The 57,671-nt window shown below is 35.0% G+C and carries 57 protein-coding genes and 1 riboswitch (1 of these 58 running past the window's edge); of the genes, 25 read left to right on the top strand and 32 right to left on the bottom strand.

The annotated features are described in order from the left end of the window. Window positions 1-812: the 5' portion of an AEC family transporter gene (locus AC5YC8_RS06410; RefSeq protein ID WP_496163959.1), read on the bottom strand. Its footprint begins 97 nt before the window's first position; the window shows 812 of its 909 coding nt (coding positions 1-812); its start codon is at window positions 810-812; the stop codon falls past the left edge of the window. A 118-nt stretch (window positions 813-930) separates the two neighbouring features. On the opposite strand from AC5YC8_RS06410, the gene AC5YC8_RS06405 reads away from it, so the two are divergent. Then, on the top strand, window positions 931-1,815 hold the full coding sequence (locus tag AC5YC8_RS06405) for a LysR family transcriptional regulator (RefSeq protein WP_496164145.1): 885 nt from the start codon (window positions 931-933) through the stop codon (window positions 1,813-1,815). A gap of 14 nt (window positions 1,816-1,829) precedes the next feature. On the opposite strand, the gene AC5YC8_RS06400 is transcribed toward AC5YC8_RS06405, so the two are convergent. From AC5YC8_RS06400 to pyrG, 7 genes are all read right to left on the bottom strand, one after another. Continuing rightward, window positions 1,830-3,074, bottom strand: a complete 1,245-nt coding sequence (locus AC5YC8_RS06400; protein WP_496163958.1) for a D-amino acid dehydrogenase — start codon at window positions 3,072-3,074, stop codon at window positions 1,830-1,832. A 139-nt stretch (window positions 3,075-3,213) separates the two neighbouring features. Beyond that, a riboswitch (glycine riboswitch) is annotated at window positions 3,214-3,303 on the bottom strand. 221 nt (window positions 3,304-3,524) lie between these two features. Continuing rightward, a complete protein-coding gene (gene rodA / locus AC5YC8_RS06395) occupies window positions 3,525-4,661 on the bottom strand; it encodes a rod shape-determining protein RodA (RefSeq protein WP_496118006.1) in 1,137 nt (378 codons plus the stop codon). A 112-nt stretch (window positions 4,662-4,773) separates the two neighbouring features. Beyond that, window positions 4,774-5,487 (bottom strand): 2-C-methyl-D-erythritol 4-phosphate cytidylyltransferase, encoded by a 714-nt coding sequence (gene ispD / locus AC5YC8_RS06390; protein WP_496163957.1) that lies wholly within the window; start codon window positions 5,485-5,487, stop codon window positions 4,774-4,776. Next, a complete protein-coding gene (locus tag AC5YC8_RS06385) occupies window positions 5,456-5,848 on the bottom strand; it encodes a septum formation initiator family protein (RefSeq protein WP_496118010.1) in 393 nt (130 codons plus the stop codon). Before AC5YC8_RS06385 ends, ispD begins: the two co-directional genes overlap by 32 nt. A gap of 7 nt (window positions 5,849-5,855) precedes the next feature. Next, window positions 5,856-7,145 (bottom strand): phosphopyruvate hydratase, encoded by a 1,290-nt coding sequence (gene eno, locus AC5YC8_RS06380; protein ID WP_496118012.1) that lies wholly within the window; start codon window positions 7,143-7,145, stop codon window positions 5,856-5,858. 59 nt (window positions 7,146-7,204) lie between these two features. Continuing rightward, window positions 7,205-8,062, bottom strand: a complete 858-nt coding sequence (gene kdsA / locus AC5YC8_RS06375; protein WP_496163956.1) for a 3-deoxy-8-phosphooctulonate synthase — start codon at window positions 8,060-8,062, stop codon at window positions 7,205-7,207. Between the two features lie 32 nt (window positions 8,063-8,094). Beyond that, on the bottom strand, window positions 8,095-9,735 hold the full coding sequence (gene pyrG, locus AC5YC8_RS06370; protein WP_496118016.1) for a CTP synthase: 1,641 nt from the start codon (window positions 9,733-9,735) through the stop codon (window positions 8,095-8,097). Between the two features lie 227 nt (window positions 9,736-9,962). On the opposite strand from pyrG, the gene AC5YC8_RS06365 reads away from it, so the two are divergent. Beyond that, window positions 9,963-10,367, top strand: coding sequence for an internalin (locus AC5YC8_RS06365; RefSeq protein ID WP_496163955.1), 405 nt, complete (start codon window positions 9,963-9,965; stop codon window positions 10,365-10,367). Window positions 10,368-10,432: 65 nt separating this feature from the next. Here the strand turns inward: AC5YC8_RS06365 and AC5YC8_RS06360 are convergent, their stop codons facing one another. From AC5YC8_RS06360 to AC5YC8_RS06350, 3 genes are all read right to left on the bottom strand, one after another. Beyond that, window positions 10,433-11,518, bottom strand: a complete 1,086-nt coding sequence (locus AC5YC8_RS06360; RefSeq protein WP_496163954.1) for a YheT family hydrolase — start codon at window positions 11,516-11,518, stop codon at window positions 10,433-10,435. Between the two features lie 72 nt (window positions 11,519-11,590). Further along, window positions 11,591-11,992 (bottom strand): nuclear transport factor 2 family protein, encoded by a 402-nt coding sequence (locus AC5YC8_RS06355; RefSeq protein WP_496163953.1) that lies wholly within the window; start codon window positions 11,990-11,992, stop codon window positions 11,591-11,593. Window positions 11,993-12,081: 89 nt separating this feature from the next. Beyond that, the gene (locus AC5YC8_RS06350; RefSeq protein WP_496163952.1) at window positions 12,082-14,106 is read right to left on the bottom strand and encodes a 2,4-dienoyl-CoA reductase FMN-binding domain-containing protein; all 2,025 of its coding nucleotides are present in this window, start codon (window positions 14,104-14,106) and stop codon (window positions 12,082-12,084) included. A 136-nt stretch (window positions 14,107-14,242) separates the two neighbouring features. On the opposite strand from AC5YC8_RS06350, the gene AC5YC8_RS06345 reads away from it, so the two are divergent. The 4 genes from AC5YC8_RS06345 (at window position 14,243) to AC5YC8_RS06330 (ending at window position 17,922) form a co-directional block, all read left to right on the top strand. Then, window positions 14,243-14,782: a PadR family transcriptional regulator gene (locus tag AC5YC8_RS06345; RefSeq protein WP_496163951.1), complete on the top strand. Its 540-nt coding sequence runs from the start codon at window positions 14,243-14,245 to the stop codon at window positions 14,780-14,782. A 53-nt stretch (window positions 14,783-14,835) separates the two neighbouring features. After that, on the top strand, window positions 14,836-15,738 hold the full coding sequence (locus AC5YC8_RS06340; protein ID WP_496163950.1) for an alpha/beta fold hydrolase: 903 nt from the start codon (window positions 14,836-14,838) through the stop codon (window positions 15,736-15,738). A 175-nt stretch (window positions 15,739-15,913) separates the two neighbouring features. Beyond that, window positions 15,914-16,570, top strand: a complete 657-nt coding sequence (locus AC5YC8_RS06335) for a potassium channel family protein (protein ID WP_496118028.1) — start codon at window positions 15,914-15,916, stop codon at window positions 16,568-16,570. An 11-nt stretch (window positions 16,571-16,581) separates the two neighbouring features. After that, window positions 16,582-17,922: a TrkH family potassium uptake protein gene (locus AC5YC8_RS06330; RefSeq protein WP_496118030.1), complete on the top strand. Its 1,341-nt coding sequence runs from the start codon at window positions 16,582-16,584 to the stop codon at window positions 17,920-17,922. Between the two features lie 72 nt (window positions 17,923-17,994). Here the strand turns inward: AC5YC8_RS06330 and AC5YC8_RS06325 are convergent, their stop codons facing one another. The 3 genes from AC5YC8_RS06325 to AC5YC8_RS06315 form a co-directional block, all read right to left on the bottom strand. Next, window positions 17,995-19,107 (bottom strand): phospholipase A, encoded by a 1,113-nt coding sequence (locus AC5YC8_RS06325; protein ID WP_496163949.1) that lies wholly within the window; start codon window positions 19,105-19,107, stop codon window positions 17,995-17,997. A 17-nt stretch (window positions 19,108-19,124) separates the two neighbouring features. Further along, window positions 19,125-22,064: an insulinase family protein gene (locus AC5YC8_RS06320; protein WP_496163948.1), complete on the bottom strand. Its 2,940-nt coding sequence runs from the start codon at window positions 22,062-22,064 to the stop codon at window positions 19,125-19,127. Window positions 22,065-22,287: 223 nt separating this feature from the next. Then, on the bottom strand, window positions 22,288-22,737 hold the full coding sequence (locus tag AC5YC8_RS06315) for a GNAT family N-acetyltransferase (protein ID WP_496118036.1): 450 nt from the start codon (window positions 22,735-22,737) through the stop codon (window positions 22,288-22,290). Window positions 22,738-22,867: 130 nt separating this feature from the next. Between AC5YC8_RS06315 and AC5YC8_RS06310 the strand changes: the two genes are divergently transcribed. The 8 genes from AC5YC8_RS06310 to AC5YC8_RS06275 all read left to right on the top strand — a co-directional run bounded on the left by AC5YC8_RS06310 (window position 22,868) and on the right by AC5YC8_RS06275 (window position 28,658). Then, window positions 22,868-23,872, top strand: a complete 1,005-nt coding sequence (locus tag AC5YC8_RS06310; protein WP_496163947.1) for an adenosine kinase — start codon at window positions 22,868-22,870, stop codon at window positions 23,870-23,872. Between the two features lie 15 nt (window positions 23,873-23,887). After that, complete coding sequence (locus AC5YC8_RS06305; RefSeq protein WP_496118049.1) at window positions 23,888-24,199, top strand: Rieske (2Fe-2S) protein; 312 nt, start codon at window positions 23,888-23,890, stop codon at window positions 24,197-24,199. 18 nt (window positions 24,200-24,217) lie between these two features. Beyond that, entirely contained in the window at window positions 24,218-24,820 is a 603-nt protein-coding gene (locus tag AC5YC8_RS06300; protein ID WP_496163946.1) for an OB-fold-containig protein, read from the top strand. 493 nt (window positions 24,821-25,313) lie between these two features. After that, on the top strand, window positions 25,314-25,505 hold the full coding sequence (cydP, locus tag AC5YC8_RS06295; protein ID WP_496120562.1) for a cytochrome oxidase putative small subunit CydP: 192 nt from the start codon (window positions 25,314-25,316) through the stop codon (window positions 25,503-25,505). After that, window positions 25,505-27,091 carry a cytochrome ubiquinol oxidase subunit I gene (locus tag AC5YC8_RS06290; RefSeq protein ID WP_496120564.1) on the top strand — a complete coding sequence of 529 codons (1,587 nt, stop codon included), beginning with the start codon at window positions 25,505-25,507 and terminating at the stop codon, window positions 27,089-27,091. The genes cydP and AC5YC8_RS06290 overlap by 1 nt, the downstream gene beginning before the upstream one ends. Then, complete coding sequence (cydB, locus tag AC5YC8_RS06285; RefSeq protein WP_496120566.1) at window positions 27,088-28,233, top strand: cytochrome d ubiquinol oxidase subunit II; 1,146 nt, start codon at window positions 27,088-27,090, stop codon at window positions 28,231-28,233. Before AC5YC8_RS06290 ends, cydB begins: the two co-directional genes overlap by 4 nt. Before the next feature lie 23 nt (window positions 28,234-28,256). After that, complete coding sequence (cydX, locus tag AC5YC8_RS06280; RefSeq protein ID WP_152873080.1) at window positions 28,257-28,358, top strand: cytochrome bd-I oxidase subunit CydX; 102 nt, start codon at window positions 28,257-28,259, stop codon at window positions 28,356-28,358. A gap of 3 nt (window positions 28,359-28,361) precedes the next feature. Further along, the gene (locus AC5YC8_RS06275; RefSeq protein WP_496120568.1) at window positions 28,362-28,658 is read left to right on the top strand and encodes a cyd operon YbgE family protein; all 297 of its coding nucleotides are present in this window, start codon (window positions 28,362-28,364) and stop codon (window positions 28,656-28,658) included. A 123-nt stretch (window positions 28,659-28,781) separates the two neighbouring features. Here the strand turns inward: AC5YC8_RS06275 and aroC are convergent, their stop codons facing one another. The 3 genes from aroC to AC5YC8_RS06260 form a co-directional block, all read right to left on the bottom strand. Further along, window positions 28,782-29,867 (bottom strand): chorismate synthase, encoded by a 1,086-nt coding sequence (aroC, locus tag AC5YC8_RS06270; RefSeq protein WP_496163945.1) that lies wholly within the window; start codon window positions 29,865-29,867, stop codon window positions 28,782-28,784. 13 nt (window positions 29,868-29,880) lie between these two features. Further along, window positions 29,881-30,891 carry a 50S ribosomal protein L3 N(5)-glutamine methyltransferase gene (gene prmB, locus AC5YC8_RS06265; RefSeq protein ID WP_496120290.1) on the bottom strand — a complete coding sequence of 337 codons (1,011 nt, stop codon included), beginning with the start codon at window positions 30,889-30,891 and terminating at the stop codon, window positions 29,881-29,883. A gap of 91 nt (window positions 30,892-30,982) precedes the next feature. Further along, window positions 30,983-31,378, bottom strand: a complete 396-nt coding sequence (locus tag AC5YC8_RS06260; RefSeq protein ID WP_496163944.1) for a lysozyme inhibitor LprI family protein — start codon at window positions 31,376-31,378, stop codon at window positions 30,983-30,985. A gap of 158 nt (window positions 31,379-31,536) precedes the next feature. Here AC5YC8_RS06260 and AC5YC8_RS06255 point away from each other — a divergent pair, with 158 nt between their 5' ends. The 6 genes from AC5YC8_RS06255 (at window position 31,537) to AC5YC8_RS06230 (ending at window position 36,504) form a co-directional block, all read left to right on the top strand. Continuing rightward, a complete protein-coding gene (locus AC5YC8_RS06255) occupies window positions 31,537-31,842 on the top strand; it encodes a hypothetical protein (RefSeq protein ID WP_496163943.1) in 306 nt (101 codons plus the stop codon). Between the two features lie 150 nt (window positions 31,843-31,992). Next, the gene (locus AC5YC8_RS06250; protein ID WP_496163942.1) at window positions 31,993-33,366 is read left to right on the top strand and encodes an ABC1 kinase family protein; all 1,374 of its coding nucleotides are present in this window, start codon (window positions 31,993-31,995) and stop codon (window positions 33,364-33,366) included. A gap of 109 nt (window positions 33,367-33,475) precedes the next feature. Beyond that, window positions 33,476-33,961 (top strand): GNAT family N-acetyltransferase, encoded by a 486-nt coding sequence (locus AC5YC8_RS06245; protein ID WP_496120298.1) that lies wholly within the window; start codon window positions 33,476-33,478, stop codon window positions 33,959-33,961. Between the two features lie 236 nt (window positions 33,962-34,197). Continuing rightward, on the top strand, window positions 34,198-34,755 hold the full coding sequence (locus AC5YC8_RS06240; protein ID WP_496163941.1) for a thermonuclease family protein: 558 nt from the start codon (window positions 34,198-34,200) through the stop codon (window positions 34,753-34,755). 107 nt (window positions 34,756-34,862) lie between these two features. Further along, window positions 34,863-35,309, top strand: a complete 447-nt coding sequence (locus AC5YC8_RS06235; RefSeq protein ID WP_496163940.1) for a MarR family winged helix-turn-helix transcriptional regulator — start codon at window positions 34,863-34,865, stop codon at window positions 35,307-35,309. Further along, entirely contained in the window at window positions 35,302-36,504 is a 1,203-nt protein-coding gene (locus tag AC5YC8_RS06230; RefSeq protein ID WP_496163939.1) for an MFS transporter, read from the top strand. Before AC5YC8_RS06235 ends, AC5YC8_RS06230 begins: the two co-directional genes overlap by 8 nt. A gap of 57 nt (window positions 36,505-36,561) precedes the next feature. On the opposite strand, the gene AC5YC8_RS06225 is transcribed toward AC5YC8_RS06230, so the two are convergent. Both AC5YC8_RS06225 and AC5YC8_RS06220 read right to left on the bottom strand, forming a co-directional pair. Next, window positions 36,562-37,164 (bottom strand): nitroreductase family protein, encoded by a 603-nt coding sequence (locus tag AC5YC8_RS06225; RefSeq protein ID WP_496120306.1) that lies wholly within the window; start codon window positions 37,162-37,164, stop codon window positions 36,562-36,564. Window positions 37,165-37,383: 219 nt separating this feature from the next. After that, entirely contained in the window at window positions 37,384-37,875 is a 492-nt protein-coding gene (locus tag AC5YC8_RS06220) for a hypothetical protein (protein WP_496163938.1), read from the bottom strand. A gap of 301 nt (window positions 37,876-38,176) precedes the next feature. On the opposite strand from AC5YC8_RS06220, the gene AC5YC8_RS06215 reads away from it, so the two are divergent. Then, window positions 38,177-38,893 (top strand): hypothetical protein, encoded by a 717-nt coding sequence (locus AC5YC8_RS06215; protein ID WP_496163937.1) that lies wholly within the window; start codon window positions 38,177-38,179, stop codon window positions 38,891-38,893. A gap of 75 nt (window positions 38,894-38,968) precedes the next feature. On the opposite strand, the gene fumC is transcribed toward AC5YC8_RS06215, so the two are convergent. Further along, the gene (fumC, locus tag AC5YC8_RS06210) at window positions 38,969-40,363 is read right to left on the bottom strand and encodes a class II fumarate hydratase (RefSeq protein WP_496163936.1); all 1,395 of its coding nucleotides are present in this window, start codon (window positions 40,361-40,363) and stop codon (window positions 38,969-38,971) included. Between the two features lie 128 nt (window positions 40,364-40,491). After that, on the bottom strand, window positions 40,492-41,496 hold the full coding sequence (locus AC5YC8_RS06205; protein WP_496163935.1) for an SDR family NAD(P)-dependent oxidoreductase: 1,005 nt from the start codon (window positions 41,494-41,496) through the stop codon (window positions 40,492-40,494). 67 nt (window positions 41,497-41,563) lie between these two features. On the opposite strand from AC5YC8_RS06205, the gene tusD reads away from it, so the two are divergent. From tusD to AC5YC8_RS06185, 4 genes are read left to right on the top strand one after another with little or no spacing between them, the layout of a single operon-like run. Then, window positions 41,564-41,932, top strand: a complete 369-nt coding sequence (tusD, locus tag AC5YC8_RS06200) for a sulfurtransferase complex subunit TusD (protein ID WP_496163934.1) — start codon at window positions 41,564-41,566, stop codon at window positions 41,930-41,932. 44 nt (window positions 41,933-41,976) lie between these two features. Beyond that, the gene (locus AC5YC8_RS06195; protein WP_496163933.1) at window positions 41,977-42,327 is read left to right on the top strand and encodes a hypothetical protein; all 351 of its coding nucleotides are present in this window, start codon (window positions 41,977-41,979) and stop codon (window positions 42,325-42,327) included. Window positions 42,328-42,342: 15 nt separating this feature from the next. Continuing rightward, a complete protein-coding gene (locus tag AC5YC8_RS06190) occupies window positions 42,343-42,627 on the top strand; it encodes a DsrH/TusB family sulfur metabolism protein (RefSeq protein ID WP_496163932.1) in 285 nt (94 codons plus the stop codon). Between the two features lie 41 nt (window positions 42,628-42,668). Continuing rightward, entirely contained in the window at window positions 42,669-42,980 is a 312-nt protein-coding gene (locus AC5YC8_RS06185; protein WP_496163931.1) for a TusE/DsrC/DsvC family sulfur relay protein, read from the top strand. A gap of 87 nt (window positions 42,981-43,067) precedes the next feature. Here the strand turns inward: AC5YC8_RS06185 and AC5YC8_RS06180 are convergent, their stop codons facing one another. The 11 genes from AC5YC8_RS06180 to AC5YC8_RS06130 form a co-directional block, all read right to left on the bottom strand. Beyond that, window positions 43,068-43,829 (bottom strand): outer membrane protein, encoded by a 762-nt coding sequence (locus tag AC5YC8_RS06180; protein ID WP_496163930.1) that lies wholly within the window; start codon window positions 43,827-43,829, stop codon window positions 43,068-43,070. A gap of 196 nt (window positions 43,830-44,025) precedes the next feature. Then, on the bottom strand, window positions 44,026-45,249 hold the full coding sequence (gene gltS / locus AC5YC8_RS06175; protein ID WP_496163929.1) for a sodium/glutamate symporter: 1,224 nt from the start codon (window positions 45,247-45,249) through the stop codon (window positions 44,026-44,028). A 466-nt stretch (window positions 45,250-45,715) separates the two neighbouring features. Next, window positions 45,716-48,055, bottom strand: a complete 2,340-nt coding sequence (locus tag AC5YC8_RS06170) for an autotransporter outer membrane beta-barrel domain-containing protein (protein WP_496163928.1) — start codon at window positions 48,053-48,055, stop codon at window positions 45,716-45,718. 1,428 nt (window positions 48,056-49,483) lie between these two features. After that, window positions 49,484-50,068 carry a YceI family protein gene (locus AC5YC8_RS06165; RefSeq protein ID WP_496163927.1) on the bottom strand — a complete coding sequence of 195 codons (585 nt, stop codon included), beginning with the start codon at window positions 50,066-50,068 and terminating at the stop codon, window positions 49,484-49,486. Between the two features lie 261 nt (window positions 50,069-50,329). Then, window positions 50,330-50,545 (bottom strand): hypothetical protein, encoded by a 216-nt coding sequence (locus AC5YC8_RS06160; protein WP_496163926.1) that lies wholly within the window; start codon window positions 50,543-50,545, stop codon window positions 50,330-50,332. 161 nt (window positions 50,546-50,706) lie between these two features. Further along, window positions 50,707-51,747, bottom strand: a complete 1,041-nt coding sequence (locus AC5YC8_RS06155; RefSeq protein ID WP_496163925.1) for a putative phage abortive infection protein — start codon at window positions 51,745-51,747, stop codon at window positions 50,707-50,709. 59 nt (window positions 51,748-51,806) lie between these two features. Continuing rightward, window positions 51,807-54,446 (bottom strand): bifunctional aconitate hydratase 2/2-methylisocitrate dehydratase, encoded by a 2,640-nt coding sequence (locus AC5YC8_RS06150; RefSeq protein ID WP_496163924.1) that lies wholly within the window; start codon window positions 54,444-54,446, stop codon window positions 51,807-51,809. A gap of 494 nt (window positions 54,447-54,940) precedes the next feature. After that, window positions 54,941-55,300 carry a hypothetical protein gene (locus tag AC5YC8_RS06145; RefSeq protein ID WP_496119566.1) on the bottom strand — a complete coding sequence of 120 codons (360 nt, stop codon included), beginning with the start codon at window positions 55,298-55,300 and terminating at the stop codon, window positions 54,941-54,943. A gap of 124 nt (window positions 55,301-55,424) precedes the next feature. Beyond that, the gene (locus AC5YC8_RS06140; RefSeq protein WP_496163923.1) at window positions 55,425-55,859 is read right to left on the bottom strand and encodes an I78 family peptidase inhibitor; all 435 of its coding nucleotides are present in this window, start codon (window positions 55,857-55,859) and stop codon (window positions 55,425-55,427) included. Window positions 55,860-56,228: 369 nt separating this feature from the next. After that, window positions 56,229-56,534: a hypothetical protein gene (locus AC5YC8_RS06135; RefSeq protein WP_496163922.1), complete on the bottom strand. Its 306-nt coding sequence runs from the start codon at window positions 56,532-56,534 to the stop codon at window positions 56,229-56,231. 688 nt (window positions 56,535-57,222) lie between these two features. After that, the coding region (locus AC5YC8_RS06130; RefSeq protein WP_496163921.1) for a hypothetical protein at window positions 57,223-57,671 on the bottom strand (449 nt) is incomplete at its 5' end.

Genomic DNA, 57,671 nt, shown 5'->3' with positions numbered 1-57,671 from the left:
ACTTTAGTTAAAATATAGGATGATGAAGCTGTTGGTAAGGCAAAAAATAAGACTAAAACTTGCATTTCAAGTTGAGGAATATTTAAAAAACTACATGTAAAATATGCCAAGGTTGGCATAATTAATAACCGTGAAAAAGTATTGACCCATAAAGATAATAAGTTTGAGCCTAAATCTTTAAAGCTTAATGCAGCCCCTACACACATTAAACCTAATGGCAAACTACACACAGCTAACTGCTTTATAAATGCAGATAAACCACCCCACAACTGCAATCCACTTAAATTAAATATTCCACCAACTAATGCACCTAAAATTAATGGATTTTTAAGCAAAGAAATTGCAACTTGTAATAAGTTCATTTGCCCTGAATTTGTCAGTGCTAATACAGAGAACACATTAACAATGGGAATACCTAAAACCAAAAGAATGGCAAAAACAGTCATCCCTTGTTGGTGAAATAATGAAGCAACTACAGCTAAACCTATATATGAGTTAAAGCGTAAATTACTTTGTACATATACCCCAAACTGCTGAGCTCTCGTTTTATAGACTGCTTTTAAGGTATACAATGCAACTAGTGCAATAATAAAAACAATTGAAATAGTCGCAATTACATTTTGAATTGCATTTAATTTAATATCCGCTTCTGCCAAATTTGAAAATAGCATGACAGGAAAAAATACATAATAATTAATTTTTTCGGCATTTCTCCAAAAGCTATCTTCAACAAAAACCGTTCTTTTTACAATATAACCCATGGCAATGAGAGCAATTAATGGAAACAGTGCAACGAATATAAGTAAAGACATGATATGGGATTAAATTTTCTTGAATATGTTGAATTCTATTTAAAAATAATATTACATTAAACTTATAAGTACTCATATTTATATGAGCTTTCACTCATCTTGAATGAAAAATTTAAATATGACATTTACACAACTTAGTATCTTTTCCAAACTGGCTGAATTACAAAGTTTTACGCTTACAGCAGATCACTTTCAAATTTCACAATCTGCTGTTTCTCATACCATTAAAAGCTTAGAAAAAGAATGGAATTTGCAACTTTTTAACCGCCATCAAAATGAAGCTAAGCTAACCGAGCATGGACTAAAACTACTCATTAAAGCACGTGAAATTTTAAATTTGAATCAAGGTTTACAACAAGAAATCGATGAAATTCATGGTATCCATCACGGTACTTTACGTATAGGCTCATTTGGAACCTCATCTTCTATTGTTCTTATTCCTTTAATTTTAGAAATTTATAAACAACGCTACCCCAATATTGAAATATTTATTGAAGAAGGAAGTGATCAAGATATCAGCTCATGGTTAATTAACCGTAAAATAGATATTGGCTTTGTTGTATTACCCGATGAACGATTTGACACCATTCATATTATGGATGATATTTTTGTTGCATTAATTCCACAACATTATGAATTGGCAAATAAAAAGTCTATTGAACTACTTGATCTTGTGCCACATCCCTTTTTAATGACGGGTGCAGGCAGTCAACGCCATGTTGCTAATATGTTTAAAAAATTAGGCTTAACACCCTATATTAAATGCAATTTTTCTCAACTTCTCACGATTATTAATATGGTAAATTCAGGTGCGGGGGTTTCCGTTGTTGCAGATATGGCACTTAATAAAAACCTACTAAACCTCTATCCCAACATTGTAAAAAGACCACTTTCACCAAATATTAAACGCTCAATCGGACTTGCTGTTAAAAATAAAGCCTATGTTACACCAGCAACACAGGCTTTTATTAATATTGCTTTAGAGGTTTTAAAAGACCAATAAAGCTGTTTAACATTTTATACAGGATGCTTAACCGCAATAAGCTGACTCACCATCGCAGCAGTTACCGCAGACAATGTCCAACCTAAATGCCCATGACCTGTATTATAGAATACACGTTCACGCTTGCCCTCACGAACTACAGGCATCATATTTGGCATCATTGGACGCAAACCTGACCAAGGCACTGCATGTTCTGTAGATACATCAAAGTTACGATTCACCCAATCCGTTAATGGCTGAATTCGGTCTGCGCGAATATCACGGTTATATCCATTATATTCCGCAGTTCCTGCAATACGGAAACGATCAGCACCTAAACGAGATGTCACAATTTTTGCGCTCTCATCTAGTAAACTTACCCAAGGTGCATTTCCCACACTCTTCGCATCGTTTAGGTTCACCGTAATTGAATAGCCTTTTACTGGATAAATATTAACGCGATCACCCAACATCTCTGCAAGTTGATAACTACCAACACCACCACAAACTAAAATAGCATCTGCATTTAAAGAAACAGATTCTGAAGCGGTATCATGCATATTTTCCGAGCTTGGACGATAAATCACTTCAACACGATCTGCATGATGTTTAACATCCGTTACATCTGCGCCAAATACATATTTAACACCTTTTTTTTCTGTAACTTTTGCTAAGCCTGTCGTGAATCGATGAATGTCACCTGTGGCATCACCAGGACAATAAAAACCACCATAGTAGTCACCCGTTAAGGTCGGCTCAATTTCTTTAATTTCTTGATTGGTCACACCGTGACGTTCAAGACCTGCTTGACATAGCATTTCATTGACTTTAATTGCCACATCATAATCAGCTTTATTATGATAAAAATGTAGAATGCCTCGTTTTTCTAAGTTGAAATCGATATTTTCTTCATCGGCAACTTCAAATAAACGCTTACGTGCAAGTAAAGCCAAACGTACTGTTTCATGAGTATTGGCTTCATAGTGAGGAATATTTGCCATAAACTCAAATAACCAACTATATTTATGTAAGCTAAAAGATGGATTGAGTAAAAGTGGAGCCGACTTTTGCGACATCCATTTGATACCCTTTAAAATCGTTGATTTTTGATTCCAAACCTCAGCATTACATGCTGAAAGCTGACCACCATTTGCAAAAGACGTTTCCATTGCAGGATATAAATGTCGATCTAAAACAGTAACTTGATAACCAAGCAATGAAAGTTCGTAAGCTGATGTAACACCTGTAATACCAGCACCAATTACAATAATATGTGGCATAAGCACTCCTTTGGACGCTCTGTTCCTTGTGTATGCCCCATCTGTCATTTGTACCTGAGAGCTTCGATTCAACATTTATTACAAATGATAAACCTTCCCCTTCGGTGAGTGCCTTTATATGCACTTCTCTCCAGATTTTTTGATTATTACAGTCCTTTTGCCTGAGAGTTTCCTGGGGTGTTGCTCCTTCGGCGAGCACAGAAGAGTGCTTCTCTCCTGCAATAATCTATTTTCATTTTACGAGCAATTCTTATACCAATTTAAAATTTAAATTATTTTAATTTCTAAGATGTCTAATTTAGGCTCAAAACAAGCTTATAGATTAAGCAATACAAATTCAATAGCCCACTATCGAACTATTGTTACAACTTAAGTCGATAATATTAGAGATTAAATCTATTTCTCAGATACAAAAAAAGCCCTTATATAGGGCTTTTTAATGAAAATGCTTTATTTGTGTGTGTGAATAGACATCACGATACCCATACTAGCAAGCAAGCTAATTACAGCTGTACCACCATAGCTTAGTAAAGGTAAAGGATCACCTGTTACGGGTAAAATACCACTCACCATACCTGAGTTTAAAAATACAAAGAAAAAGAATGTCAGACCAATTGCACCTGCCATCAATCGACCAAAATTGTCATAACTATTCATGCTGATATATAAGCAGCGAAAGATAATTGCGGCATATAAACTAAATAAAAGAAACACGCCAATAAAGCCAAATTCTTCTGAATAAGTCGACAAAATAAAGTCTGTATGATGTTCTGGCAAATACCCCAAATGCGACTGAGTTCCCTCAAGGAAACCTTTTCCGAGCAAGCCACCCGAACCAATTGCAATTTTAGATTGAATAATATTCCAACCAGCACCTAGAGCATCTGCTTCAGGATCGAAAAGAGTCAAAATACGTTTTTTCTGATATTCCTGTAAAACAAACATCCAAATCACAGGCATGGTGATTGCAAACGCTGTAATCGCACCACCAATCAATCTCCAAGACATACCACTTAAAAATAGTACGAAAACACCTGGAATAATTAATCCAATATTTAAATCTGGCTGCAATAACACCAAAATAAATGGCACCATCATAATAATAAGTGCAATTACAATATGAATTAACTTTGGAGGAAACGAACGTTTCGCGAAATACCATGCCATCATTAGAGGCATTGCAAATTTCATGACTTCGCTGGGTTGCATACTTCCTATACCAGGCAATGTAATCCAACGCTTTGCACCTAAACGAGTTTCACCAATCACAAAAACCAACAACAGCATAAATATACCAAACAGATATAAATATGGACTAATCGCTTGGTAAACTTTAGGTGGAACTTGCGCACACAAAAACATAATAATGAAACCGCTACCAAAGCTAATTGCTTGGCGTAGCAACATTCCAGAATCTGCTGCTGTTGCGCTATATACAACCATTAATCCCAAAGCAGCATTTAAAATTAGAAAGCACAATAACCATGGATCTAAATGTAACTTAGTCCATCTTGATGATTTTTCATTAATGCTTCTACCGTCACGTAAAGCATGACGTAAAAAACGATACTGTTGCGATGGTATCATTGATATGCAATTATTTTAAAACTGAATGAGCTAATTATAGGAGCAATACTCATAGCTGTGAATCACAATTAACAGTCTTATGATTGATAATTGCTTTAATAAATCTATTTTTCTAATTTTGTGATTGTAAAATCAACGAAGCTAACACCAAATCATCTGAATATGTGATTTTAATATTATCCGAGCGGCCTTGTACAACTTGCACTTTGTGTCCGACATATTCTAATGCACTTGCTTCATCTGTAATGACAATATCATTCGCTAAAGCTTTTTCAATTGCATTCTTTAACACACCCAAACGTGCAATTTGTGGCGTTTGTGCTTGCCATAAATGATCTCGGCTTACCGTCTTATCAATATTCGGGTATTGATCTACATATTTAAGCGTATCTCTAACTTGAGTCGCTAAAATTGCACTCGTATTATTTACTATTGCAGCTTCGACTAATTCTATTAATGATGACTCACTTACACAAGGTCGTGCCGCATCATGCACAAAGACCCAATCATCTTCTGAAGCAATTTCACATAAATAATTTAAGGCATTTAAGACAGAATGAACACGCTCTTTTCCACCACAGCAAAAATGTGCTTTTTCTGGATGACTAAGTGGCAATTTTTGAGCAACATGATCATGTTCACCAATGGCAAGTACATAACCCGTCAAAGGCAATGTATTTAAACGTGCAACCGTATGTTCAAGAACAGTCTTACCTAAAATATTTTGATATTGCTTTAATTCGGTTTTAGAAAAACGACTACCTGAACCAGCAGCAGGAATAACAGCCCAAAGTTTATTGGATTGGAGGTAATTCTTCTGATTCATTGGTTCTTGAGTCTGTATTTTGATATGGATTTACGTATAGAGGTTTATATTGTGTACTAATTGTACTCATTTGAATAAACGTTTCATGTGGTTTAACTAGACCTAAATCTAAACGCGCATGTTCTTCGATCGCTTCAACGCCATTTTTCAAGTCATAAACTTCAGCAGCTAAAATACGATTTCGTTCTTTTAATTCTGTATTCAATTCACGTTGTTGTTCTATTTTTTGGCTTAATTTTTGATGCTCCAATGCACCGCCTTCACCAAAATAATAGGCATACTGAAACCCCGCAATCAAAATGATTGCGAGGCCCAATAACACTTTACTCGAAATTGAGTCGAATAAACGTAGTATTAACATATATTGCTTAGTTTAAACCTTTAAACTCAGCTTTACCGCGATAAGCAGCATTAGTCAACTCTTCAATACGAAGCAATTGGTTATATTTCGCTACACGGTCAGAACGGCAAAGTGAACCAGTCTTGATTTGACCTGCACCTGTACCTACAGCTAAATCAGCAATAGTCGAATCTTCAGTTTCGCCTGAACGGTGTGAAATCACTGTAGAGTAACCATTTTCTTTTGCAAGATAGATTGCATCTAAAGTTTCAGTCAACGTACCAATTTGGTTGTACTTAATTAAGATTGAGTTACCAACTTTTTCATTGATACCACGTTGTAAAATCTTAGGATTTGTAACGAACAAGTCATCACCAACCAATTGGATTTTATCACCAAGGATTGAAGTTAGGTAAGACCAACCTTCCCAATCAGACTCATCTAAACCATCTTCAATAGAGATAATTGGATATTGGTTTACAAGACCTGCAAGGTAGTCAGAGAATTGGTTGCTTGTGAATGCTTTGTTGCCTTCACCTGCAAGAATGTATTGACCATCTTTGTAGAATTCTGAAGATGCACAGTCAAGCGCAAGCATAATGTCAGAACCTGCTTTGTAACCCGTTTGACCAATTGCTTCAAGAATTACAGTAATAGCTTCTTCGTTAGAACGAAGGTTTGGCGCAAAACCACCTTCATCACCAACTGCAGTGTTTAAACCTTTTTTGTTTAAAACTGATTTTAAAGAATGGAAGATTTCAGCGCCAGCGCGTAAAGCTTCAGAGAATGAACCAAAACCAACAGGCTCAATCATAAATTCTTGAATATCAACATTGTTGTCTGCATGTGAACCACCATTGATGATGTTCATCATTGGTACAGGCATAGTCAAAATTGAGTTATTGCGAAGGTTAGCAATATATTGGAACAAAGGAATTTTTTGTTCTTCAGCAGCAGCACGAGCAGCAGCTAAAGATACGGCTAAAGTCGCGTTTGCGCCTAATTTTTCTTTGTTTTCAGTGCCATCTAAAGCAATCATCGTATTATCGATATCTTTTTGCTCAAAAACAGACTTACCAACTAAAGCATCACGGATTAAAGTGTTTACGTTGTTAACCGCAGTTTTAACACCTTTACCTAAGTAACGAGCTTTATCGCCATCACGAAGTTCTAAAGCTTCACGAGAACCAGTTGAAGCACCAGATGGTGCACATGCACGGCCAACCACGCCAGATGCTAAGATTACGTCAGCTTCGATGGTTGGGTTACCACGAGAGTCCAAAATTTCACGTGCACGAATGTCAACGATTTGACTCATGAACAATTCCTCTGTTGATTAATAACACGATGCTTTAGAAGGCATCATTATGTATCTAATTAATGAGTATCTAGCTTTTTAAAGCCTTTTACTAAAGTATCTAATTCTTTAAGCTGAGCTAAGAATGGTTCAAGCTGCGATAAACGCAACGCACATGGACCATCACACTTCGCTTTTTCAGGATCTGGATGAGCTTCTAAGAACAAACCAGCCAAACCTGTTGCCATTCCCGCACGCGCAAGCGTTGTAATTTGCGCACGACGACCACCTGCAGAATCTGCACGACCGCCTGGAGTTTGAAGTGCATGAGTCACATCAAAGAACACAGGAACATTCATTTCTTTCATTGTGTCGAAACCAAGCATATCTACAACTAAATTGTTGTAACCAAATGCTGAACCACGCTCACAAATAATGAGTTTGTCATTTCCTGCTTCTAAACACTTATGCAAAATATGGCGCATTTCATGTGGAGCAAGGAACTGTGCTTTTTTAATGTTGATAATGGCTTGAGTTTTTGCCATTGCTTCAACTAAGTCAGTTTGGCGACTTAAAAATGCAGGAAGTTGAATAATATCTGCAACTTCCGCAACAGGAGCAGCTTGGTAAGGTTCATGTACATCTGTAATGATTGGTACATTGAAGTGTTTTTTAATGTCAGCTAACCACTCGATCCCTTTTTCTAGGCCTGGACCACGAAAAGAGTTTAAGCTTGAACGATTGGCTTTATCAAAACTTGCTTTGAACACGTAAGGAATTCCTAAACGTGTACAAATATCAACATAAGTCTCAGCAATTTCAAAAGCTAAGTCTTTTGACTCAAGTACGTTCATTCCGCCAAATAATACAAATGGTAAATGATTCGCCATTTGTATATCGCCAAGGGTTATTATTTCTTGTGGTTTTAATACTGACATTTAAACTTCCCTAGTTTGTTCTCAAAATCCAATTATTTAGCTTTGTTGTATTGCTGTTTAGCAGCATCAATAAAGCTTGCAAATAATGGATGTCCATCACGTGGTGAACTTGTAAATTCTGGATGGAATTGTACAGCGATAAACCAAGGATGAGCAGGAATTTCAACAGTTTCAACTAAACGCTGTACTGGTGAATAACCAGAAATTTTCATTCCTTTTTCTTCAAGAACAGGAATAAAACGATTATTCATTTCATAACGGTGACGATGACGTTCGATAATTTCATCAGAGCCATACACTTCAGCAGTTTTAGTACCCGCAACCAATTCAGACTTCTGTGCACCAAGACGCATTGTACCGCCAAGGTCAGAATCTGCATTACGTTGTTGCACTTCACCACGTTCATCTAACCATTCAGTAATTAAACCGATCAATGGAGATTTAGTTGAACGGTTAAACTCTGTAGATGTCGCATCTGTAATACCAGCAACATTACGTGCATATTCAATTACAGCCAATTGCATGCCTAAACAAATACCTAAGAATGGTACTTTGTTTTCGCGAGCAAATTGAATTGCTTTCATTTTGCCTTCAGTACCGCGCTCACCAAAACCGCCTGGAACTAAGATCGCGTCAGCATCTTTTAATACTTCTGCAACATCTTGGCTTTCAAGCTCTTCAGCATTAACGTAGTCAATTTGAACTTTAACGCGGTTTTTAACGCCTGCGTGTAAAAGTGCTTCGTTTACAGATTTATAAGCATCTGGAAGTTCAACATATTTACCAACCATTGCAACACGCACTGTGTATTCAGGGTTTAAAAGTGCTTCTACTACGTTATCCCAGTCAGTTAAATCTGCTTCTGGAAGATCGTTAAAGCCAAAACGCTCACAAATTAAATCATCAACATTTTGTTCATAGAACGTACGTGGAATTTGATAAATTGTACGTGCATCTTTACATACAACTACGGCACGTGCTTCTACGTTTGTAAATAGTGCAATTTTACGTGTTGTGTCAGCATCTACATCGTATTCTGTACGACAGATTAAGATATCTGGCTGAATACCAATAGAAAGCAATTCTTTAACAGAATGCTGAGTTGGTTTTGTTTTAAGTTCTGCTGCAGATTTGATATATGGAAGCAATGTTAAATGCATTAACATTGTGCGCTTATGACCAAGCTCAACCATCAATTGACGTACAGATTCCATAAATGGAAGTGATTCGATATCACCTACTGTCCCACCAATTTCTACAATTGCAACATCGTAACCTTCGCCTGCGCGAAGAACACGTTCTTTAATATTATCCGTAATATGTGGAATAACTTGAACTGTTCCACCTAAGTAATCACCACGGCGTTCTTTATTTAATACGTCTTGATATACACGACCAGATGTAAAGTTGTTTAACTTTGTCATCTTCGCACGACGTAAGAAACGCTCGTAATAACCTAAGTCTAAATCAGTTTCAGCACCATCCTCTGTGACAAAAACTTCACCATGCTGGAATGGGCTCATTGTCCCTGGATCGACATTAATGTATGGATCCATTTTGACCATGGTTACTTTTAAACCACGAGCTTCTAAAAGTGCAGCAACTGAAGCAGCTGAAATACCTTTACCTAGTGATGATACAACACCACCAGTAACGAAAATAAAATGGGTCATTGGATTTCTCATACAGACGAGCCTAAATCGGCTAACAATGTTGTGCGATTTTACTTTACCTTGTACCCATAAAGCAAAGTCATTCCGCATCTATTCTTCGATCATTTGACAATTGATCAATTTATAATCACTTTTTAGATTGTGTTATTCCTTTCATTTATAGGATTTTCATATTTTAATTTACTGTTATAATAACAAAATCCATTCAAGCTACTATTTTTACCATTATGAATAAAAAACTTTTAATTTGTGCGGCAATTGCTACAGGCTTATTATTAACAGCATGCGTAAAAAAAGAAGCGCCTAAAGAAGAAGATCAAACTGATGTAGCATCATCTGAACCTGTAAATCTTCAACCACTAGAACAACCGAGTGTAGAAACAACTTTACCAGAACAAGAGTCTATTCAGATTGAACGTATTGAAACTGAAAATACAACAACTGAAATCCGTCGCTCTGTTCAAGAAACTGAATCAACTCAAGCTTCTGAAACGGCAAACGACACACCTGTAACACCTAAAGTTGAAGATAAACCAACTCAACCTAAAGCAAACCACACTTCAGGCTCACAGTCTGAAGATGATGCTGTTGCAGCAGCAATTGCAGCGGCTACTCCTGCTTTAGAGAACTAAGTTGTAATGATATAAAACAACCTAAATTCAATAAAAAAGACTAGCAAAAGCTAGTCTTTTTTACATTAATTATATTTTTGCAAGAAATCTGCTATTAATTTTGCCGCCCAAGAGCGTGTATTTATCCCTTCATAAAATCCGCAATGACTTCCTTTTTTGGTGGTAACCACTGCGACATAATCCATTAATTGAATCGTTTTTTCATAGGGATAAAAATTTTTAATATGACAGATAGGGTCATCTTCTGCATTTAGAATCAGCAGCGGAACTTTAACATTTTCAAAAACATAAATAGGATTGGTTGCCAAACAATAGTCAGCATAACTGTTATAACCTGCTAACTCATAATAACAACGCTCAAACTCAGCCAAATTTTTTGACTTCAAAACATTAGCAACCGATTCTGTCGCTTTCCATGTTTCACGATATGGCACAATGAAATTTTTAAATAACTTTTTAGTCATGATCTTGCTATAAACAGGATGAATATTTACAAAACCCAACTCTGTGTTATAGCCCGGACACAAAGCAAATGCTGCTTTGAATGGAGTCTGATCACCCACTTCCCCTAAATAACGAACAAGTAATCCTGTTCCAGCCGAAGAACCAACACCATATAAATTTGATTGCGGATACTTTTTTTGAATGTGTAAGATCTGCTCTTTTAAATCTGTAGTTGAACCAAATAAGTTCATTTGCGGAACAGATAATGGTAAACCTGCATGCCCACGGCGTAAACACAATGCAATACGCCAACCTGTGTATTTATGCAAATCACGGATTAATTCACGCATACTTTCAGGCGTACCTGTAATGGTATGCATTACAACAATTGTTGGAGCATTGGATGGTAAATCCAATCCATACCATGCAATTCCTGTAACTCCTCCATCTTTCATACTCATTTGTTCAACTAAATCATATTCAAGATGAACAAATCGTTTTTTAATTACATCAAAATATAATAAATGTGCATGTGTATTACTTAACCAAGGCGTTGGTCTATATTTTTTAGATAACTGAGGTAATTGTTCAAGAACATTCTTTAAATAACCATCAGATTTATAATAAAGTTTAGGAACTTCCGCCCCTGTTACTTTATCCAATACTTTTAAAGATACTTTTCGAGCTTTTTTCAAAATCAATTTCATATGATTGATCTACAACAATCCCATTTAAATTTATGTTCAAAAAGCATGCCTATTACAGAACATAATGCAAAATTACATCATACTTTGCATGCGTTGCCCCATCAAAACAGCCAAAGCCTCCAATCCACTTTTCGGTCGGATCATAACCTCAAAATCTACAATTTTCCCATGTTCATTAAACTGGATCATATCGATACCTTTTAGTTTCTTTTCACCAATATTTGCTGAAAATTCAAGCACAGCACTCAAACCATCCTCACTAAAAAACTCTCGATGATAAGTAAAGTTTTCAAATACTTGAATAACATTACTTAATATAAAAAACACAATTAGCTTTCCAGAATAAGGGCTATAAGCCACTGGCGATCTGAACACGACCTCATCATCAAGCAAATCATTCAACACACTCATATCTCGCTTTTCTAGCATTTCATGCCAACGTGCTATCGCCATTTTTGTTGTCTGAATTGTCATTTTTAAACATCCTTTTTTATTTTAAAACTATAAAAAAACTCAACTAAAACATCAGTAAGAAGAGGTTTCCCCCTTCTTACCTAAACGCTTTAAATGATCGCTGCTAATTCAGCACCTTGTCGAATTGCACGTTTTGCGTCTAATTCACCCGCTTCTTTTGCACCACCAATTAAGTGAACACTTTTACCTATCGCTTTAAGTTGATCGTACATTGCGGCATATGATTCTTGCCCTGCACATATCACAATATTATCGACATCTAAAACAGTTGGATGATCATTCACTGTAATATGCAAACCACGCTCGTCAATTTTGTCGTAACTTGCACCGGCAATCATTTTCACATCACGATGTTTTAAACCTGTACGGTGAATCCAACCTGTGGTTTTTCCTAATCCACCACCTACAGAGCTCGCCTTACGTTGTAATAAGTAAATTTCACGTGGTGATTCTTCGACTTTTGCTGATTTTAAACCACCAACATTTGCATAAGTCGTATCAATTCCCCATTCATCATAGAATTTTTCAGGATTCAAACTCCCACTATCACCTTCATGTGACAAATATTCAGCCGTATCAAACCCAATACCACCTGCGCCTATAATCGCAACTTTTTTTCCTACATCTTTCTTATGTTTTAAGACATCAATATATGAAAGTACTTTAGAGTGTTCTATGCCTTCAATATTAAGATGACGCGGTGTCACACCTGTTGCTACCACGATTTCATCGTAGTTTGTATTTTCAAGTTCTTCATAAGTAGCAAGATGATTGAGCTTTAAACTAATATTCGGTTGCAACTCAATTTTACGTTTGAAATAACGTAATGTTTCATAAAACTCCTCTTTACCAGGAACAGTTTTCGCAATATTGAATTGACCACCAATTTGATTTGATGCTTCAAAAATAGTGACTTTATGACCACGATCTGCTGCATAAGTTGCAAAGCTTAAACCTGCAGGTCCCGCACCAATTACTGCAATATTCTTAACATGATTTGTTTCTTTAAAAATAAGCTCTGTTTCAAAACATGCACGTGGATTAACCAAACATGAGGCCACTTTCATTGAAAAAATATGATCTAAACAAGCTTGATTACAACCAATACAGGTATTGATTTCATCACTTCGACCTTGTTCAGCTTTTTCTACAAAAAACGGATCTGCTAGCATAGGACGTGCCATTGAAATCATATCTGCATGTCCTGATGCAAGCACATGTTCTGCCATTTCTGGTGTATTAATACGATTTGATGTAATAAGCGGAACTTTAACTTCGCCTTTAAGTTTTTCAGTAACCCAAGTAAAAGCAGCTCGTGGTACTTTGGTGGCAATTGTCGGAATTCTAGCTTCATGCCAACCAATGCCAGTGTTAATAATAGTTGCACCTGCTTTTTCTATTGCTTTTGCAAGTTGTACAACTTCCTCAAATGTTGAGCCACCTTCAACTAAATCCAACATCGAAAGACGGTAAATAATAATGAAGTTTTCACCAACTTCTTCACGTATTCTTTTTACTATTTCAATAGGAAGACGAATACGATTTTTATAGCTTCCACCCCACTCATCATCACGATGATTGGTACGTGCAGCAATAAACTCATTAATTAAATAACCTTCCGAGCCCATCACTTCAACACCATCATAACCAGCATAGTGTGCTAATTTTGCACAATTCACAAAATCATCAATGGTTTGAGTTACTTCAGCAGAGGTTAAGGCATGTGGTTTTACAGGATTGATAGGTGCCTGAATAGCTGATGGTGCTACGTTTTCAGCTTGATAAGAATAACGCCCTGTATGCAAAATTTGCATTGCAATTTTACCACCAGCCTCATGAACAGCACTTGTAATAACCTTATGTTTTTCAGCTTCATCTTTTGTATCTAATTTTGAGCCTCCGGCAAAAGTAACTCCTGCATCATTCGGTGAAATCCCTCCTGTCACAATTAAGGCAACACCACCTTTTGCTCGCTCTGCATAAAATGCCGCCATACGATCAAAACCACCAGGTACTTCCTCTAAACCTACATGCATAGAACCCATCAACACACGGTTTTTAAGCGTTGTAAAACCTAAGTCTAGAGGTGCTAACAGATTTGGAAAACTTGACATACATACTCCTTGGCGAGCTTCATGCTGGCTATTTTTATGCTTAATGCAACTTGTTGCATACTTTTATATTCGAGATTTGATTTTTATGCAACATGTTGCATAATAAAACACATGAAAAATTACACGTTGTAAATGTATGTCCTTAGCACATGTTTTACTCACAAGCTTATTAGAAAAGCCAAGTACTGGTATTGAGCTGGCTCGACGTTTCGACCGTTCAATGGGCTTTTTTTGGAATGCAACACATCAACAAATATATCGTGAGCTGAACTCTATGCTCAATAAAGGCTGGATTTCCACACTCGAAGATTCAGACTATATGGGGCGAAGTAAAACCTATCAAGTGGAGTTATTAGGTAGAACCGAGCTTGCCAACTGGATGCTCAAACATAGTGAACCTGCTCAATTGCGTGAAGAACTAATGGTTCGCTTACGTGCAGAAGCACAATTAGGTGGAAATACTGTATTACCCGAACTTGAACAACATTTAGTGCTACACAAAGAAAAACTAACAACTTATCAACTTATTTTTGACAAAGATTTTAGTCATACTGATGCAAAAAATCGCACACTCTATATACATAAAATGATTTTACAACTTGGTATAAACTTAGAAATGGGATGGATTGACTGGCTTGAAGAAGTCATTCCCGTACTGAAAAATTTTAACGATTAAGAAACAATCACCTAAAAATGCGCTAAACCAAGTTTCAATAATAGGATGATGTAATGCCTTATTACACTATGCAAGATCATGAAAACTTACATGTTCGTGAGTTTGGTCGTGGTCAGCCTGTATTCGTATTATCTGGTTTAGGTATGCAAAGTTGGCAATGGTTGCCATTTTTATATCCCCTGAAAAACAAATATCACTTTATTATTCCAGATTGGCGTGGCTTTGGTGGGTCAAAAAATTGTGCCATCCCTTCAATTGATGCGATTTCAAGTCATTGGCAAGACCTAAATACACTTATTCAACACACTAAATTTAAAAAATTTAAACTCATTGGCTATTCAATGGGAGCAACAACAGCCATGCATGGTATGAAATATGGAGATTTATCTTCATATCTCACGAGTTATTTACATATCGACCAAACACCTAAAATTACAGTAGATGAAACATGGCAATATGGATTGTTTGGACAAAGGCATTCTGAATTTAAACACTTATTAACGCAAATTTCGGTATTTCTAAATCAGCATCGTGATTTTATCTCTATTGAAAGTTTAGACTTAGAATCTCGTCATACATTAATTCGCATGTGGGCAGAATTTATTGCTTTTCAATCGAGCAATCAGATTAGTCCATTTTTATTTAAATTAGCCCTCAACAAACCTAAACTTCAAAAATATATTTTACCCATTCAGAGACTGGATTATTTGACTTGGTATATAGATAATTACTTATATCACAATGAAGATTATCGAAAAGCAATTGAAAGTTTAAAATGTCCAACAACCTTTTTTAGCGGTAAACAGTCAGCTTTATACCCCATACAAGGGCAAAATTTAATTGCGCAAAGTGTAGAAAACTCACAACAAATTATTTTCAAAAATTCGGGACACACACCCCTTATTAGCGAACCTATAAAATTTACAAAAGAAATTCATCAATTTTTAATACAGTAGAAAATCATTCACTTTAAATATACGATTAAGCCTATGCTTATTCGGCATATTTTTTAATCTAAGCACTTATAAAACAACATATATAATTAACATGTTTTATCTACAGTGAAGCATAAAAATCAGCTAAGATTTACCACAACTAAAACTTAGCTATAGATAAAATTAAGGAAGAATTATGGCGCAGTTTGCTGTCATTGGATTAGGTAGTTTTGGCGCAACAGTTGCCACAGAACTTGTTAATTTAAAACATGATGTGATTGGTATTGATATTGAAAAAAAATACGTCGAGAGTATTTCCGATTTACTCACCCATTCAGTCATTGCAGATGCAACCGATGAGCATGTTCTAGATGAACTCAATATTACCCAATGTGAGGCTGTTGTTGTTGCCATTGGTGAAGACATAGAAGCGAGTATTTTATGTGTATTACATCTTAAAAACTTAGGTGTAGAGAAAATTTGGGTAAAAGCAAAATCTAAAGCACATCACATGATTTTAACCCACTTAGGGATTTGTAAAATTATCCACCCCGAAGAAGATATGGGTGTTCGTGTTGCTCAAAGTTTAAGCTATCCTATGGTTAGCCGCTATATGGCACTTAATGATGACCATTATTTGGTTAAAGTAGAAATTACTCCCCATCTTCAAGGTACACGTTTTAATCAAATTATGGGACACTCGCCTGAAGTAAAAGCTATTTTACATAAGCGTGAACAAGAAATTAATTACAATATCGATCCTAATTTGATTTTACAAGATGGTGATATATTAATCGTTGAAGGTGCCTTAGAGCCTTTACGTCGCCTATCTAAACACTTTTCTGCAAAATAGGAACATCTCCTATGAAGCAACTGCGCAATAAACAAAATAATAGTATTAATTTAAGCCCACCAAGCTTATTAGCTTTAGGATTTCTCAGCTTTATTATTTTAGGAACATTATTATTAAAGCTTCCATTTTCTAATCACGGCGATCTATCTTGGTTAGATGCACTCTTTACTGCAACTTCAGCTGTTACCATTACAGGACTTTCTGTTGTAAATGTCGGTGAAGCCTATACGGTTTTTGGAAAAGTAATCATTATGTTGCTTATTCAATGTGGTGGCTTAGGCTTTATGACCTTTGCCATATTAGCGGCATTAAGTTTGTCTCCTAAAATTGGTTTAAGACAACAAGTGATGGCACAAGATACTATTGGGCAGACTAGCCTAACCAAAGTTTCTTTCACCGTTAAAGGTGTATTACTTTATTCTTTATTTTTTGAGTCTATTGGTACAGTTATTTTAACCATTGCATGGATGGAAGATTACGACTTTGCCAAAGCCTTTTTTTATGCTGCATTTTATAGTGTTTCAGCTTTTAATAATGGCGGATTTTCCTTATTCCCCAATAGCTTAATGAGCTTTTCAGACAAATACTTTATTACCTTTACCATTAGCATGTTGTACATTATTGGCGGCATTGGTTTTGTCGTACTTATGGATATTAAACGTGCCAAACGCTGGAAACGACTTTCAGCTAATAGCAAACTGATTATTTCCACAATTGCTGGATTAAACCTAGTTGCCTTTATCCTTTTATGGGCAATTGAAGCCAACAACCCATTAACACTCGCACCTATGAGTATGGGAGATCAGGCTTTGAATGCTTGGTTCCATGCAACAGTTCCTCGCTCTTCGGGTTTTAATAGTTTAGAACTCAGTAAGATGCAAGATGCATCCACACTTGTCACTATGGTATTAATGTTTATTGGTGGTGGCTCTTTAAGTACTGCGGGAGGCATTAAAGTTGGAACATTTATTATTGTTGTTTTGAGTGTAATTACTTTTTTAAGACGCTCAGAAGAACTACGTGTTTTCAATCATTCAGTCGCAAAAACAACTTCATTTAAAGCACTTGCTGTGGTTTCAATTACAGGCATTTTAATTTTTCTAGGCTTATTTAGTTTACTACTTATAGAACCAAAGCATCATTTTTTAGATTTACTTTTCGAAGCCGTTTCCGCTGCTTGTACCGTAGGTTTATCTCGTGGTGTAACAGGTGAACTACAGCCTGCTAGCTTGTTTGTTTTAATGATTCTAATGTTTGCAGGTCGATTAGGCCCTTTAACATTAGCCTATTTAATTGCGACACCTAAGAAAAGCCGTATTAAACACCCTCAAACAGATATTCAAATTGGTTAATATTTTATCTTTACGGTTTCAAATTAAAAATAAAAAGCCACTTTTAAAGTGGCTTTTTATTAATATTAAAAATTAAAACCAATCTAAAAGCGATACACCTAAACCTACATACGTTGCCTTATGGTTATAGTCAATTAAGCTCTCTCCATAACCATGGAACAACTGGAACTTACCACGTAAATGACCGCTAATTGGGAAATTCCAGTCAAACTGAGCTGCACCACGTGAATCATTTCCACCTTTCAAACTATGGCGCAACATTAAGCTAAAGTCTTGGTCTTTATAGCGATAAAATGCTGTCAAATCACCACGACCAATATAGTTTTCAATATCTGGGTTGTTATCGTCTTTTTTATCTTCTTTAATACGGTACCAAGGACGAAGCATTAAGGCAAAGTTTTCACGCTCGAAACCCACATTGAGCATGACACGATTCCAACTACGTGACCAAGGATCAGATCGACCATTTGATTGATGATTGAATGTTACACCCAATAAGCGACCATTTAAGCCAAACATTTCGTAATTGGTGCGAAACATTAAACTTGCTTCAGGTTCATAATTGGTTTCACGAAACGGACGAGACTCATCGCCGTTATACATTTGCCAACGAGATGACTGCGTATAGCCTAACCACACATCACCATTGTCACCAAAAAGATTTTCAACCGCTTTTGTTTTCAATGAAAGTTGATATTTCATTTCCAATGAATCTAATGGAACAACCTCGTCTGTACTTACCACATTTTGTGGGTTCTTACTTACAGGCTGTTCATTCTTTTTAGATGTCCAAAATGCAGGTAAAACATAAACAGGTTTATAAGCACGAACTTGCCATGTACCTAATTTACTTTCAGGTGAAAGCTCCCAACGACTATCCAACAAAGATGTGTTAGGTGTAAATGCAGGTGCTTCCACAGCAACAACATTGTTCTTAATTTTCTGTTTAAGACTTTCAGATTCAGTTGAAATAGAACGCGCAGCTTCACGCTCTGAAACAAACTGATGGGCTTCAGCCTGTGGAGCCTTAAATAGCGCATCATAACAAGCCAATCGCTGTGGATTTGACTGCAATGCCACACATGCATCTGCACTTGCAGGTGAAACTAAGTCAGCCGCATGCAAGCCCGAACCAAGCACAGCAGTACTTAAACCTAAAATGAGTGGCTTGTATTGAAACGCCATTAAAACTTCCCCAAAAGTTAATTAACTTGCTTAATTGAAAAACCAAGCTCTTGCAATTGTTCACGCTTCGCAATAGGCGCAACCACAGCTTTAGATGGTTTTTGTTGACGTAAATACACATCTGCAACACGCTTTAAATCATCCAAATTAACAGACAATAAGCGTTCACGTAATTGTGCTCTAAATGCTGGTGTACGCGCATGTAAGAGTGAATAACATGCTGTAATTGCTTCACCCGCAGGTGAACCTGGTTTATCCATACTCGCAATTAGACCTAGAATTGCTTCTTCTAGCTGATGTGGTAATTGCTCAGTATTAAATAACCAATCTACACTTGCTTCAAAATCTTGGAATGTTTCTGCTAAACGTGGATCACGATAGCTATAGAAACGGAATGAACATGCATTGCCGTCATAGCTTGCACCACCACCATAAGCACCACCTTTTTCACGAATAGCGCTATGCAAGAAACCATTACGTAAATATGCAGCAAGAACCATTAATGGCGCAGCGTCAGGATGTGATACTTCAACAGCAGCATAAGCAGAAGAACAGAATTGAACATTGGCTTGAATCAACCATGCTTCATCATTGTCACTATTTTCAAAAGAAATTTGTGTAAGTTCAGCATCTACTTGATCAATCGATAACTTATCCCAAACTTCTTGAATTTCTTCAACCAAACGATCTGACTGATGTTCTTCACATACCAATAAGAACTGTTTTCGTGCTTTCAATAAACGGTTATGAATGACTTTTAACTCTTGAATCAGTTGATCATAAGCAGCTTCATCGTTCTCGATCTTGCTAACCAATTCACCTAACCAATTTAATGCACCTAGACCTGTTGTATTGTAGTCACGTAATGCCAAAGCACTGTGGTTACGTCCTGCAATTTGCATTGCATAACTATGACCAGAACCCGACAAACGTGCAGACCAACGTGTTTTACGTTGTTGTAAAAGTTCAATAATACGATCTTTTTCATCGAAACGTAATTGTTCAAAAGCAACTTTCAATAAGCGAATAGCTTCTAAATTATTCACTAACGATTTTGTTGTTAAAGTTAACCAAGCTGTAATTTTACCTTTATCGTCCACTTTAGAACGTAAAGATGCACCCATTCCTAAACCACCACTTACCGCAGTTTGTAGCTGTTGCAATTCTAGATAATCGTACTCACCTGCACCTACTTCACCCATTAAAATAGACATTAGATTGAAGTATGGTGATTTTACGATGTCATCTGGAATTTGAATAAGCACTTGGTTGTAATAAATACCATTTGTACCCGCATGATATAAATTTAACGGTGTATCTAAACGATTTGAAATAATTTCACGTAGTTGACCTTGTACAATCTGCATTTGTGCAGGTACATCTTCCAAGCCCACTTTTGGTAATAAATTCAAATCATCTGGAGTATCTTGACGAACTTTCAAAGCTTCAGTTTGTGCAATAATTTCAGCTTTATCTGCTTCTGTTAGTTTGGCACCAATTGCAGCTAAACGTGCTTTTTCATCTTCCGCTTCTTTTGCAGATTTTGTTGCATCAGGCACTAAAGTCATTTGCACACGATGTGGATTATCAATCAAATGTTCTTTAATTAAGTTAGACAACCACATAGGGTCTTTTAACTCTTCTTTAACATTTGCAATGGCAGTATCTACATCCCATACATCTACTGGGTCTGAATGATGAATTGCGCTGCTTAAACCGTTTAGAATTAGGCTTAAACCGTATGGCATACCATCACCATTAATTTCACGCTGATGCAATTCAATTTGATGCAAAATCGCATCAACCATTTGTGAATTTACAGGCTTAGATGCCACATCTTCTAAAATTTGGAACACGCCATTTTTGAATTCTTCAGCATGTTCAGGGTTTGAACCTTGCACACCACAAAAGAATGTCATTTCATAGTTAGAATCATCTACACCCATAATTGGACCAGTAGATTGTGCATAACCACAAGTTTCTAAATAATGACGCAATGGTGATGCAGAATCTTCAAGTAAAATACCCTCTACAAGACGCATGCCTAAACGAATTTTAATGTCACTTGCCTTTGGCAATAACCAAGAAATAATGTGATAAGTCTTATCTTTTAAATCTTCAGCATCTACCGCATAAGTTTCAGTTACCGCAATTGGCGCAGTTAAACGAGTTTCAGGCTTAGACTCAAGCGTTTGCCCTTTATCAAATTTTGACAGAGCTAAAGTTTCAAATTGCTCTTGAAGCTTATACGCAGGCTCATTACCAAAGGTCATAAACACCGCATTACTTGGGTGATAATGCGATTTATAGAAACCAACCAACTCATCATAAGTTAAGTCTGGAATATCTTTAGGATCACCACCTGAGTTGTAGTGATACGTTGTTTCAGGGAATAAATGATGTGCTAATTGGTGATACAACTGATCTGAAGGTGAACTCATTGCACCTTTCATTTCATTAAATACTACGCCCTTATAAACAGGTTCGCCATTTTCAAGCTCTATACGAATACCTTCTTGTGCAAAATCTAATGGATTTAAATTTGCTGCAAAAGTTGCATCTAAATAGACAGAAAGTAAGTTTTGAAAATCTTTTTTATTCTGTGTTGCAAATGGATACGCTGTCCAATCTGCTGCTGTAAACGCATTCATAAATGTGTTTAATGAACGACGAATCATTAAGAAGAATGGGTCACGTACAGGGAACTTTTCTGAACCACAAAGCGCTGTATGTTCAAGAATATGCGCTTCGCCTTTTGAATCCATTGGTTGTGTACGAAATGCAACCAAAAATACATTTTCATCATGGCTTGTTGCTAAGTGATAATGCACCGCACCTGTTACTTTGTGCTTATATTCACATACTAATATGTCTAAGGCGTCAACATGGTGTTGACGTACCAACTGAAACGCTGGATGAACAGTTTGAGAAATAGTTTCAGTGACATCTACAGTCATGTGATCTCCAAATTTAATGCTTTTTTAAGTGTGGCGATTATACCTTAAAAAAAGTACCATGAATGCCACAATCTCTGTATTCCTAGTTTTTTAGTGTGTATTTAAAATTTGATTTTTTGGGGCAACAAAAAGAGTGAATACCCAACTAAAATTGATTATTTTTATAAAATAAAAAAACTCAAAGAGCATTACAAGCATTTTACTCATAATGCTCTTTTAAAAACTAAATTAAATATTTGAAATAATTATAGTTTGGATGGTTTTCTACAAATACATAATTCATTTTCTGATAAAAGTTCGCAGCTGGTTTTAGCTCCGTGTTTAAACAAAGTGCAGAAAAATTAGTAATCGCCTTTTTCTCTAAATATTGAAGCAACTGTTTGCCTACGCCATGCTTACGATATTCAGGTAACACATAAAAACGACGTACGCGACCAATGCGTGCTTCAATATCCTGTTCATTCCATTGTAAATTCAAACCGCCACAAGCAATTAATTTTCCATCATCATAAGCCATGAGTAAAAACTCATTAGGTTTATCGAACCGATTTTTACCACTTTCAAATTCTTCAATCATGCGCGTAACAAACTCAAAACCTTCTTTATTCGCTTGTTCCGCAAGTTGCATAATTGTTTCTGGTAATTCCTTCTTTTCTTGAATTTCTATCTTCATCTTTTTTCCCAAAATCACCCTACGTTTTAAACCAATACCACTGCTATATGTTGAATTTTATTCATGAATCTATTGCTAACTTGAGCATTGGTGTAAACTCATCATTTTAAATATTTACGTGATTAAAAATATGACCACTGTTGATCTTTTTGCAATTGGTAATGCATTAATTGACCAAGAATTCAAAGTCTCGGATGACTTTCTTACTCAACAAAATTTGCAAAAAGGCACTATGCAATTAACAGATGGTGAAACACAAGCAAATTTATACAACAACTTACTCAAAACTCAAAGCTATAAAGGTCAAGCTTCAGGCGGTTCTGCTGCAAATACAACCGTTGCTTTTAGTGCATTAGGCGGTTCTGCCTTTTACGCTTGCCGTGTTGGTCATGATGAACTTGGCTCAATTTACCTTAAAGGTTTAAATGACGCGAATATTCATACCACCAAAAAGTCAATTAGTAACGGTGTTACAGGCACTTGCATGGTATTAATCAGCGAAGATTCTGAACGTACTATGCATACATACCTCGGTATTACAGCTGAGTTAAGCGATGCTCAAATCGATTTTGAACCATTAAAAACAGCAAAATGGTTGTATATCGAAGGCTATTTATCTACAAGTGATACTGCACGTTTAGCGGTAAAACAAGCACGTGAAATAGCAAAAGCAAATGGCGTAAAAATTGCTTTAACTTTATCAGATCCAGCAATGGTTCAATATGCACGTCAAGGCTTAGATGAGCTACTAGACGATGGTGTAGATTTACTATTCTGTAATGAACAAGAAGCTTTAATGTATACAGAAACTGATCATATTGATGCAGCACTGACTAAATTAAAATTACTTAGTCAGTCTGTTGTCATTACACTAAGCGAAAAAGGTGCATTAATCTCAAATAAAGAAAAAACCTTTACTGTTGCAGGTCGTAAAGTTACTGCGGTTGATACCAATGGTGCTGGTGATGCTTTTGCAGGATCTTTCTTATATGCTGTAAATGCAGGACTTAGTGAAAAATTTGCTGCAGAAATTGCAGTATTAGTTTCAAGCCAAGTTGTCTCACAATTTGGTCCGCGTCTTGCTGTAAACCAATATGCTGAACTCCTAAATACTTTTAATCAGGAAGCTGTTTAAATGAACCGAATTTGCATGATGGAAGATGTTCCAGAGCGTGAAGCGCGCTCTTTTGAAACATCTGACGGAGATAACATTTTTGTGACACAACGTGATGGTGCATTCTATGCGTACCAAAACCTATGTCCGCACCTACAAGTTGAACTTGAATATCTTGAAAATCAATTTCTAGATAGAGAACAAGAATACATCGAATGTTCTACACATGGTGCGTTATTCTTAGTAGAAACAGGTGAATGTATTTCTGGTCCATGCCAAGGTCAGTCACTTGAAAAAGTTGAAATAACAGTACATTCTGATGGTGGTATTTACTTAACTGAAGAATAAATTTTATAGGTTTTCGCCATGTATAACTTTTTAACAAATGTGAACTTATTTCCTTTTCATTTAAGTTTATTTATTTTAATTGTTCTTAGCATGGCGGAAACTTTAGGTTATTACATTAACCTTAAACCAAGTAATCTATTTAATCACCTCTTCTCTAAACGCCTAACAGAATCACCGCTGATTAATGTAAAATTTTCAAAATTACTTATTTTTATTTTTTTACTGCTCAACTTCAGTGTCGCAGGCTATTTTATTCAATTTGCAGCTTTTGCAAAAATACATTCTTTTGTTCCATCGTACTACATTATTTTCCCTGCATTAATCATTGCTGTGTTCTTTACAGTCTTTATGATTCATTGCTTAGACCAAGTCATTAAACCAAAAACCTCTAAACAGAATATTAGCCTGATTGGCCGACTCGCAACCATTTCAAGTGGTCATGCACGACCTGGATTTTCTGCGCAAGCACGTATACGTGATCAATTCGGACAACTACATTATATTCAGGTCGAACCTGAATTTGGCGAACTTGGATTTCAAACTCAAGTCATTATTGTTCGTAAAAAGAAATCTCACTACATTGCCAAAAAAATTTCTAAATCGACTGATTTATTTTATTAAAAATCACACAAAAAAAACATCACTTTCGCTTCTACCTACAGCACCACTCTTTAGATATTTTAATTATAGATCGCCTTACAATTTGATTGTTTTTTGTACTAAAAGCCTTTCGTGCTGTCAGTTTTAGATATTATTCACCGTTATTTTTTACCTTTATTTATTTTAATTTTTTTAAAATATACATTAAAAAAAACACCAAATAACCAAGTAAAAAAGTTGGTTTAATTTGCCAACCAATAAACATTTAAAATAAAAGACATTATATAAAATTCTATATCAAACCTTATTAGTTGGTTTTAAATTATTTAAAATGAAGCATTTTAGTCGGAATTTTATTTAATCAAATGTTAGTTTAATAAAAAAACAACAATAATATAAGTTACTGTTTTTAAAAAGATTAAAAAAATAGTTATATTTATACTTAAGAGTCTATTTATTTTGTAAATTAAATGTTTAATAATACAAATATTGTTTATTTTTAAGACTTAGTAATATGAGCTCAGTCCCCAAAAATCTGAATAAAAGAATCACTCGAGAAATAGCAATCATTTTAATTATTAAGGTCGCTATTTTACTTATCATTAAAAATATTTGGTTTGACGCCCCAACTATTCCCAAAAATTTTGACAATCAAGTTGCCGAGCGTATTGCTGGCGACGCATCCCAAACTAAGGAGACACGTTGATGATTACTGAAAGCGTGGTCGATTTATCGCGGTTCCAGTTTGCAATGACTGCGATGTATCACTTTATTTTTGTACCACTTACTTTAGGTCTTGCATTTATTCTTGCCATTATGGAAACCACGTATGTGATTTCTGGTAAAGAAATTTACAAAGACATGACTAAGTTCTGGGGCAAATTATTCGGTATTAACTTCGCGCTTGGGGTAACTACTGGCTTAACAATGGAGTTCCAGTTCGGTACTAACTGGGCATATTACTCACACTATGTAGGTGATATTTTTGGTGCTCCATTGGCTATTGAAGGTTTGATGGCCTTCTTCCTAGAATCTACATTCATTGGTTTATTCTTCTTTGGATGGGATCGTTTATCAAAAGTACAACATTTAGCAGTAACATGGTTAGTTGCAATTGGATCTAACATGTCTGCTTTATGGATTTTGGTTGCAAATGGTTGGATGCAAAACCCAGTCGGCTCAGCATTTAACTACGAAACCATGCGTATGGAAATGGTCGATTTTGGTGCCTTAATTTTCAACCCAGTTGCTCAGGTTAAGTTCGTACATACAGTTTCAGCAGGTTATGTAACAGGTGCAATTTTTGTACTTGCTATTTCTAGTTACTACCTATTGAAAAAACGTGACTTACCATTTGCACGTCGCTCTTTCGCTATTGCTGCTATCTTTGGTTTAGCATCTACACTTTCTGTAATTTTACTTGGTGATGAATCAGGTTACGAAATTGGCGATGTACAAAAAACTAAACTTGCTGCAATTGAAGCTGAATGGGAAACAGAACCTGCTCCTGCTGCATTTACTCTATTTGGCTTCCCAAATACTGAAACAATGCGTACGGATTATGCAATTAAAATTCCATATGTGATGGGTATCATTGCAACACGCTCTACAGATACTCAAGTAATAGGGATTAAAGAGCTAATCACTCAACATGAAGCTCGTATCCGTAATGGTATGGTTGCTTATGCACAACTTGAAAAATTACGTGCTGGCGATCAATCTGAAGAACTAAAAGCTGCATTTGCGGATTCTCAAAAAGATTTAGGTTATGGCTTACTTCTTAAGAAATATACAACAAATGTTGTAGATGCTTCTGATGAGCAAATTAAATCTGCTGCTAAAGACACTATTCCACATGTACCAAGCTTATTCTGGTCTTTCCGTGCAATGGTTGCTTCTGGCTTCTTAATGCTTGTACTTTTTGCTTTCGCAACGTTCGCTGTCGCTAAACGTAATGCTGAAAACAAACCTTGGTTATTAAAATTCGCCCTATTCTCTCTACCACTTCCTTGGATTGCTGCGCAAACAGGTTGGTATGTTGCAGAAGTTGGTCGTCAACCATGGACAATTGGTGAAGTACTTCCTACATACTTATCTGCATCTTCATTGAGCACAGGTGATGTATGGGGCTCTATCATCGCATTGGCATCGTTCTACACTGTATTACTTATCATTGAAATGTATTTAATGATTAAATTCTCTCGCCTCGGACCAAGTTCTCTTCACACTGGTAAATACCATTTTGAAAAACTTGACGCTGAAAAAAAGGCAAATGAGGAGTCTCAAGCATGATCGAATATGAACTACTCAAAATAATCTGGTGGGTACTAGTAGGTGTTCTACTTATTGGTTTCGCATTAACAGATGGTTTCGATATGGGCTCAATGGCAATTATGCCATTTGTAGGTAAAACAGATGACGAACGTCGTGCGGCAATTAATACAATTGCCCCTCACTGGGATGGTAACCAAGTTTGGTTCATTACAGCAGGTGGTGCATTATTTGCTGCATGGCCAATGGTATATGCAACTGCGTTCTCAGGCATGTATTGGGCACTGTTACTCGTACTGTTTGCCCTGTTCTTACGACCAGTAGGCTTTGACTACCGCTCTAAGCTCGAAAACACTCAATGGCGTACGTCTTGGGACTGGGGTCTAGCTGTAGGTGGCGCTGTTCCTGCATTAGTATTTGGCGTAGCTTTTGGTAATATGTTCTTAGGCGTTCCGTTCACTTTAGATGAAACTGTACGCTCAACATATACAGGTAGCTTCTTCGCTTTACTTAATCCATTTGCACTTGTGTGTGGCTTAGTTAGCTTATCAATGCTATGTGCTCACGGTGGTTCTTGGTTAATGCTTCGTACAGATGGTGACTTACGTAAACGCTCTGCAAAAGCTACTCAAATTATGGGTATTGTATTCCTAGTATGTTTCTTAGGTGCTGGTGCATGGTTATACTTCGGTAATATCCAAGGCTACACTTTAGTACAACCTTTCGATACAAATGGTGTTGCTAACCCACTTGCAAAAGAAGTATTAACAAATGCAAACCCTGGTTGGATGAACAACTACAGCACTTATCCAATTACGATTATTGCTCCTGTTCTTGCAATTTTAGGTGCACTTATTGTGATTCCTGCGGCAGGTAAAGCAAAAGCTGGTTTAAGTTTCTTAGGTACAAGTCTTGCTATTATTGGTGCAATCTTAACTGCTGGTTTTGCATTGTTCCCATTCTTAATGCCATCAAGTCTTAACCCAACAGTAAGCTTAACAATGTGGGATGCGGTATCAAGTAAAAATACACTTACAGTTATGACTGTAGCTGCATGTATTTTTGTTCCATTGATTCTAATCTACACAACTTGGTGCTACTACAAAATGTGGGGCGTTATTACAAACAAACACGTTCAAGACAATACGCATAGCCTGTACTAAGGCTATGCTTAGGAGAAGAAATTATGTGGTATTTTGCTTGGATTCTCGGTGTTTTGATGGCATGTTTTGCTGGTGTATTAAGTGCCCTTTACATTGAACACAATCAAGATTTGGATGAGGAATAAAATATGACTGAAGTGACAGTAACAACAACAGAAAAAAAGCCAAATAAATTTGCAATGGCGGTTTCATTTTTGTTGGCATTGCCACTTGCAGCAGTTTTATTGGTGCATCCATCAGCAATGTTGGATGCAAACGGAGAATATAGCCATCGTGCCATGATGTTGATTATGATTGGTATTTCTGGTGGCTTTATTCACGGTGTTGGTTTTATACCAAGACTTTGGTTTTGGAAATGGTTATTTAGCCCTTTCCTCTCATGGCCTTTAATGCTATGGGGTTACTACACTTGGTTCTTGGCTTAAAATCAATCCTCACCAATAAAAAGAGCGCCATATGCGCTCTTTTTATTTTTAATGATTTTAACTCTAAAAAATTAAAATCATTAAAAAACCAGACACGAGGTCTGGTTTTTTTATTTACAAAATTTAAATCGGTTCAAATGGTGCAATCACATCGGCATTTTGTGCACGATGACGCATAAAATGATCCATTAATACAATCGCAAGCATTGCTTCAGCAATTGGCGTTGCACGAACACCTACGCAAGGATCATGACGACCTTTGGTTAATACATCCGCATTTTCACGTTCAATGGTAATGGTTTTACCAGATGTAGTAATAGATGCCGTTGGTTTCAATACAATCGCAACACGAATGTCTTGACCACTTGAAATACCACCTAAAATACCACCCGCATGATTTGCCAAGAAACCATCTGTTGTAAGTTCATCACGTGTTTCATGACCAAACTGTTCTGCAACACCAAAGCCATCGCCAATTTCAACACCTTTTACGGCATTAATTGACATCATGGCATGAGCGATATCTGCATCTAAACGATCAAATACAGGTTCACCCCAGCCTACAGGAACTTGGGTCGCAACAATCTCTAGCTTCGCACCACAACTTGTACCTTGCTCACGCAATGATGTTACAAGAGCTTCAAAACGAGGCACTGCATCTACATCGCCACAGAAAAATGGATTATTTGGAACTTCATTCCAGTCTAATTTTTCAGTTTTTTCAGTACCAATTTGAGTAACATGCCCACGAATTTCAATACCAAATTTTTCAAATAAAAATTTCTTCGCAATTGCACCTGCCGCCACACGCATTGCTGTTTCACGTGCGCTTGAGCGACCACCACCACGGTAATCACGGAAACCATACTTTTGGGTATAGGTATAATCTGCATGACCTGGACGGAAAGTTTGTGCAATGTTGCCATAATCTTTCGATTTTTGATCTGTATTGCGAATGAGTAAACCAATCGATGTACCTGTCGTTTTACCTTCAAATACACCTGAAATAATTTCTACTTCATCTGGCTCTTTACGCTGAGTTGCAAACTTCGACGTACCTGGTTTACGGCGGTCTAAATCTTTTTGCAAATCGGCTTCAGAAAGTTCAATTCCGGGTGGAACCCCATCAACAATGGCCATAAGACCAACACCATGAGATTCACCACAAGTCGTTACACGGAACAGTTGCCCTATACTATTACCTGCCATGTTTCACGACTCCTTATGAATTGATAGATTGAATAAATAATTCACGGTACTCACGACATTGTGCTGCTGTTAATGCAAAAATGCCTGAACCGCCTTTTTGGAACTGCAACCAGTAAAAATCAACTGTATTGAAGTTTTGCTTCATTGCCCATTCAGAGTTACCTACTTCAATCACAATTAAGCCATCTTCAGTTAAGTAATCTGCTGCTTGTGCCAACATTTTACGTACCAAATCTAGACCATCTTGACCTGCTGCAAGTGCAAGTTCAGGTTCATGATGAAATTCATCTGGTAAATCTGCCATATCTTCTGCATCTACATACGGAGGATTAGACACAATAAGATCATATTGGTTTTCTGCAGGAATTTTTGCAAACAAATCTGACTCGAGCAATGCAACATTAAACTGTTGATTATGATATTCACAGTTAATTTGTGCGACTTCTAACGCTTCTTTAGAAAGATCTGTTGCATCCACTTCTGCTTCAGGAAAGGCATAAGCCAAAGCAATTGCAATACAACCTGAACCCGTACACATATCTAAAATACGGCGTGGCATTTTAGGAGATGCATTTTCAGGAAGATTATTCACACCCTCTCTTGCTTGATGATTTTCATCTAAACAATAAGGTGCAAAACGGTTTTGAATTAATTCTGCAATTGGTGAACGTGGAATAAGTACACGCTCATCAACATAATAAGGTTTGCCATCGAAATAAGCCAAATTCAATAAATATGATGTTGGCATACGCTCATTAATACGGCGTTCAAACAAACTTAATACTTCTGCTTTTTCGCTTGGTAATAGTTTTGAATCTAAGATTTCAGGATTTGCACTCCAATCTAAAGATAATGTTTGTAGAACGAGTGCTGAGCTTTCAGCGATATAGTCTTCTGTACCTTGCCCTAAGTGTGCATCGTATTGACGTAATGCTGTTACACCAAAGCGAATAAAATCACGAATTGTGCTTAGGTTTTCAGCGGCTTCCTGAATGTGCTCAGGGCTAATAGTCGGGCGATCCACTTTAAGGCGTCTCCAAAGTCATATTTTTTAAACGCCTTATGATACCTTGTTTTGAATGATTTTTAATATTTAGATACGTGAATTTCCAAAATTATCTTCTTAAATTTTTATTCGTGACTTGTACTTCTAGCATATCTGCACGAGAACTCGTCATTTGTAATGCACAACCTATACTTGCTGGGTTGAGTTGTTTTAATCTTTGATTTTTTAACCCACATGATAATTCACGTTGTGCCGCCCATTGATTTTGAATTCTATTTAAATCAGCTTGCTGTTGTACAGTCGAAATTTTCATGTTTTGTTTGAATAGTTTTTTAAGTCTTTTATTTTGATATTTCAACTCTTTAAATTGACAAGTGGAAGTTGTATTTGCTTGATTATTTGAAGATTTCATACACTCTACATACTTCGTTGAATATCCCATTGCAAAGGTATTCATCGCATATATGCTACTTCCTATAACCAACAAATATTTAAACAACTTCATATAAATTCCCCCAAATTTAAATTAGAAATTTCAATTTATTATTAAAAACCCAATATGTAATCTATATACCATATTTTGCAAACGACTATCAAAATTTACATTGATTCTTCAGTAATAACTCTTATATAAAGAGATGTCTTCTTTTATATTTCATTTTTATGAGCTACAAGCACAACAACCTAATGGCAATGCGTACGAACTATTGGAATGATACCAAAAACCCTGAAGTATTAATTGAAAAAGAGTTTTTACAAATCACCTTAAGTGAGCAAGAAGTTTATTCCAACCCTTCTTTAGAAGATGCTAAATATCTATTTTTCCATTTACCTAGCATTATTATTGTAAAAGGTTATGCGCTTGGTTTTATGAATAATAGTGTAAAAAGTATGATTCAGCAGTTTATTAATGAGCATAAAATTGAGTTGCAGAATAAAACAGAAATTAAGATGAAATATCGAATGTAGAAAAAATGATTTATTTGCTTAGGCTATTTAGTTCAAAACAAAAAACAATCCTATTTTTTAAGTTCTTAAACTTATTTAATACGTGAAGTCATTGTAAAATTTAGTACAATCTAACCAAACTGCAAATTGCTTATTAAAGGTTTAATTTACATGTCGGATCAGCACGATAAGCTCAAAAATTTAAAAACCTCCTCTATGGATCGACGCCTTTCCATTGCTAAAGCGTCCCTATTAGCAGGTACTCGTTGGGCTGCTTCAAATGCGACATCTATTTTTTCAAGTGAAGAAGAAAAAGAAAAAAAACGTAAAAAAGCCACTAAAGAACAAGCCGACTACCTTGTTGCAGAAATTGGTAAATTAAAAGGTTCAATTGTTAAAATTGGGCAAATGATGGCTTTATATGGTGAGCACTTTTTACCTGAAGAAGTGACTCAAGCGTTAAATACGCTCAACAACCAAACTGTTGCACTTGCTTGGCCTGTAATTGAAGAGCAAATTCAAGCTCAACTTGGTTCAAAAATGAATGATCTCACCATAGATCAAGAACCTATTGGCACAGCATCTCTTGCCCAAGTTCATCGTGCAATTCGCAAATCGGATGGTTTAGAACTTGTATTAAAAGTTCAATATCCTGGTGTTGCAGATGCTATCGATTCAGATATGAATTTGTTTAAAAACATGCTGAAACTTACACGAATTTCGCCTCAAACACGCGAGTTCGACCAATGGTTCGATGAAGTCCGTGAAATGATGCATCGTGAAGTTAATTATAAAATTGAAGCAGATACGACTCGCAGATTTGGTGAGCGCTTAAAAGATGATTCACGTTATATTGTGCCTAAAATTATTGATGATTTATCAACAAATCGAGTTTTATGCATGACTTTTGAGCGTGGGGTTCCTATCAATAGCCCTGTAATGTTGTCGCTCCCTCAAGAACGTCGCAATAAACTCGGTGAAGCTTCACTTGAAATTGCAGTGCGTGAAATATTTGAGTGGGGTGAAATGCAAACCGACCCTAACTTTGGGAACTATTTGGTTCGTTTAGGTAATGGGACAGATATCGAAGATAAAATTGTGCTTTTAGATTTTGGTGCAATTCGTCAATTCGATGAACACTTACTTTCTGTAGCAAAGAACTTAATTAAAGCAGGTTATGACCACAACCCACTTGAAATGGTAAATGCGATGACAGGCTATGAGTTTTTCGACTCGATCCCGCAAAGCATTAAACCAGATATGGCAAAAGTCTTCCTATTAGCCACAGAAGCATTTAGTAGTCCCACAAACAATGACAATTTGCCTGATGGCGTAATGGATGCTCAAGACCGCTATGACTGGAAAAAAAGTATGTTGCACAGTCGAGTAATGCAACGCGCTTCTAAGTCTATGGCTTCACGTTATTTCAGTGTTCCACCAAAAGAATTTATGTTTATTAGTCGCAAATTTATTGGTGCATATACATTTATGACTGTCATTGAAGCTAAAACAAATGTTCGTGCAATGGTTGCAAAATATATGTGAAGTGAAAACACTCATTTTTTAAAGCATATATAAAACTAAAATGTGGGATTTTTATTTTATAAAATGATATAAAAATCCCCTATCTATAATATTTTAAATCCACGCTCTTATGTATTCACTACGTTCTATTCAAATACAAGATAACGCTCAATTAGCTCATATTATTCGTGAAGTTTCAAAAGAATTCGGTTTAGCTCCTGAAGCAGGTTTTGCCGTTGCAGACCCCATTTTAGATGATTTATATAGCGTATATTCTCAAGAACATGCCCAATATTGGATAGTCGAAAATGAGCTGGGTAAAATTGTAGGTGGTGGTGGAATATCTCCTCTTAAAGGTGATAGTCGTACATTAGAAATTCAAAAAATGTATTTTTTACCAGAAGTTCGCGGCTTCGGATTTGCTAAAAGAATATTAGAAAATGCTTTTGAATTTGCTCGTGCTCAAAATTTTCAGTCATGTTATTTAGAAACAACGAAAGAACTTTGGCAAGCTGTAAAATTATATGAAAAATTAGGTTTTCAACATTTAACAAAACCTAAAGGTAATACTGGACATAGTCATGCCTGTGAAATTTGGATGGAAAAACAAATCTAATTTTGTACTACATCAATATATTTAAGCTTTAATTTAAGTATATTGATGTTTATTTAAATAACATTTAAAGCTTTTAAAGCGAAAAATAGATAAATTTGATCAAAAAATAATTGGTTAAATTCTTTTTAAATCACCTGCTTAATTATCAAACTATAAAAAAATTTATATCCTTTAATATTCAATTCCTTTTCATAATGACCGCACTTATTTAAACAATAAGTCGGATGTTGATGTTTATGTTTTCGAATTTGTCTGTCGGATGGCTTCTTACCATTGGCATTTGTATTGGTATTTTATTCATATTTGTTTTTAGAAAAATTTATTCATTTTTCATCCAATTTTTTAAGCCCTTTAAAAAGGGAAAAACCTATTGGTGTCGTGTTACAGCTGTTAGTGATGGTGATACCCTCACCTGCTATCGCCTAAATTTACGCCGCTCTAAAACCAAAATTCGTTTTGCTTATATTGATGCACCAGAATCGAGTCAAGAATATGGAAATGAAAGTCAAAAACTTGTCAAAAAGCTCGTCTATCGCAGACTTGTTCGTATCAATATTACCGATGTAGATCGTTATGGTCGTTGTGTTGGTGTTGTTTATCGTAGAACACGTAATGTAAATGAGGAACTCGTTAAACGTGGTGCTGCTTGGGTATATGAAGAATACATAAAAAATGCCAATAAACGCCAACATTGGATGGCGTTGCAAAATCAAGCAAAGAAGCAAAAGAAAGGCTTATGGAAAAGCTCAAAACCAATACGACCAAGCATATACCGCAAACAAACTAAATCTTAATTTTTTAAAGTTTATGAAATATGCAGAAAATATGTTCTGCATATTTATTGATTATTCCCGTTGTTTGGCGTAAATTTATCTTAATTTAGTTAACCAAGCTAACCAAAATGAGCGTTCTTCCAACTACTTTCCGTGCTTCGTTATTACAAACTGCACGTCTTATCAACGATGAAATTAATACCATACTTTTACCGCACCAACTCAATAGTTCATTTTGGCAAGCTTTATATGTGATTCACAAAAAAAATGGCTGTACATCGATCGAAATTGCAGAATATTTAAACGTATCTAAACCTTCTATTGCAAAACGTATCAATGCCTTAATTGACCTAGAGTTGTTAGAACAAATTCCCACAGAAGATAAACGGCAAAAAAAATTTATTCTCAGTACTAAAGGCAAAGCACTTTATAAAACGTGCTCATCTTTAATAGATGACTTTGAAAACAATCTATTAGAAGATTTTCTAGACAATGACATCGGAACAACAAAAAAACTCCTCATGCAACTGAGCCAAAAATTACTCAGTTCAAAGCAAGGAAATGAAAATGAATGATTTCAAACAACCCTTATGGACTAAAAACCTCATTGTTGTAAGCGCAATTAATTTCCAATTGGTATTAACTTTCTACTTACTCGTTATTGTTATGGTGGGTTATTCTGTGGCTGAACTTGGTGCAACTACAGCACAAGCAGGTTTAGTTTCAGGTCTATTTATTATTGGCACACTTATTGGTCGTTTTTTAGTTGGAAAACTTTTGCTTCGATTTGGTCAAAAAGCCACTTTACTTACTGGCTTAATCGGCTTCTTATTATTTTCTGGTTTATATTTTATTAAATTCGACTTAGGTATGCTTTTAGTCGTACGCTTTGCTCATGGCTTTATGATGGGTGTTGCATCCACAGTACTAGGCACTATTATTGCCCAAATTATACCAGAAACACGGCGTGGTGAAGGTATTGGCTATTATAGTTTAAGTAGTACTTTGGGCACGGCAATTGGACCATTTTTAGCTATTTGGATGATGCTCCATATTGGCTATGAAGCAATATTTGCTATTTCGAGTGTAATCGCATTCTTGTGTGTTCTTGTCGCATTACTCATACATATTCCAACTAACACAATAACGAGCAATACAACACCATTAAAATCTGAAAATACAAATAGTTGGTTATCTCAATTTATTGAAATAAAAGCATTACCTATCGCATTTATCATGCTTCTAGCTTCAATTTGCTATTCAGGCGTTTTATCTTTTATTAATTTTTACGCCAAAGAAATCAATTTAGTGGAAGCTGCATCACTCTTCTTTTTAATGTATGCCATCGCTATTATGGCTTCACGACCTTTTACTGGACCATTAATGGATCGCAGAGGTGAAAATATTGTGATGTATCCTGCTTTTATGATTATGGCTTTAGGGCTTATTTTATTAAGCATTAGTCATGAATCTTGGATGCTACTTCTCAGCGCGGCTTTACTTGGTTTAGGTTACGGTAATATTCAATCGGTTTGTCAAACAGTGGCTGTCAAAAGTACATCTTTAGAACGTATGGGTTTCGCGACATCTACCTTCTTTATTTTCTTAGATGCAGGTTTAGGTTTTGGTCCTTATTTTCTTGGAATAGCCTTAAATTCTATTAGTTTTTCGCAGCTTTATTTATATAGTAGCTTTGCAGTTTTACTTTGTATTGTTGTGTATTACTTTTTACATGGAAAACATTCAAAACAAAAAGTTGCATCAATATGAACATACAAAAGAGGTCAAATATGACCTCTTTTTTATGTACTTTTAAACAATATAAACTTATTTAAATACTTTAAAACGAGTTGCATCATCTAAATAATCTTTAGCTTGCGCTTCAGCCTCTAACGAGCCAAATACCAATTGTGCACGTAATTTCCAATTTTGAGGAATATTCCATTCTGAATGTACTTGCTCATCCACAATTGGATTATAGTGCTGTAGTGATGCACCTAAACCTTCAGTTGTTAATGCTGCCCATACTGCAAATTGTGCAATCGCTGTTGAATGCTCCGACCAAATTGGGAAATTTTCAGCATAAGATGTGAACTTTTCTTGCAACTCTTTAATTGTTTCTTGCTCTTCAAAGAATAAAACTGTACCAACACCTGCTGCAAAAGAATCAATTTTTGCAGCTGTTCTTTCTGCTGATGCTTCATCTTTTGCACATGCTTTTAAAGTTTCTTTCACAAAACCCCAAAATTTTTCGTGTTCTGCATTAAATAAAATAACAGCACGTGACGTTTGTGAATTAAAAGAAGATGGGCTTTGTTTAATTACATTTTGAATCAGATCTGATAAATATTCAGGTGATTGTTCTACATTTTTACCAATCGCATAAATTGAGCGACGTTTTGAAATGAGGTCTAAAAACTGATTCGACATTATAAGATCCTTAAATTTACAATCTAGAACAAGATTGTTTTCATCATTATATCAATGAATTTTTCATTGAAAATTCAAGTTTACAAACATAAGCAATAATCTTGCTTTTTACCATTTTATTTTCTTTATATGCTTATATTTCAGCTAAATATAGAACAAATATGCATAAAAAATCCTCCACTTGGAGGATTTTTTTCTAACGAGAACAAATGCCTATATTTAGAATTTTGCGTTTAATACATTTTCTGAAACTTTGTTTTTCCAAAGATCACGTAATGTTGGTAAATAGAATTTTTCACCTAAATCTACAAGCTCAGCATCAATCAATGCATTCACTTCATGCATAAATAAATAGTCAAAATCTACAGAAGAAAGTTTTGGTTGAGATTTTTTGTACTCTTTTACTTTCTGTTGTGCTTTTTTCACCAAAGCATCTGCAAAAGTTTTGTCTTTATATTGTGAAATAGCATTTAAGCGTAATTCGATAACACCCCAACCACTGAGCAATAATTTGAATTTTTCTAAATCGGCAGTGGTCGATTCCCATGTCATTTCATCAAGGTTTTCATTTTCAGGTAAAACTGGAAGTAAAAGTTCCATTACACTTGGGAAAATCTTTTTTAAACTTAAAATAAATTTAACTGGATGTTCACCCGGATAATCCTTAAATTGAACTTTACGTTGAACGTCTGTTAAATAAATATCGAGCATTGAGAATTTCCTAAAATGACTGCTGTAAGGTCAAGTCACAGCAATAAAAAGCAAATGGCATTTTAACAATTATGAGAAGTTATTCAATGTTTTTAACTTATAGTTTAAATTTCCAACAACCAAGAAAATATAAGCATGCTGTTTGAATGTTATTACTCAAAATGTCATTTCATATAAAATACAACTAGCCTACTAAATAACAATCTCCGCTCTTTAAAAATTATTTAAATTTTCTATTTTCAAACGATTACTGATTTTGTATTTTAGATACTAGTAGACGATCTAAACATATAAATTCATTATGAAAATACCAATTACATGTATGCAATGCTTTCAAGAAAATATTTCAATAGGATTAACTCCTCAATTGAATGGTTGGGTTGAATTTAATGATAGTGGAAAATACATCACTAAATGCCATCAAGGACATACAAATACCACACTATTACAGCAACAAAAATTTGAAATCTTATTTGATATTGGCGCTCATGCAATCATCGATGGATATTACAGAGAAGCAGTTTCATCATTTACTTCCTCATTAGAAAGATTTTATGAGTTTTTTATAAAAGTTATTTGTCTATCAAACAATATATCCGTTGAAAATATTACTAGTTCTTGGAAAGATGTTTCAAATCAATCTGAAAGACAACTTGGGGCTTTTATTTTCCTATATCTTAATAATTTTGGTACAAAACCTAAAATATTAAATAATGATCAAGTCAAATTTAGAAACTCTGTTATTCATAAAGGAATGATCCCATCTCAAAGTGAAGCTATTCAGTATGGTCAAAATATTCTAGACCTTATACACCCCCTATTAAATCGTTTAAAATTACAATTCCCTGATGCTCTTCAGCAAATTACACTTCAACATTTAAATGAAATTCAAAAAAATAATATAACAGGCATAGTTTCTACAGCTTGTATTTCAACCATAATAAGCTTAACAAATGGTGAAACTACACATGACAATAGATCGCTAATCGAAGCAATTGCCCAATTAAAACGCTGGTAACAAAACATTTGAATAGAATTATTTTTATCATTAAATATAAAAAGCCCTCAATTGAGGGCTTTATTTATAATTCCATCACTTCACATTTGGTGAAATCATTTGTTCAGGTCTTACAACCTCATCAAACTGTTCTGCTGTGACCAAATTAAGTTCCACTGCAACTTGCTTTAAAGTCTTACCTTCTTTATAAGCAGTTTTCGCAACTTTTGCCGCATTTTCATAACCAATAACTGGGTTTAAAGCCGTTACAAGCATTAAAGAATTGTGTAAAAATTCATCAATTTTTTCACGATTTGGCTCAATACCTACAGCACAATGATCATTAAAACTATTACACGCATCACCTAATAACTGAATAGATTGTAAAAGGTTGAATGCAATAACAGGCATAAATACGTTTAACTCAAAATTACCCGAAGCACCTGCAACATTAATGGTTGTGTCATTACCCAAAACTTGAGCAACGACCATGGTCATTGCTTCACTTTGAGTTGGATTTACTTTGCCCGGCATAATACTTGAACCAGGTTCATTTTCAGGAATACGAATTTCCCCAAAACCACAACGTGGACCACTTGCCAACCAACGAATATCATTCGCAATTTTATTTAAACTTACAGCCAAAGTTTTTAAAGCACCAGATGCAAATACTGCAGCATCACGCCCTGCTAAAGCTTCAAATTTATTTGGGGCTGTCACAAAAGGTAAACCAGTTAAAGCACCTAATTGATCTGCTGATTTTACAGCATAATCAACATGTGCATTTAAACCTGTACCTACAGCAGTACCACCTAAAGGCAACTCATATAAACCTGTTAAAGCTTGTTGTAAGCGCTTTAAACCATGATCAAGTTGAGATACATATCCACTAAATTCCTGACCTAAAGTTAACGGTGTTGCATCTTGTAAATGCGTACGCCCAATTTTAACAATGTCTGAAAATTCTTTTGATTTTTTATCTAAAGTATCACGTAATTGCGTTACCGCAGGAATAAGTAATTCATTGATTTGAATACTTGCCGCCACATGAATTGCTGTTGGGAAAGAATCATTTGTAGACTGTGCACGGTTTACATGATCATTTGGATGTACAGGTTTTTGCGAACCTAAAGCATTCCCTAATTTTTGATTGGCAATATTAGCAATCACTTCATTACAGTTCATGTTGCTTTGTGTACCTGAACCTGTTTGCCAAACGACTAAAGGAAATTGTGCATCCCACTTCCCATCAATCACTTCATCTGCTGCACCTACAATATATTGTGCAAGATCGTTAGGAATTTGATTTAACTCTGCATTGGTCATTGCCGCTGCTTTTTTTACTAAGCCCATAGCACGAATCATCGGACGTGGTAAGCGCTCTTGACCAATCTTAAAATTCTGTAAACTACGTTGAGTTTGCGCCCCCCACATTGCATCACTTGGAACTTCAACATCACCCATTGTGTCATGCTCAATACGTGTTTGCATTTGCTACCTCTATAGTCGTATATAGCTAAGCTATATCACATTTGATATCTAAATATTCTTCATCTTGTAATTATCATATTTTAAACAAAAATAATTGTAAATGATAATTATTTACAATAACTCATTTATTAAGCATTTAGCTGTTTCTTATAAAATATCCATTCATCTTCAATCATTTGTTCAACCGACTTGTACGCTTTCCAGTTAAACATCCGTTGTATTTTTTCAGATGTTGCTCCAACTTGTGGTAATTCTTCACCCTCAAAATAATCGGCATCTACTGTTGTAATTTGTACATCTGTGACCTTTGAAACAACATTCAATAATTTTTGTATTGAGCAGACCTCGCCCGCAATATTAAATATTTCATAGGCTTGGTTTTGATAATACAACCATTGCAAAGATAAACTCACAGCCGAACAAACATCCATCACATGAACAAAACTTCTCTCGGCAGTTTGATCTGTGGTCGTTTCATGTTTACGCAGTTCTATAAATTCACGTTGTCCAGCAGCAACTTGCATTGCCAATGGCACAATGTTCTTCGGAAATGGACGAATTAACTCGCCTAAATACGAATACTCGAAAGCTCCTGCAACATTGGCTAACCTTAGATTTACAATTTTCCATTCAAAATCGGTCATATACGTGTCTTTAAGAATATCTTCAGCCATTTGAAGCGATTTAATATATGGATTATTAAATTGATAATTAAATAAATCTTCTTCTTTTAAATCTAAACTTGATGTGCCATACACGGCTAAACTTGAAAGATTAACTAAACTACGCACACCGGTGCGCTGCATAGCGCGTAGTAAACTCATCATACAACTTACATTTGCATTGTAATATTCAAGCGGTTTTAGCAAAGACTCTGTTAGTGACTTAAATCCTGCAGCATGAACAACACTATCGATTTCATATTGTTGAAAAACTGTCATTAATGCGGGAGTATTTCGTACATCAACTTTTACAAAAGGAACATTCATTCCTGTAATTGATTCAAGTCGATCGAGGTTACTCGTATCTGTATTAGACAAATTATCGACTAGAAGCACCTCTTGCCCTTGAGCCATGAGGCTTAGAGCAATGTGAGATCCTATAAAGCCTAATCCACCTGTAACCAAAATCATTGTATACTACCTTTTTCTTATCAAGTCCGAATGTCTCCTTTTGGAAACTATTGATGTGTGAATTTCGATGAGTACTTTATTACTAATAACATCTGCACCAACTTCTATACATGCTTGGCATGCTTTGGGTTTAGCCCAAGCACTTCACAGCAAAAATGAAGATTTTCGTGTTTTCTTCTATCAAGACGGAGTATCTGTTGCCAACGAATTGCAATGGGTTCCTGATGATCAGAAAAACTTAAAAAACGAATGGCAAAAACTTGCAATCCGTTTACCTGTTTGTGTAAGTGCTGCCCTTGCACGAGGCATTTCAGATGAAGAAAATGCAAAAAGACATCATCTTCATCAGCACAATTTGGCACAAGGCTTTGAATTAGTTGGCTTAGGTGAACTTGCAGATGCAGTTCAATCCACAGATCGTCTACTTCAATTCTAATCTTGTTTTTTAATAAAACTAGTTGCTTTAAAAAGGTAAATTGTGTGAAAAATGTACTCGTAATTTTAACTCAAGCGAACTTAGCCAGCCTGCAAACACACGAAAGCTTATCTGCAACAATGGTATTGGCAACCTTTGGCTGTGAAGTAAAAGTGGTTTTGCAAGATGCTGCTCTCAGCCTTTTACAGTCAGATTTACAATTCAATCAGCTAAAGCATGTCTTTAAAATAGCTTCTAATATGGTCGATAGTTTTGAGTTTTACGATTTAAGCCCTATTTTTGTAGAAAGTAAAAATAAAGACGAAAATTTTGTTTTAAATAGCAAACAAGACATTGAATTTATTCACCTAAATCCAGAATATATTCAAAATTTCGATCATGTGTTGTATTGGTAAGCAAAGGACAATGTAATGACAAACAATACACTTTATTTAGTTCAATCTAGTTTCAATGCAAGCCCTACTATCTTCATGAAACTTGAACAGCTTTATATTAAAAATGATGCAGTTGTTTTAATGGGCGAAGCTGTTTTACATGCAACTACTGCATTTATTCAAAGTTTAAATCATGTTTATGTTTTAGAAAATGAAGTAGAAAACTTAACTAAGCCTGTATCTGAAAAAATTCAAGTGATTTCATACGCTCAGTTTGCAGACTTAACATTGAATTTTAAACGTAGTATTAGTTTAAAATAATTGATACATACAACACGGTTATACAAGCTTAAAGGCATATTATGAGTTTAGAATTAGATCAAGATGGTCATTTAGTGGATTACACCATTTGGAATGAAGATGTTGCTCAGGAACTTGCCAATACTTTAGAGCTTGAGCTTAGTGAATGGCATTTCCAAGTTTTAAATGCTGTACGACAGTTTTATGCACAATTTGGACATTCTCCTGCAACACGTCCCCTCATTAAATTTTTAATGAAAACCGTTGGCCCTGAAGTAGATAATGCTATGTTGCAAGATAAGTTCAAAACAGGCTTAGTTGCACGCCATTTAAGCCGTTTGGCAGGAATTCCCAAGCCTGCAAATTGTTTATAGATAATTTTCAATTGCACTATTAAGCTGATGATTTAATATGTATGCAATAAAAAAGGAAGCTTATGCTTCCTTTTTTATTCATTTATATTAGAACGTGTAACGTAAACCTAATAAATATTCATTTGAACTTAGCTTCACATCACTGTATGTTTTATTTGTCGGAGTCAGACCGTCAATACTATGATAGAAATTATATTTACCAGCATCTACATAACGGTAACTTAAATCTAATGCAACATTTTTAGTTACATCATAAGCAACGCCTGCACCCACCGACCATGTAAAGTTTGTATCTGTATCTTTTTGTGTTACACCACACTCGTCAACATATCCAACACACCAAGTATCTCTCAAATATAAATCTGTCTTGGTGTTTTTCACACGTGTAGCACCTACACCCGCACTTACATATGGTGTGAATTTAGATGTATTTTTAAAATCATAATAACCATTTACCATGAGTGCTTGGCTTTGCAATTTATTATTAAACCAAGTTGAAGAACTTTTGCTAGGTTGACCATACTGCTGAATTGCATAAGTTTTCGGATCAAAATTAATGGAATCTTTATAGATGTATTCCAACTCTACACGAGCATTTATATTACTAATTTTACTAAAATCAAAACCTACAGCAGCTGCAATCTCTGGATAAATTGTTTTCGATTGATCCTCATTGAAGAATGTGGTTGTATTAAATCGACCACTCTCATCAACAAGATAATCGACACTATTTTTATATTTAGTATCACTAATACCTGCCTTTAAAGATGTATAAACCCCACTGTCTGCATGTGTAAAACCCGAAAACAAAGAAACAAATAAAAAAGAAAAAGAAAGTGTTTTTTTCACTTGAAATATAACCATAAAAAAAGTATGTGATTACATATTAAACAAAAAAATACTGTAAAATGTGTGTCCAATGTTGGTTTTAGTAAACCATAAGTAATCTGTTGTACTTTTTTGTGTCTTTTTTTTAATAAACTATAAATTTTACACTGTAAAAAAGCACCCAATTCGGTGCTTTTTTACAACTTAAATTTTATATTTATCCAAAGAAACCTATAGAAAGCTGAATAACAACAGCATTTACAATATCGACAAAGAAAGCCCCTGTTAAAGGAATGACCAAAAAGGCTCTATGAGATGGTCCATAAGTATTGGTTACCGCTTGAATATTCGCAATAGCTGTTGGTGTTGCCCCTAAGTTCACACCACATTGACCTGCACAAAGCACAGCAGCATCATAATTTTTACCCATCACCCTAAAGGTTACAAAATAAAGGTACAGTGCTAGCAAAATTGTTTGAGCAATAAGAATAATCACCAATGGACCAGCCAAATCGGCAAGCAGCCAAAGTTGTAATGACATCAGTGCCATTGCTAGAAACAATGCCAAGGAACCATTACCAAATACATCAATGCAACGGTCAAACATCTCAATTTTAAATATTTTTTCTAATATGTTTCGTAATACAACACCACACATTAAAGCCCAAACAAAAGTTGGAAGCTCAAACCACTGACCTTTTGCAAATGTTGCCATAAAATAGGCAAAACTAATACATAAGGCGAACATCCCCATTGTTTTTACAGCATCATCAGCCGTAATTAAACGTGTTTTTTCTGGATATTCAAAAGGTGCTGTTTCAGATGCAGGTGGAGCTTCATTACGCCCAGTTCCTAAAACAATTTCATCTGCTAGTTTGTAACGACGAATAAGTAATTTAGCAACAGGCCCACCCATCATGCCACCAATAACTAGACCGAATGTAGCACTTGCCATACCTAAAACAACCGCACCTTGTATACCATGATCTTGTTCAAATACAGAACCCCAAGCACCTGCAGTACCATGTCCACCTGTTAAAGTGACGGAACCTGTAATTAAACCAATTAATGGGTCTAAACCTAAAATTTTCGCTAAGCTAATACCAAGTGCATTTTGTAGTAATACAAAAATAACAACACAAACAAGAAAAACAACTAAGGTTTTTCCGCCTTCTTTTAATTTCCCTAAACTTGCACTTAAACCAACAGATGTAAAAAACATGAGCATGAAAATTTGCTGTATTTGTGCATCAAAATTTACAGTCACATTAAATTTTTTAAATAAAATATAAGTAACTACAGCAGCAACCAAACCACCTGCAACAGGTTCTGGAATATTATATTTTTTTAAAATACTTAGTTTATTAACACACACATATCCAACTAAAAGAACAAAGACGGCAATAACTATTGTCATAAATGCATCTAAGTGATAGTCCATACTACATCCTTTTATATTTCTTTCACTTATATGAATATTAAACTTAAATTTGCTTTAACATGTAATTTTCTTTATCTATTTTTGATTCATATAATATTTGATATAAAAAAAGCACCTTATTAGGTGCTTTTTCATTTAACTACAACTTATTTTTTAGCAGGAACAGATGCTTCAGTTGTAATATTTACGGTAATTTTATCGCCAACATTGACCATGTTCTCTTACTTAATATAAACCATTGGTTATGAAATATTGGCGTAGATTTGGTATTTTATATTAATTCCTTTAATTATTCCGTTATGTTTCGAGTCTTTACATCCTTGACATGTTTTTGCCGTATTTCTCAGTCATCTTTACATACCTATTAACCATGTAGTGATTTTTCAGAAGATATAGCAATAGAGCATTAGCCCAATTTTACAATTTAAAAAAAGACCTCAGATGAAGTCTTTTTTCATTTTTTAAATTAGAAATTATATTTCCAACCAATATTTCCTTGATATGTTTGATTTGATTGGCTGCCTGAAGTAAATGATGCATTTAACCAAATTTGATTATTCTTAGTTACATTACCTTCAACACCTATTTTTAATTCACCTAAATTCGCTGAGCCTTCGTTCTCAAAACGAATACCATCAATTTTCACTGAGTACGGGTTAGTATTATGGATATAGTTTAAAGCAATATATGGTCGATAACTTGTAAGTACACTGCCATTTGTTGGAATATCTAAGTAAGTTTTAACACCCATGCGTGCTTGAATGTTGTCTTTACCATGTTGGATATCAACACCTTGAGCATCTTTAAATGTATCAGCATGGACACCTTGGTAAATTAATTGTGTTTGTGGTTGAATCCACCAACTCTTTTGATCATATTTACCTAAAAGGTAATCACCACCTAATTCTATAGATGCTGTCACACCTGATGAATCGTATTTGTAGCGGTTTTGGTCAGGTGTATCAACTTTATTTGTAAACTTATTCCATAGTACCCAACTATCGATATATGCACCACGTTTTTCAAGTGGATGCGCATACCAAGTACCATATAACCCTAGGCTGTAACCATCACTTTTTATTTTTGATTGACGATCTGTTAAGTTTGAACGTGTTTTGCCATCATAGTAAGCAAAACCACCCATTGCACCTAGATTATATTGATCTTCGTCACCTAAAGTAACGAGACCTGTACCAATTTGGGTAACAAAACTATTTCCCGATGATTTCAGCTGGTTATTCAAGCTCTTGAATTTTATGTGTCCACCAGAAATACGAGTCCAAATACTACCTACATTTTTATTACCTACGTTTTGATATTGACTTGCACCTTCACGGTCTTCTAAACGTGTTGTAAATAAAGTATTCCCCATCGTCTCCGCTGAAATATAAGAACCTAGATCTGCTGTATATATGGGAGTTGTATTATTGAGATGACTCTTTAAAAACCAATCAGTATTATTCTCTAAAAATAATCCATAGTCATAAGCACCCGCTGTAACGTATCCACCATTACCTATAAAAAAAGCATCAGATGTTGAGGTACCAGTTTGAATGATATGAATACCACTTACTGTTTGTGCACCAGCACCACCAACATTATTTATTTTAACTTCGGTTTTACCCGTTACATCACCTTGAATTTGAATAAAATCAGTATTTAAATTATCACCATCAAGTTTTGTATCTATATTAATCGAGCCACCCGTACCCGTATAATTACCACCAACAATAAATTTTTCATTTAACACACCATTGCTCATATTAATTAATTTACTATTATTAATATCTGTAAAATTTAATGTGTTATTTCCAGTCAAATTAATAACACCATCAGAAATAACTTGCCCTTTACTTGTTGGAGAAGCGGGTGTAATAATTGTCAGGTTATCTAGGTTTAAAGTCCCACTATTATTAATTACTGAATTATCAAAATCTAACTCACCCGAAATAAAACTTTCACCACCTGATAAGTTATTAATTACAAGACCTTTTGCTATAGTACCTTGCATAGTTACAGTACTTCTACACCCATCATCTATTGAACAATTACCTATAACAAATTTTCCTGAGTTATTGACCGTAGAACCTGAAACATCCGAGCCATAAAAAGACATTTTACCCGTGGCATTGTTAGTGACGTTTGCATTAGTGGCGATATTATGCCCACCTCTAATTTCACCATTATTTATGATCGTTACACGGTCAGCATTATTACCATTAATGATCATTTTACTTTCGGTATCTAGATTACTTATATTTGCTCCAACAACTGAGTTTTCATAAATATAAATAGAAGATTGACCACTATTATTGATAGTTGCACCAGAAGCATCATTAGAATCAATCCAAAAATTACCACCATTTGAATTGTTAATTAATACATCTTTTGCATAATTTTCATACAACACAGTTATCGAATTCGGACCATCATTATTCAGCTCTATTCCACCACCGCCAACATCATTACCTATATACGTGCTTATACGAGTAGGATCACCAGTATTTGTCTCGTTATCAAACCCCATATTTGAGGCTGATTGACCAATCTCTCCTGAAAAAAGAGGCGAAGGAAAATTTGTATTTTTATCTACCAAAGTTTGAATTTCTGGTGATGAAATATGCCAAGTATAATTGGTATCTCTATACACATAAGGCATAGCACTTTCTACATAATTGTAGCCCATACCAGTTGTTGCCGCTGTTGGAGTAGCTTCACCATAAGCATTGGTTGCAGCAAAACTTTCTGTAGTTGCGATTATTTGAAGTAAAATAGTTGTAACTAAAATTTTTCGTTTAAAGTTCATTTTATATTTCCTTTTATTAAATCTAATATTTTTTATTCTTAATTAAAGAATATTCAACTTTCAAAATCCTTGCATCACACAACCAAAAATCGATCATATTTTTTTGTAATTTACTTATTTTTGTCACACTTTTTGTTAATTTAACTGAAAAATTGTTAATTATTTTTTATAATAACAACTTAGTCACATTTGTAAATTTTTTAAACGATAAATCACATATTTAATAATTTCTTTACATTGATTATTTTCACTTGATTTTAAAAACTTTTTTATATTTATATTCAATAAGATATAATTTTATTAAATTAAATTTAGATAACACACCAGCTGTTTTTTTATAATTATTTATTTTTTCTTAAATATTACAAAACAAATACCAAATAAACCTTAGACCTACTCAAAAATAACCAAAACTTACAATACAAATCTACATTTCCAACCATAGCTACAAAATAATATATTGAATAGCATGTACCTTACCTTTTCCATATAAATAGTTGAATAATGCAATAGATTAACATTCTCAATTTTAATCCAAGCCTTTAGATTTGAACGGCATTGAGCATATTTCTCTGATGTATCCACTATTCACATCAATATTTCACTTATATCACCAGCCTCAATATCATTACTCCTCGCAATAATTTATTAAATTTAATGGAGTTTTAAATTTAAATGCTCTGCTTTACGATACATAGCTAATTTGTGAACTTGCTGCTATTAGAAATATGAGTATCTATAATTTGTTGCATTCCATGTTTAATATCCTTAATTTCTTTGTTAATGTTCTATTCTTTACTCTCAATTTCCATTAAAACCTCGAATAATTATTTGTTCATTTTTTCCATTTTAATTCGATACAATTCTTTTTGAATTACAATCTTTTCTCATATTTAGCAACTACTTTCCCATCAATAGTGTTTCGATCGCTTTTAATGGATGAATAATAACTAAACTGAACTACAGATAAAATTACTAAAAATATAATTGTATAAATTTGATGCACTACTATGCTTCCATGCACTTGCTATGCCGCTCTCCTTATTTAATATAAGCACCAAAAAAATTATTTTTGCAGATTGAACAATCTTACTTTGCAACATACTTATATAAAAGAAGTGACTTGCACGCTCGTTCATAATGATCAAGTTTTTAATTGGTGAGTATTACTTTAAAATCAGCCGAATCTAATGCAGATATCCGTTCACGATCTATTATTGCTTTTAATGATTCATTAATTTTAATTATACGAACGTGCTCTATTGGCTTAGGTAATTTCATAATTTTTTGGTGCAGATTTAGTACAGATTTCCTTGAATAATGCCAATTTTATTGAAAAAACACCCAAATAATCCAATTTATACTATATGTAAACATAAAAAAGTCGCCTCATTAGGCGACTTTAATAAGTATAAGATACTGTTTTAATTATTTTTTAGCAGGAACAGATGCTTCAGTTGTAATATTTACAGTAATTTTATCGCCAACATTTGGCACATACGCACCTACACCAAATGCAGAACGATCAAAAGATGTGGTTGCATTAAAACCAATCGTTTCTAGTTTTGTCATTGGGTGTACAGCTTGTTGATTTAATACAGCATCTAAAACAACAGGTTTAGTCACATCTTTAATAGTTAAGTTACCTGTAATTTTAAAATGTTTTTTATCTGTAGTTTCAACTTTAGTACTTTTAAATGTGATGTTTGGGTATTTTGCTGCATCAAAGAAATCTGCAGTTTTTAAATGATCATCCAAAGCTTTTACATTTGTGTTTAAGCTTGCAACTGGAATCATTACATCTACAGATGATTTTTCAGGCTTCGCATTATCTACATTAATTGTGCCTTGAATATCGCTAAAGTTTGCAGATGGCGTAGAAAAACCAAAGTGATTCCAAGTAAATACTGTTGCTGTATGTGTTGGGTCAATTTTATAAGTTACAGCTTTTGCCATAGAAAGTGTTGTTGCCGAAGCAAGTGCTAAACCTAGTGCAAGTGTTTTAAATTTCATGTTTATATCCTTTTCTGAATATGAATTAGTCTATATTTTTCTTTAATAATTACACTGTTATGTATAAAACGATATGTTGCAAATATGGAACGACCCATAAAACGTGTACTTTATTTCAAGCTTATTCATTTCAGATTTAAGTTTGAATTATTTACACATACATAACCTACTTTAGTTGGTTGTTTATACTAAACGATTACCATTAAATTGGGTTAAAAAAAGATGGATTTATACCCATCTTTTTTAGTCTAAATAAAATGATTATTCAATATCATAAACCCAGTTACGCGCTTGTTTGTCTGTGGTGGTTTCACAAACATAATAGTCGTGATCCCATGAATCGGGATGGAAAATTTCTTTTTTGGTGTAAGTGACATTCTTACCTTTTTCGATACAGACAAAATTATCACCTTGGTCTTTCACTTGAGTTCCGTTGAGGAAACCACCAATACAGAGGAATCGGGATTGTTTGGGCATTACCACTTCAACTTACTAAAATCATTTTTAATTTGAGAATTAAATGATTTTTTAGATTAGGTGTAAAGTATTAAGTCTATAATTTGATACAAAGTCTATTAATGCCATAAACTATTTCTATAAAACAAACTCTCATTTTAATTAAAATACCTTAAAATAAATCATTCAAAATAGTTCTTTTTAAATTCATTTTTTTTATCAATTAAGCTACATTGGTCAATTAAGTTATAGATTTCATCTTGAATATCAATATTTTGTGCAAATATTCTAAAACCCCCTACATTTCGACACAACTTATATTTAACTATTAAATTATTATCATTCCATTTTTTACCAAAGACTGTTACAGAATTTAAAAATAGTAGAACTTGCTCTTGGGAACTGAGAATAACTCTAATGTCTTTCACCAATTCATACTTAACTTTATCATTTAAGCTGCTACTGTCAATCGTATCAACTAAGTGAAATAAATTTCTAAAATAAGTAGAGGTTTGTGTTCTTAAACCTCGGAACATTTCTACATTAAAAAGTTTGTTAATTCTTGGTACAACTTTCATCATGATAGGTAAAATATCTAGAGCATAATTTAAATTGGGGTAACGATTTTCTATAAATGTTCGACTTTCTCTAGTTGTTCCTCGAAATAATAAAACCATACCAATCTCTAATATTTCTTTTTCTTGAAGTGCTCCAACCTTTGTGTTTTTTCTTAAGTTATTAACCAACATTTCTAGTGAATTTATAAAAATTGTAAAGAAAAAACTACCTTGATGTACATACTTTATGCTTTCTAATTTACCATTACCTTCCTTTGATAATTGAATTAAGTACAAGTTTCTCACATGATCTAAATGAATATCTTTTAATTTATCTATTCTCGAAAGAAAAATATCAATTTCTCGTTGTTTCTTTTCTTTTTGGTGCGCTATTAATAATAGAATGATAGTGATAAATCCAAGAATTGGATTTAATACTCCCCCGATATAATCACCAAAAGCCCCCCATTTCCCTTCCAAACCATCGTCAATAATATTTCCATCTTTATCTTTTAATAACCAGTCTTTATCAGCTAACCCAGAAAAAACATTCAAACCGAAATCAAAATTTTTGAATGTTGCATAATATAGAATAATTTGAATTGTAAAAATTAAAAATATTAAAATTACGAGAAAGTAAGCCCAATTTCTTTTTAAATAACCCATAAAAAAACCCTCACCTAAGTGAGGGTTTTATAACTCAAATTACCTTAACTTTCAACAAATTAAGACAATTGAGCAGCAGCAATTTTCTTCGTATCAACATCTTTAGAAGCGTCTGTATAGTCGCTCATTTTGTCGAAACTTAAGTATTGGTAAATATCAGCAGACATGCTATCAATTTGAGCAGCATATTCTTGATATTCAGCAGGAGTTGGTAATTTACCAAGTACTGCAGCAACAGAAGCCAATTCAGCAGAAGCTAAGTAAACGTTAGCACCTTGACCTAAACGGTTCGGGAAGTTACGAGTAGAAGTCGAAACACACGTAGTGTTCGGAGCTACACGCGCTTGGTTACCCATACATAATGAACAACCTGGCATTTCAGTACGAGCGCCAGCTTTACCATAAGTATTGTAGAAACCTTCTTCCATCAATTGACGCTCATCCATACGAGTCGGTGGAGCAATCCACAAACGAGTATTCAATACGCCACCAGGAACTTTCTCAAGTAACTTACCAGTTGCACGGAAGTGACCAATGTTAGTCATACATGAACCAACAAATACTTCGTCAATTTTCACGCCTTGAACGTCAGATAACAATTTCGCATCATCTGGATCGTTTGGACAGCAAAGAACTGGCTCAGTGATTGTAGCAAGGTCAATTTCATACACTTTAGTGTATTCAGCGTCAGCATCAGCTTTAAGAAGTGATGGGTTCGCTAACCATTTTTCCATGTTCTCAACACGGCGCGCCATAGTACGAGCATCGCCATAACCTTCAGAAATCATCCATTTCAACATAGTAATGTTTGATTTAAGGTATTCAGCAACTTTCTCTTCAGAAAGCGTGATAGAACAACCAGCAGCTGAACGCTCAGCAGAAGCATCAGAAAGTTCGAATGCTTGCTCAACAGTTAAGTCAGTTTCCATTTCTGTTAAGTCGATCTCTAAGATACGACCAGAGAAGATGTTTTTCTTACCTTTCTTCTCTACAGTTAAGTCACCTTCTTGAATCGCAACATAAGGAATTGCATGTACTAGGTCACGTAAAGTGATACCAGGTTGCATTTTACCTTTGAACTTAACAAGAATAGATTCAGGCATATCTAGTGGCATAACACCAGTAGCTGCAGCAAACGCTACAAGACCAGAACCCGCTGGGAAAGAAATACCAATTGGGAAACGAGTATGTGAGTCACCACCAGTACCAACAGTATCTGGAAGAAGCATACGGTTTAACCAAGAGTGAATAATACCGTCACCTGGGCGTAAAGATACACCACCACGGTTCATGATGAAATCAGGAAGCGAGTGTTGCATTTGAACGTCAACTGGCTTTGGATAAGCAGCTGTATGACAGAAAGATTGCATAACTAGGTCCGCAGAGAAACCTAAGCAAGCTAAGTCTTTCAATTCGTCACGAGTCATTGGACCTGTTGTATCTTGAGAACCAACAGTAGTCATCTTAGGTTCGCAGTAAGTACCTGGAAGTACACCTTGACCTTCAGGAAGACCACAAGCGCGACCAACCATTTTTTGAGCTTGAGTGAAGCCTTTACCAGTTGCAGCAGGCTGAACTGGAGTACGGAATAAAGTCGATGGAGCAAGACCTAATTCTTCACGTGCTTTAGTTGTTAAACCACGACCAACGATTAAGTTGATACGACCACCCGCACGAACTTCGTCAAGAAGTACTGGAGTTTTAAGTTCAGCTTCAGCAATAACAGCGCCATCTTTAGATGCAGTTACTTTTGCAGCAGCATGATCAATGTTAAGTACAATTTCGTCACCCATGTTCATGTTTTGAACATCGATTTCGATTGGTAACGCACCAGCATCTTCCATTGTGTTGAAGAAAATCGGAGCGATTTTAGAACCTAAGCAGTAACCACCGTCTTTTTTGTTCGGGATGTGAGCAATGTCATCACCAAAGAACCAAAGAACAGAGTTAGTTGCAGATTTACGAGATGAACCTGTACCAACAACGTCACCAACGTAAGCAACTTGGTTGCCTTTAGCAACAAGCGCTTTAATTTGGTTTAATGGACCAACTTCACCTGGTTTTTCAGGGTTGATGCCATCACGTTCGTTTTTCAACATTGCATTTGCATGTAATGGAATATCTGGACGACTCCAAGCGTCTTGTGCAGGTGACAAGTCGTCTGTGTTTGTTTCGCCAGTTACTTTAAAAACTGTAAGTTTGATTTCTGAAGGAACGTCTTTACGAGTTGTGAACCATTCAGCATCAGCCCAAGATTGCATAACTGCTTTTGCATTTGCATTACCAGCACGTGCTTTATCTGCAACGTCATGGAACGCATCAAATACAAGAAGAGTTTTCTTAAGCGCTTCAGCAGCTAATTCAGCAAGTTCTGCATCATCAAGCAAAGCAACTAAAGGAGCTACGTTATAACCACCAAGCATAGTACCTAGTAAGTAAACCGCACGTTCTTTAGAAACTAATGGAGATGTCGCTTCGCCTTTTGCCAATGCAGCTAAGAAAGCAGCTTTTACATAAGCAGCTTGGTCTACACCTGCAGGAACACGGTTTTCAAGCAAATCAACTAAAAATGCTTCTTCACCTGCTGGTGGATTTTTTAATAATTCAACTAATGCAGCTGTTTGAGCATCATCAAGTGGCTTCGGTGGGACTCCGAGTGCGGCACGTTCTTCAACGTGTTGGCGGTAAGCTTCTAGCACGGTGTAATTCCTCTTCTTAAAAATTTATTTACAAATTCCAACCTTTTCAGGCTTCGTAAATAATATGGACTACTTTATGTTACTAAAATTCCAGTTAAAAGTTAATGCGCTACAAGTGTTTCTTCGTGATGCCCATTATTTATTAACTAAATGATGCCTATCTTGATTATTCGATAACCGAATTGCTAAAAATACGTACATCTTTGTCTTATATTTAACACTTTTTATGCACAAAAGAATCATAAAAAAGGCAACATTATGTTGCCTTTTTTATTTTTATATTGATATTCAACCTTAGTGGACTGTAGTGCTTTGAATATATTGTTCTAAAGTTGTGCAACACCCTTCAAATTTTATTTGAATCTGATTCTCGTTTAGCATTTTATTCATCTTAATTTGACAAAAAAGAGACTCTTTTTTTTACATATTTGATTGTATTTTATGCAACCAAAAATACTTAGGCTATTTTACTTCTTGTATAAAAAAACCGTTCATTAGAACGGTTTATAATCTGGCATTTGATCATGCGGTGTTGCAATACATCTTTCCGTTACTTTTGCTTTAAGATTATCACGTGAACCTTCCACATCATTTTTCAATTCTGCTTCTGGTAATGCATAAGCTTCTTCAATAATTTTTAGTACAAAACCTTTGGTAGTTTCATCTTCAATTTTTTCTGCATGCTCAATTGCCTTGTCTTTTTCAATACCGTTTTGACGGTCTAAAACAATTGAACGTGCTGCATTACCTACGCTTGTACAGTAACCATGCCACTGTTCTTGCGGAGTTAAAGGTTTCTTTTCTGCACAGCCTGTTAATACAACAAGAATGCTCAAAGCAAGTAACTTTTTCATTCAAAATCTCCTCTTGTGCCTATCATAATCAAATTTAACTTAAATAAGAAATTTCAAAGATTTAAAAAATACAAAAAAAGCCCCTTCTGGAGCTTTTTGATACTAAATTTAACAAATTAAACCATTAACCACATGAAGCTCTTAGAACTTTTTGAGTTGTAGGATCAACTGTTATCGTAATACGATCTGATCGATAATCCATTGTAATAGGCTGACCAGGTTTGACCGTACGTACAGTAGATGATTTGGTTTTTTCTTTAATTTTCTCTTCAGTTAAATTTTTAAGTCCAACCAATTTTTGTGCTTCATCTGCTACACATTCGGCTTGGCTTTTTCTAAAGTATTCCCACTCTTCAATTACTTGCCCATTGGGTAAGTGACAGTAACCAACTTGCCCCTTTACTTCATTTTCAATTGATAATTTTCCGCCTTGTTGTACACAATATTGGCTTGCAGGATTTGCCATACCTAGCTGAGGTTTACTGTCAGACTTTGTTTGTGCTGTTGAGCATGCAGTTATTGATGCAAAAATAGCACCAATTAATAGAAGCTTTTTCATAAATTATTATCATCTTAAAAGATTAAAATGTATCAGATTCTAAAAGTAGATGAGTCAATCATTTACAATTATTATTCAATAATAATGTTCATTTTACGCTACATATTCTTAAATTTTACTTTATCTTCTTGCATTCAAAACCATAAAAATGCCTGTAATTTATGAAAAATCATATTTTTACAGGCTCATCTTAATGAAAATTACCTAAACTAAAATTGAATAAGAAACGCGAGTTATAAGAATGTAACTTAACAATAAATCTAATACGCTATAAATTGAAGTAAATGATTGTTTTTAAATACTTTGTTTGAATTTTCATAATAAACCTAGTTTTGGGTGATAAAAAACCTCCAAAAGGAGGCTTATATCTTAGTTATCGTTGTTGCAGTGTTTCTTCCACTGTGGCTCAAACATCGTGCTTCCATCATCATCCATAATAACTATTTCTTTAACAAGTACGTACTTTTTAAAACCTGTGTACTCACCCTGATCATTTTTAACATTCACTTCGCCACAAGCACCTTTTTGATTTCTAAATTGTGCTGAATCAGGATCTTTTAATTTTTGCTTAATATTTAAAATGGCTTGATCTTCAAGGCTTGCTCTAGCCTGCTGAGTATTATCAGCACACCCAACTAATCCCAATACAAAACACAACCCTAGTATTTTTTTCATACAACCACCCTCATATAGTGTACTTAAAATACTCAATATTAAGAAAAAAATAAACCCACCAAAGTGGGTTAGATTCCTAGAGCAGCATAAACATCACGATAGTTCATCTTAATGAAATTCAGAAGGATTTTTCCTCTAGCTGCACCTCTCAGATAATTATCAACAAGAGAGTCTTACTCTAACTGGCTAATGATTGTAATTATTGTTGCTCGGACAACAAAACCAATTAAATCAGAGTCACGATGAATGACTCGCCCTTTTCAGTCAATGCATCAACATTAGATTTATATCCTACAATAAACATAAAATACAAATACTTATAAATTCTTCAATTTCCAAACAATTAGAAACGCCAGTTATAAGAATGTAACTTTGCAATAAATACAATACGCCATAAACAACAGTAAGTGGTTGTTTTCAAATGCAATCAAAATAAGAAACACTTCGCATTGAATAGCAACATCAGTCTACATTTATAACTCAACAGTCTACAAATCAGTCTACATTTTTTAATGACTATGTATAACTAGATAATTGCTTATACTGTGCTTCAAGATTGGTGTGACATTGTGGATGGGTGGTAGGAATAAACTTGCGCACTTCTGCAAGTTAAAGTTTTTACATTAAAATTCCGACTAAGTTAAAGTGGGTAGTCATGGTACCCTCACCAATGAAGGTACCATCAATTTTATTCAGGCCAAGCATCACTTAATCGTTTTGCATCAATTGCGTGCTTGTCAGCTTGTTCTGCCACATATTGATATTTTCCAATGCACTCTTTGAGTATGTCACTGTTGGTATTGGCGTACTCAATGATGGTTTCTTTGGTAGCTGTGGACATACGACTTGTGGCTGTATCGATTTGTTTTGACATGCGCTCAACAAGGGACTTAGCGCTATTGCTATCAGTAATGATATCTTTGAGGCTTTCACTGTAATTTTTCTCCGCTTGTAAAAGTTGTTCTGCCCATTTTTTTTCCTGTTCGCGTGCTTCGGCTTTGGCTTTTTCTGTTGCTGCTTTTGCTTCAGCCACTTCGGTTTTATATTTAGCATCAAGCAATTGGTAGTCTGTTTTCCAAGCAGATGCACGCCAAGTTTGAACACCGCCAAAAATAGATAGAATTAAAACTATGGCCA

Source organism: Acinetobacter sp. FY731 (assembly GCF_059515905.1).
The sequence above is the reverse complement of the archived record's forward strand: the minus strand, read 5'-3'. Positions and strand labels throughout refer to the sequence as shown.

Excerpts from the sequence above, each read along its gene's own strand:
- AC5YC8_RS06245 (WP_496120298.1), top strand. The coding sequence starts at position 33,476 with ATGTATTCACTACGTTCTATTCAAATACAAGATAACGCTCAATTAGCT.
- AC5YC8_RS06305 (WP_496118049.1), top strand. The coding sequence starts at position 23,888 with ATGATGGAAGATGTTCCAGAGCGTGAAGCGCGCTCTTTTGAAACATCT.
- AC5YC8_RS06140 (WP_496163923.1), bottom strand. The coding sequence starts at position 55,859 with ATGAAAAAGCTTCTATTAATTGGTGCTATTTTTGCATCAATAACTGCA.
- AC5YC8_RS06170 (WP_496163928.1), bottom strand. The coding sequence starts at position 48,055 with ATGAACTTTAAACGAAAAATTTTAGTTACAACTATTTTACTTCAAATA.
- AC5YC8_RS06350 (WP_496163952.1), bottom strand. The coding sequence starts at position 14,106 with ATGTCAAGTTTTCCAAATCTGTTAGCACCTCTAGACTTAGGTTTTACA.
- AC5YC8_RS06340 (WP_496163950.1), top strand. The coding sequence starts at position 14,836 with ATGCCTTATTACACTATGCAAGATCATGAAAACTTACATGTTCGTGAG.
- AC5YC8_RS06255 (WP_496163943.1), top strand. The coding sequence starts at position 31,537 with ATGAGCTACAAGCACAACAACCTAATGGCAATGCGTACGAACTATTGG.
- gltS (WP_496163929.1), bottom strand. The coding sequence starts at position 45,249 with ATGGACTATCACTTAGATGCATTTATGACAATAGTTATTGCCGTCTTT.
- AC5YC8_RS06320 (WP_496163948.1), bottom strand. The coding sequence starts at position 22,064 with ATGACTGTAGATGTCACTGAAACTATTTCTCAAACTGTTCATCCAGCG.
- cydP (WP_496120562.1), top strand. The coding sequence starts at position 25,314 with ATGAGCTCAGTCCCCAAAAATCTGAATAAAAGAATCACTCGAGAAATA.
- AC5YC8_RS06400 (WP_496163958.1), bottom strand. The coding sequence starts at position 3,074 with ATGCCACATATTATTGTAATTGGTGCTGGTATTACAGGTGTTACATCA.
- AC5YC8_RS06230 (WP_496163939.1), top strand. The coding sequence starts at position 35,302 with ATGAATGATTTCAAACAACCCTTATGGACTAAAAACCTCATTGTTGTA.
- AC5YC8_RS06360 (WP_496163954.1), bottom strand. The coding sequence starts at position 11,518 with ATGAAATTGATTTTGAAAAAAGCTCGAAAAGTATCTTTAAAAGTATTG.
- AC5YC8_RS06310 (WP_496163947.1), top strand. The coding sequence starts at position 22,868 with ATGACCACTGTTGATCTTTTTGCAATTGGTAATGCATTAATTGACCAA.
- AC5YC8_RS06240 (WP_496163941.1), top strand. The coding sequence starts at position 34,198 with ATGTTTTCGAATTTGTCTGTCGGATGGCTTCTTACCATTGGCATTTGT.
- AC5YC8_RS06160 (WP_496163926.1), bottom strand. The coding sequence starts at position 50,545 with ATGCCCAAACAATCCCGATTCCTCTGTATTGGTGGTTTCCTCAACGGA.
- AC5YC8_RS06345 (WP_496163951.1), top strand. The coding sequence starts at position 14,243 with ATGTCCTTAGCACATGTTTTACTCACAAGCTTATTAGAAAAGCCAAGT.
- pyrG (WP_496118016.1), bottom strand. The coding sequence starts at position 9,735 with ATGACCCATTTTATTTTCGTTACTGGTGGTGTTGTATCATCACTAGGT.
- AC5YC8_RS06165 (WP_496163927.1), bottom strand. The coding sequence starts at position 50,068 with ATGAAATTTAAAACACTTGCACTAGGTTTAGCACTTGCTTCGGCAACA.
- AC5YC8_RS06190 (WP_496163932.1), top strand. The coding sequence starts at position 42,343 with ATGACAAACAATACACTTTATTTAGTTCAATCTAGTTTCAATGCAAGC.
- AC5YC8_RS06250 (WP_496163942.1), top strand. The coding sequence starts at position 31,993 with ATGTCGGATCAGCACGATAAGCTCAAAAATTTAAAAACCTCCTCTATG.
- rodA (WP_496118006.1), bottom strand. The coding sequence starts at position 4,661 with ATGATACCATCGCAACAGTATCGTTTTTTACGTCATGCTTTACGTGAC.
- AC5YC8_RS06385 (WP_496118010.1), bottom strand. The coding sequence starts at position 5,848 with ATGTTAATACTACGTTTATTCGACTCAATTTCGAGTAAAGTGTTATTG.
- AC5YC8_RS06225 (WP_496120306.1), bottom strand. The coding sequence starts at position 37,164 with ATGTCGAATCAGTTTTTAGACCTCATTTCAAAACGTCGCTCAATTTAT.
- AC5YC8_RS06300 (WP_496163946.1), top strand. The coding sequence starts at position 24,218 with ATGTATAACTTTTTAACAAATGTGAACTTATTTCCTTTTCATTTAAGT.
- AC5YC8_RS06355 (WP_496163953.1), bottom strand. The coding sequence starts at position 11,992 with ATGACAATTCAGACAACAAAAATGGCGATAGCACGTTGGCATGAAATG.
- AC5YC8_RS06220 (WP_496163938.1), bottom strand. The coding sequence starts at position 37,875 with ATGCTCGATATTTATTTAACAGACGTTCAACGTAAAGTTCAATTTAAG.
- AC5YC8_RS06235 (WP_496163940.1), top strand. The coding sequence starts at position 34,863 with ATGAGCGTTCTTCCAACTACTTTCCGTGCTTCGTTATTACAAACTGCA.
- AC5YC8_RS06185 (WP_496163931.1), top strand. The coding sequence starts at position 42,669 with ATGAGTTTAGAATTAGATCAAGATGGTCATTTAGTGGATTACACCATT.
- AC5YC8_RS06325 (WP_496163949.1), bottom strand. The coding sequence starts at position 19,107 with ATGGCGTTTCAATACAAGCCACTCATTTTAGGTTTAAGTACTGCTGTG.
- tusD (WP_496163934.1), top strand. The coding sequence starts at position 41,564 with ATGAGTACTTTATTACTAATAACATCTGCACCAACTTCTATACATGCT.
- AC5YC8_RS06365 (WP_496163955.1), top strand. The coding sequence starts at position 9,963 with ATGAATAAAAAACTTTTAATTTGTGCGGCAATTGCTACAGGCTTATTA.
- aroC (WP_496163945.1), bottom strand. The coding sequence starts at position 29,867 with ATGGCAGGTAATAGTATAGGGCAACTGTTCCGTGTAACGACTTGTGGT.
- ispD (WP_496163957.1), bottom strand. The coding sequence starts at position 5,487 with ATGAATCAGAAGAATTACCTCCAATCCAATAAACTTTGGGCTGTTATT.
- AC5YC8_RS06135 (WP_496163922.1), bottom strand. The coding sequence starts at position 56,534 with ATGAAAAAAATACTAGGGTTGTGTTTTGTATTGGGATTAGTTGGGTGT.
- cydX (WP_152873080.1), top strand. The coding sequence starts at position 28,257 with ATGTGGTATTTTGCTTGGATTCTCGGTGTTTTGATGGCATGTTTTGCT.
- AC5YC8_RS06145 (WP_496119566.1), bottom strand. The coding sequence starts at position 55,300 with ATGAAAAAGTTACTTGCTTTGAGCATTCTTGTTGTATTAACAGGCTGT.
- AC5YC8_RS06405 (WP_496164145.1), top strand. The coding sequence starts at position 931 with ATGACATTTACACAACTTAGTATCTTTTCCAAACTGGCTGAATTACAA.
- AC5YC8_RS06205 (WP_496163935.1), bottom strand. The coding sequence starts at position 41,496 with ATGATTTTGGTTACAGGTGGATTAGGCTTTATAGGATCTCACATTGCT.
- AC5YC8_RS06335 (WP_496118028.1), top strand. The coding sequence starts at position 15,914 with ATGGCGCAGTTTGCTGTCATTGGATTAGGTAGTTTTGGCGCAACAGTT.
- fumC (WP_496163936.1), bottom strand. The coding sequence starts at position 40,363 with ATGCAAACACGTATTGAGCATGACACAATGGGTGATGTTGAAGTTCCA.
- AC5YC8_RS06275 (WP_496120568.1), top strand. The coding sequence starts at position 28,362 with ATGACTGAAGTGACAGTAACAACAACAGAAAAAAAGCCAAATAAATTT.
- AC5YC8_RS06155 (WP_496163925.1), bottom strand. The coding sequence starts at position 51,747 with ATGGGTTATTTAAAAAGAAATTGGGCTTACTTTCTCGTAATTTTAATA.
- AC5YC8_RS06290 (WP_496120564.1), top strand. The coding sequence starts at position 25,505 with ATGATTACTGAAAGCGTGGTCGATTTATCGCGGTTCCAGTTTGCAATG.
- eno (WP_496118012.1), bottom strand. The coding sequence starts at position 7,145 with ATGAGTCAAATCGTTGACATTCGTGCACGTGAAATTTTGGACTCTCGT.
- AC5YC8_RS06260 (WP_496163944.1), bottom strand. The coding sequence starts at position 31,378 with ATGAAGTTGTTTAAATATTTGTTGGTTATAGGAAGTAGCATATATGCG.
- AC5YC8_RS06330 (WP_496118030.1), top strand. The coding sequence starts at position 16,582 with ATGAAGCAACTGCGCAATAAACAAAATAATAGTATTAATTTAAGCCCA.
- AC5YC8_RS06215 (WP_496163937.1), top strand. The coding sequence starts at position 38,177 with ATGAAAATACCAATTACATGTATGCAATGCTTTCAAGAAAATATTTCA.
- AC5YC8_RS06315 (WP_496118036.1), bottom strand. The coding sequence starts at position 22,737 with ATGAAGATAGAAATTCAAGAAAAGAAGGAATTACCAGAAACAATTATG.
- cydB (WP_496120566.1), top strand. The coding sequence starts at position 27,088 with ATGATCGAATATGAACTACTCAAAATAATCTGGTGGGTACTAGTAGGT.
- kdsA (WP_496163956.1), bottom strand. The coding sequence starts at position 8,062 with ATGTCAGTATTAAAACCACAAGAAATAATAACCCTTGGCGATATACAA.